48 protein-coding genes (2 of these 48 only partly in view) are annotated in these 57,671 nt (G+C 50.7%); 14 read left to right on the top strand and 34 right to left on the bottom strand.

The window, feature by feature from the left end; all coding sequences use genetic code 11:
• Positions 1-26: the 3' end of a hypothetical protein gene (locus KCG43_RS03025; protein ID WP_192017504.1), read on the top strand. Its footprint begins 118 nt before the window's first position; only the last 26 of its 144 coding nucleotides appear in the window; its start codon lies beyond the left edge, outside the window; its stop codon occupies positions 24-26.
• Positions 27-75: 49 nt separating this feature from the next.
• Here the strand turns inward: KCG43_RS03025 and KCG43_RS03020 are convergent, their stop codons facing one another.
• The 8 genes from KCG43_RS03020 to cmoM all read right to left on the bottom strand — a co-directional run bounded on the left by KCG43_RS03020 (position 76) and on the right by cmoM (position 11,568).
• The gene (locus KCG43_RS03020; protein WP_218383192.1) at positions 76-921 is read right to left on the bottom strand and encodes a PEP-CTERM sorting domain-containing protein; all 846 of its coding nucleotides are present in this window, start codon (positions 919-921) and stop codon (positions 76-78) included.
• Between the two features lie 134 nt (positions 922-1,055).
• Positions 1,056-1,427 carry a globin gene (locus KCG43_RS03015; RefSeq protein WP_218383189.1) on the bottom strand — a complete coding sequence of 124 codons (372 nt, stop codon included), beginning with the start codon at positions 1,425-1,427 and terminating at the stop codon, positions 1,056-1,058.
• Between the two features lie 251 nt (positions 1,428-1,678).
• A complete protein-coding gene (locus tag KCG43_RS03010) occupies positions 1,679-2,503 on the bottom strand; it encodes a tetratricopeptide repeat protein (RefSeq protein ID WP_218383187.1) in 825 nt (274 codons plus the stop codon).
• Positions 2,504-2,818: 315 nt separating this feature from the next.
• Positions 2,819-3,859, bottom strand: coding sequence for a hypothetical protein (locus KCG43_RS03005; RefSeq protein WP_192017507.1), 1,041 nt, complete (start codon positions 3,857-3,859; stop codon positions 2,819-2,821).
• 360 nt (positions 3,860-4,219) lie between these two features.
• Complete coding sequence (mukB, locus tag KCG43_RS03000) at positions 4,220-8,680, bottom strand: chromosome partition protein MukB (protein ID WP_218383185.1); 4,461 nt, start codon at positions 8,678-8,680, stop codon at positions 4,220-4,222.
• Positions 8,680-9,408 (bottom strand): chromosome partition protein MukE, encoded by a 729-nt coding sequence (mukE, locus tag KCG43_RS02995; RefSeq protein WP_027253292.1) that lies wholly within the window; start codon positions 9,406-9,408, stop codon positions 8,680-8,682. The genes mukB and mukE overlap by 1 nt, the downstream gene beginning before the upstream one ends.
• Positions 9,389-10,723 carry a chromosome partition protein MukF gene (mukF, locus tag KCG43_RS02990; RefSeq protein ID WP_218383178.1) on the bottom strand — a complete coding sequence of 445 codons (1,335 nt, stop codon included), beginning with the start codon at positions 10,721-10,723 and terminating at the stop codon, positions 9,389-9,391. Before mukF ends, mukE begins: the two co-directional genes overlap by 20 nt.
• Before the next feature lie 50 nt (positions 10,724-10,773).
• Positions 10,774-11,568 carry a tRNA uridine 5-oxyacetic acid(34) methyltransferase CmoM gene (gene cmoM, locus KCG43_RS02985; protein WP_192017511.1) on the bottom strand — a complete coding sequence of 265 codons (795 nt, stop codon included), beginning with the start codon at positions 11,566-11,568 and terminating at the stop codon, positions 10,774-10,776.
• Positions 11,569-11,685: 117 nt separating this feature from the next.
• Between cmoM and elyC the strand changes: the two genes are divergently transcribed.
• Both elyC and KCG43_RS02975 read left to right on the top strand, forming a co-directional pair.
• Positions 11,686-12,498 carry an envelope biogenesis factor ElyC gene (elyC, locus tag KCG43_RS02980; protein WP_192017512.1) on the top strand — a complete coding sequence of 271 codons (813 nt, stop codon included), beginning with the start codon at positions 11,686-11,688 and terminating at the stop codon, positions 12,496-12,498.
• 237 nt (positions 12,499-12,735) lie between these two features.
• Positions 12,736-14,124, top strand: coding sequence for an L-cystine transporter (locus KCG43_RS02975; protein ID WP_218383174.1), 1,389 nt, complete (start codon positions 12,736-12,738; stop codon positions 14,122-14,124).
• An 89-nt stretch (positions 14,125-14,213) separates the two neighbouring features.
• Here the strand turns inward: KCG43_RS02975 and KCG43_RS02970 are convergent, their stop codons facing one another.
• From KCG43_RS02970 to KCG43_RS02945, 6 genes are all read right to left on the bottom strand, one after another.
• Complete coding sequence (locus KCG43_RS02970) at positions 14,214-15,521, bottom strand: serine hydrolase (RefSeq protein WP_218383172.1); 1,308 nt, start codon at positions 15,519-15,521, stop codon at positions 14,214-14,216.
• 236 nt (positions 15,522-15,757) lie between these two features.
• The gene (gene kdsB / locus KCG43_RS02965; protein ID WP_218383171.1) at positions 15,758-16,504 is read right to left on the bottom strand and encodes a 3-deoxy-manno-octulosonate cytidylyltransferase; all 747 of its coding nucleotides are present in this window, start codon (positions 16,502-16,504) and stop codon (positions 15,758-15,760) included.
• Positions 16,504-16,683, bottom strand: a complete 180-nt coding sequence (locus tag KCG43_RS02960) for a Trm112 family protein (RefSeq protein ID WP_027253299.1) — start codon at positions 16,681-16,683, stop codon at positions 16,504-16,506. The genes kdsB and KCG43_RS02960 overlap by 1 nt, the downstream gene beginning before the upstream one ends.
• Complete coding sequence (gene lpxK, locus KCG43_RS02955; protein WP_218383321.1) at positions 16,664-17,677, bottom strand: tetraacyldisaccharide 4'-kinase; 1,014 nt, start codon at positions 17,675-17,677, stop codon at positions 16,664-16,666. Before lpxK ends, KCG43_RS02960 begins: the two co-directional genes overlap by 20 nt.
• Before the next feature lie 16 nt (positions 17,678-17,693).
• Positions 17,694-19,451 (bottom strand): lipid A ABC transporter ATP-binding protein/permease MsbA, encoded by a 1,758-nt coding sequence (gene msbA / locus KCG43_RS02950; RefSeq protein ID WP_218383170.1) that lies wholly within the window; start codon positions 19,449-19,451, stop codon positions 17,694-17,696.
• 143 nt (positions 19,452-19,594) lie between these two features.
• On the bottom strand, positions 19,595-21,886 hold the full coding sequence (locus KCG43_RS02945; protein WP_255557843.1) for a DNA internalization-related competence protein ComEC/Rec2: 2,292 nt from the start codon (positions 21,884-21,886) through the stop codon (positions 19,595-19,597).
• 53 nt (positions 21,887-21,939) lie between these two features.
• Here KCG43_RS02945 and KCG43_RS02940 point away from each other — a divergent pair, with 53 nt between their 5' ends.
• The gene (locus KCG43_RS02940; RefSeq protein WP_192017518.1) at positions 21,940-22,449 is read left to right on the top strand and encodes a DUF2062 domain-containing protein; all 510 of its coding nucleotides are present in this window, start codon (positions 21,940-21,942) and stop codon (positions 22,447-22,449) included.
• Positions 22,450-22,659: 210 nt separating this feature from the next.
• On the opposite strand, the gene lolE is transcribed toward KCG43_RS02940, so the two are convergent.
• From lolE to lolC, 3 genes are read right to left on the bottom strand one after another with little or no spacing between them, the layout of a single operon-like run.
• The gene (gene lolE / locus KCG43_RS02935; protein WP_218383318.1) at positions 22,660-23,904 is read right to left on the bottom strand and encodes a lipoprotein-releasing ABC transporter permease subunit LolE; all 1,245 of its coding nucleotides are present in this window, start codon (positions 23,902-23,904) and stop codon (positions 22,660-22,662) included.
• The gene (gene lolD, locus KCG43_RS02930; protein ID WP_218383169.1) at positions 23,901-24,590 is read right to left on the bottom strand and encodes a lipoprotein-releasing ABC transporter ATP-binding protein LolD; all 690 of its coding nucleotides are present in this window, start codon (positions 24,588-24,590) and stop codon (positions 23,901-23,903) included. Before lolD ends, lolE begins: the two co-directional genes overlap by 4 nt.
• The gene (lolC, locus tag KCG43_RS02925) at positions 24,583-25,788 is read right to left on the bottom strand and encodes a lipoprotein-releasing ABC transporter permease subunit LolC (protein WP_218383316.1); all 1,206 of its coding nucleotides are present in this window, start codon (positions 25,786-25,788) and stop codon (positions 24,583-24,585) included. Before lolC ends, lolD begins: the two co-directional genes overlap by 8 nt.
• Positions 25,789-25,976: 188 nt before the next feature.
• Here lolC and KCG43_RS02920 point away from each other — a divergent pair, with 188 nt between their 5' ends.
• From KCG43_RS02920 to KCG43_RS02900, 5 genes are all read left to right on the top strand, one after another.
• Positions 25,977-26,552 carry a PilZ domain-containing protein gene (locus KCG43_RS02920; RefSeq protein WP_218383168.1) on the top strand — a complete coding sequence of 192 codons (576 nt, stop codon included), beginning with the start codon at positions 25,977-25,979 and terminating at the stop codon, positions 26,550-26,552.
• A gap of 2 nt (positions 26,553-26,554) precedes the next feature.
• Complete coding sequence (gene mfd, locus KCG43_RS02915; protein WP_218383167.1) at positions 26,555-30,010, top strand: transcription-repair coupling factor; 3,456 nt, start codon at positions 26,555-26,557, stop codon at positions 30,008-30,010.
• A 28-nt stretch (positions 30,011-30,038) separates the two neighbouring features.
• Positions 30,039-30,860, top strand: coding sequence for a peptidoglycan binding protein CsiV (locus KCG43_RS02910; RefSeq protein WP_192017522.1), 822 nt, complete (start codon positions 30,039-30,041; stop codon positions 30,858-30,860).
• Positions 30,861-30,919: 59 nt separating this feature from the next.
• Positions 30,920-31,492, top strand: a complete 573-nt coding sequence (locus KCG43_RS02905; RefSeq protein ID WP_218383166.1) for a GNAT family N-acetyltransferase — start codon at positions 30,920-30,922, stop codon at positions 31,490-31,492.
• A 69-nt stretch (positions 31,493-31,561) separates the two neighbouring features.
• Positions 31,562-32,035 carry an FKBP-type peptidyl-prolyl cis-trans isomerase gene (locus KCG43_RS02900; RefSeq protein ID WP_218383164.1) on the top strand — a complete coding sequence of 158 codons (474 nt, stop codon included), beginning with the start codon at positions 31,562-31,564 and terminating at the stop codon, positions 32,033-32,035.
• Positions 32,036-32,147: 112 nt separating this feature from the next.
• On the opposite strand, the gene KCG43_RS02895 is transcribed toward KCG43_RS02900, so the two are convergent.
• The 8 genes from KCG43_RS02895 to hinT all read right to left on the bottom strand — a co-directional run bounded on the left by KCG43_RS02895 (position 32,148) and on the right by hinT (position 38,837).
• Complete coding sequence (locus KCG43_RS02895) at positions 32,148-33,437, bottom strand: NAD(P)/FAD-dependent oxidoreductase (RefSeq protein ID WP_192017525.1); 1,290 nt, start codon at positions 33,435-33,437, stop codon at positions 32,148-32,150.
• 133 nt (positions 33,438-33,570) lie between these two features.
• Entirely contained in the window at positions 33,571-34,113 is a 543-nt protein-coding gene (gene ycfP / locus KCG43_RS02890; protein ID WP_218383163.1) for an alpha/beta hydrolase YcfP, read from the bottom strand.
• Between the two features lie 102 nt (positions 34,114-34,215).
• Positions 34,216-35,070 carry a DUF6279 family lipoprotein gene (locus tag KCG43_RS02885; protein WP_218383162.1) on the bottom strand — a complete coding sequence of 285 codons (855 nt, stop codon included), beginning with the start codon at positions 35,068-35,070 and terminating at the stop codon, positions 34,216-34,218.
• A gap of 48 nt (positions 35,071-35,118) precedes the next feature.
• Positions 35,119-35,964, bottom strand: coding sequence for a phosphotransferase (locus KCG43_RS02880; protein WP_311568522.1), 846 nt, complete (start codon positions 35,962-35,964; stop codon positions 35,119-35,121).
• Complete coding sequence (gene lpoB / locus KCG43_RS02875; protein ID WP_046219739.1) at positions 35,965-36,555, bottom strand: penicillin-binding protein activator LpoB; 591 nt, start codon at positions 36,553-36,555, stop codon at positions 35,965-35,967. It abuts the gene before it with no gap.
• Positions 36,556-36,625: 70 nt separating this feature from the next.
• Positions 36,626-37,021: a YcfL family protein gene (locus tag KCG43_RS02870; protein ID WP_192017528.1), complete on the bottom strand. Its 396-nt coding sequence runs from the start codon at positions 37,019-37,021 to the stop codon at positions 36,626-36,628.
• A complete protein-coding gene (locus KCG43_RS02865; RefSeq protein WP_218383161.1) occupies positions 37,021-38,418 on the bottom strand; it encodes a COG3014 family protein in 1,398 nt (465 codons plus the stop codon). Before KCG43_RS02865 ends, KCG43_RS02870 begins: the two co-directional genes overlap by 1 nt.
• A 68-nt stretch (positions 38,419-38,486) precedes the next feature.
• Positions 38,487-38,837, bottom strand: coding sequence for a purine nucleoside phosphoramidase (hinT, locus tag KCG43_RS02860; RefSeq protein WP_192017530.1), 351 nt, complete (start codon positions 38,835-38,837; stop codon positions 38,487-38,489).
• A 360-nt stretch (positions 38,838-39,197) separates the two neighbouring features.
• Here hinT and KCG43_RS02855 point away from each other — a divergent pair, with 360 nt between their 5' ends.
• A complete protein-coding gene (locus tag KCG43_RS02855) occupies positions 39,198-41,195 on the top strand; it encodes a methyl-accepting chemotaxis protein (protein WP_225445353.1) in 1,998 nt (665 codons plus the stop codon).
• Between the two features lie 208 nt (positions 41,196-41,403).
• Positions 41,404-42,147, top strand: a complete 744-nt coding sequence (locus KCG43_RS02850; protein ID WP_218383160.1) for a class I SAM-dependent methyltransferase — start codon at positions 41,404-41,406, stop codon at positions 42,145-42,147.
• A 232-nt stretch (positions 42,148-42,379) separates the two neighbouring features.
• Here the strand turns inward: KCG43_RS02850 and KCG43_RS02845 are convergent, their stop codons facing one another.
• Positions 42,380-42,670: a YkgJ family cysteine cluster protein gene (locus KCG43_RS02845; protein WP_192017532.1), complete on the bottom strand. Its 291-nt coding sequence runs from the start codon at positions 42,668-42,670 to the stop codon at positions 42,380-42,382.
• Between the two features lie 290 nt (positions 42,671-42,960).
• Between KCG43_RS02845 and KCG43_RS02840 the strand changes: the two genes are divergently transcribed.
• Positions 42,961-43,917 carry a transposase gene (locus tag KCG43_RS02840; RefSeq protein WP_218383159.1) on the top strand — a complete coding sequence of 319 codons (957 nt, stop codon included), beginning with the start codon at positions 42,961-42,963 and terminating at the stop codon, positions 43,915-43,917.
• 299 nt (positions 43,918-44,216) lie between these two features.
• Here the strand turns inward: KCG43_RS02840 and KCG43_RS02835 are convergent, their stop codons facing one another.
• From KCG43_RS02835 to KCG43_RS02820, 4 genes are all read right to left on the bottom strand, one after another.
• On the bottom strand, positions 44,217-44,966 hold the full coding sequence (locus tag KCG43_RS02835) for an AAA family ATPase (RefSeq protein WP_218383158.1): 750 nt from the start codon (positions 44,964-44,966) through the stop codon (positions 44,217-44,219).
• A 140-nt stretch (positions 44,967-45,106) separates the two neighbouring features.
• Positions 45,107-46,393, bottom strand: a complete 1,287-nt coding sequence (locus KCG43_RS02830; RefSeq protein ID WP_255557830.1) for an FAD-binding oxidoreductase — start codon at positions 46,391-46,393, stop codon at positions 45,107-45,109.
• Positions 46,393-47,775, bottom strand: a complete 1,383-nt coding sequence (locus KCG43_RS02825; protein WP_218383157.1) for an FAD/NAD(P)-binding oxidoreductase — start codon at positions 47,773-47,775, stop codon at positions 46,393-46,395. The genes KCG43_RS02830 and KCG43_RS02825 overlap by 1 nt, the downstream gene beginning before the upstream one ends.
• Positions 47,768-48,088 (bottom strand): (2Fe-2S)-binding protein, encoded by a 321-nt coding sequence (locus tag KCG43_RS02820; protein ID WP_192015356.1) that lies wholly within the window; start codon positions 48,086-48,088, stop codon positions 47,768-47,770. Before KCG43_RS02820 ends, KCG43_RS02825 begins: the two co-directional genes overlap by 8 nt.
• Positions 48,089-48,365: 277 nt before the next feature.
• On the opposite strand from KCG43_RS02820, the gene pyrC reads away from it, so the two are divergent.
• Both pyrC and KCG43_RS02810 read left to right on the top strand, forming a co-directional pair.
• Positions 48,366-49,397: a dihydroorotase gene (pyrC, locus tag KCG43_RS02815; protein WP_192015355.1), complete on the top strand. Its 1,032-nt coding sequence runs from the start codon at positions 48,366-48,368 to the stop codon at positions 49,395-49,397.
• A gap of 139 nt (positions 49,398-49,536) precedes the next feature.
• Positions 49,537-50,772: a cation:proton antiporter gene (locus KCG43_RS02810; RefSeq protein ID WP_218383155.1), complete on the top strand. Its 1,236-nt coding sequence runs from the start codon at positions 49,537-49,539 to the stop codon at positions 50,770-50,772.
• 101 nt (positions 50,773-50,873) lie between these two features.
• On the opposite strand, the gene KCG43_RS02805 is transcribed toward KCG43_RS02810, so the two are convergent.
• The 4 genes from KCG43_RS02805 to KCG43_RS02790 form a co-directional block, all read right to left on the bottom strand.
• Entirely contained in the window at positions 50,874-53,948 is a 3,075-nt protein-coding gene (locus tag KCG43_RS02805) for an efflux RND transporter permease subunit (RefSeq protein ID WP_218383137.1), read from the bottom strand.
• Positions 53,948-55,036 carry an efflux RND transporter periplasmic adaptor subunit gene (locus tag KCG43_RS02800; protein WP_192015352.1) on the bottom strand — a complete coding sequence of 363 codons (1,089 nt, stop codon included), beginning with the start codon at positions 55,034-55,036 and terminating at the stop codon, positions 53,948-53,950. Before KCG43_RS02800 ends, KCG43_RS02805 begins: the two co-directional genes overlap by 1 nt.
• A 1-nt stretch (position 55,037) precedes the next feature.
• Positions 55,038-56,072 (bottom strand): efflux RND transporter periplasmic adaptor subunit, encoded by a 1,035-nt coding sequence (locus KCG43_RS02795; RefSeq protein WP_218383136.1) that lies wholly within the window; start codon positions 56,070-56,072, stop codon positions 55,038-55,040.
• A 188-nt stretch (positions 56,073-56,260) separates the two neighbouring features.
• Positions 56,261-57,671: the 3' portion of a fumarate hydratase gene (locus KCG43_RS02790; RefSeq protein WP_192015350.1), read on the bottom strand. The gene runs 104 nt beyond the window's last position; the window shows 1,411 of its 1,515 coding nt (coding positions 105-1,515); its start codon lies beyond the right edge, outside the window — the gene reads right to left on this strand; its stop codon occupies positions 56,261-56,263.

The raw sequence follows: 57,671 nt of genomic DNA, 5'->3' as shown, positions 1-57,671 counted from the left end.
ATTATCTGAAAGGATCAGAATCATGAAAAAAGGGAGTGAACACTCCCTTTCCGGCTTATGGTTTTATGACATCGTTCATGATTGCGTAATGCGTCGTCTGCGTTGGCTTCTTAATAGCCCTAATAAGCCAAGGCCAAGTAATGCCAAGCTACCCGGCTCTGATACGGGCGTTGGCGGATCACCACCATCCGGATCAAATGCCACCTGGTCATGTGCCCACTCTTCAAAGCCTGAATCAAACTCAGAGAAGCTGGAGTAGAGAACGAAATTGTTCTGACCGGCGGGAATATTGGCAAAGTAATTCTCATTGATTAAGAACACTAAATCCGTCGCACCGCTACCTGGGCCGTTGTTATTCTTGCTGGTATCCAAACGCACAGAGTTATCCTGAAAAGCACCATTGTCATCCCAGTCCAGACTCCAGAGCAAAGTACTATTCTGCAAGTTCGCAATATCATCCACATTCTGGCTGGCAACACTTGTTGAGAACAGCATCAGGTTAGTGAGCACGATTTCATTATTATTACCGGTTTCATTAGCATCGAGAATAAAGGCATAGAAACCATCCAGTGACTGCAATTCAGAGAAGGTGACATCACGGGTAAAATTACCCGACGGGTGCTGATCCATCATATAAGGATCAGTGGTGCTGGTATTAAAACCTTCCTGGATACCGTTTCCATCCCCATTGCTGTTCCCATTCCCGTTACCGTTTCCGCTTTCCTGAACACGAAGAAATGATCCCAGATTACCCGACCCGGCCCCGGTTTGCTGATAAACAGCCACATAGCTGTCACCTTGGTTGCCCATCGTCAATACTGCCTGATCCACACCCGGTGCCGCTAAATTGATTTCAGCAGCATTGACTGAAGTGCCAAAACAGCACAATGCCGTCAATGTTAACCCATTCAATAACTTCATGCCTTGCTCTCCAATCTACAACATGAGTAACTAGGCTATGCAAGCAGCAAGCCACCTTATAATGCTTTGTTTTTATTTACAAAAATAAGGTGAACAAAGAGAGGGTGTAAAAGAAATCGACAGCCAGCCCTTTGCTATTCAGAGGCCTTTCGCGTCATTTCAGCCGACAAGGTTAACTGCACCATAACATACCGCTTAAACACTTCACTCAGGGGCTGAGTATCCAGTGCCTGTTGCATACAGCGAAGCCATGCTGCTTTCTCGGCGCTGTTCAGGCGAACCCGCCGCTGATTGGTATTCAGGTAACGCCGACCATTCGATTTAGTGTACAGCGGCACTTCACCCCGTATCCAAGTCAGCAGAAAAGTCGCCAGCGTTTCACGAAAATCAGTGAGATCGTCCGGATACTTGGCGCGAATTACAGCCAGTTCGGGTTGCGTTTCCATACACTGACAAAATGCATCGGCCAGTTTACGAATACCCGCGTCGCCACCTGCAGCATTCAACCGGTTGTTTCCAGATGAGAAATCAAGAATGTCACCGTTTACAATATCGGATATATCACGTTCGGGAGGTATCACAACAGCGCCCATTACAAAAAACACAGCTATGTATTAATTATCGGCAAAATACTGCCAGTTGAGGTAAAAATCTGTATTCGAAATGGGACAAAAGAAAGCCTTCACAACACTGTGAAGGCTTTAATGCATAACAGGAGAAGAAATAACCGTTCAGGTGTTGTTATGCGAAATGGGTATTACAATGAAGCGCTGTAAATCGTCTGGTTTTGCTGATATAGCCTTAAGCGCTGAGTAAACTTCGCAATGCGTTGCGCTTCTGCGTCCTGCTCCAATTTATCAAGGGCGATTTCCTGCGCTCTGACAGCCTGATTAAATTGACCGCAGGCTGCATAAGCGGCAGCGAGATTGTCATAATCACCCGCATCTGCCTCTGATTTTTTGACTAACTGTTTAGCCAGCTTCAGCGCTAAGTGGCCGTCGCGTGCTTTTTCATCTGAGCAGGTTGCGTATAACCAGACCAGATTACGCTTTGAATCCAGTGAGCCGCCATTCGACGCCTGAGTAAACCAGTGAATAGCTTTACCGCAGTTCACCTCGCCTGCAGCGCCGGAAGCATAATAATTGCCCAGCTCGACCATGGCAGGGATATCACCTTCATTGGCCGCCTTGCTGTACCAGTTGATTGCCAGCTCATTATTCTGCGGCAGCAACTGGCCTTTTTTGAACAGATCGCCGATCATCGTTTTCACTTCAGGCATATCTACCGCGGCTTTTTCCAGCCAGTAAAGCCCTTTCAGTGGATCGGCCTCAATGCCGCTATTCCCTTCCAGATATGCCCGGCCCAGAAAAAGCTGCATATTCTTATCACCCGCTTCCGCTTCTAGCTCCACGTATTTAAGTGTGGATTTCAGGTGATTAGTCGGTTTTGTGGTCACAGATGCCTGAACCGGATGTATACCATACGCCATCACAGCAACACCAAATACTGAACTGAGTGCAATTTGTTTTAGTAGTGTGAGTCCATTCAACGCCGGTGAAAGCAATTTGCCACTGAAAGTCATAGTTGTTTCTCTTTGGTTCCTGTACACGCAATGGAAAGAACTTTAATGAATGGAAGGTCAAAAAACAACCAGACCTATCTGGGCAATCGCGACTAAAAACATCGACATTGTTTATAAACAGGACGGGAATCAAAGAGTTGTTCTGAACGTACTAAGATTATTTTTGCGCAAAAATGAGATATTGATCTTGTGTAAAAAGCTAAAATTACGCATTTTCAGCATTATCGACTAGATGTTCAGCAGAAATTCAAGCTTGTGGCAAAAAGAAACCGGTCGAACAAAGTCGACCGGTTGTGTTTACATCAACCCGATAACTCAGTAGATGTCATAGTTACCGTCTGCGTTATCTGTCACTTCAACATCGTAGTTGCCGTAACCGGAGAATTCGGGAATAGCATCATCGACATCACACATGATTTCGAAGTCATAGTATCCTTTCGGAATACTTGCCATACCGTAAGAATAGCCCCCGTTATCATCCTCACTTGCAGTGGTCACATAATCAGGATCACCTGAGCTTGGGCCATCGGAGTGAGATTTAAACAGATAAATCAGTTTCAGGCTGTCCTGCACGCAAGCCGAGTCCAGAATATCACCCACGACATCGATAGCATCCAGTTTATTCACCAGCCACATCCCTTTACCTGACAGCCCGTAAGCACCGTTATCCTGTATGTTAAAGGCACTATAAGGGTCAATCATCATGGAATAGGTTTGTGGGTAACCATACTTATCTTTCAGGTTAAAGCCCGCAAATTCCAGCTTACCGCCCAGATCAATTTTCTTGTAGTCACCATCATATTCCTGAACATAGGAATAAGGGCTACCGGTATTGATATCAATATCGCCATCAAGATCAACATCATAACCACCACCGTAACTACCCTGGTCGTTAATATTCAGAGTCACACTGACATAATCATCAACCGGCAGACCCACGCCTTTGAGCAGATAAGCCAAATCATTGCTCATATGCAGTAAATCAATCAGCACCATGCCTTCTGGCAGCGCATCATTGATAATTTCTGATGGTGGCACACAATCTGGATCCGACTTCAGCGCCTGTTCAATCACTTCATTGGTGTATTCAATAATATTACCGGCACTGCCTTTGATTTCCAGGCCCGTAATGGCCAGACACACTTTACGTGGACCATCATAACCGTCTCCAGGACTACCAGGGCCACCGGGATCACCAGGATCCGTACCCGGGTTTTCAGGTACTTCAATTGTGACGGGTACTTCCTGCTGTCCATCTGAATCTAATGGTGTATTCGCAGCATTATCCGCACTGTCTGAATCACTACAACCCGCCACTGCCATCATGGCGAGCATTAATAGAATTATACTTTTCATGTCATCACCCCTACGACAAAACTTATTCATTCGTTATTCACTATTCACTCAACCCGACCGCCACGCCTGAAACATGCATTGAGTGGTTAGTCAGATGGCCGACTCCAACACTAAAATTCTAGGCACTCTATCGAGCTCCAAAGCGCTATCGACTGTGACACTAACGATTGAGAAACAGGTCTTAGGAACAAGACAAAACTGACCGCATGATGATGCAAAACAGGATAAAAAGAGGCGAAGTGATCGCTCAGACAACGCTTGATACAAAAGCCCTCAAGTCAGAGGGCTGGAGAGAACAGGAAAAAGATAGGACAAAAAAACCAGCATGTTTCCACGCTGGTTTTCGTTTTTCGTCAGGTTTTAGGCCGGGTCTAACTCGAGTTGCCTGCCCGGTTCCGGCTCACCTTTCGGTTCCTGACCAAAACCACGCAAGCCCACCACATGCACGTGTTCCCGATCTTTAAAGATCTTACGCACAAGCTTGTAGGTGGTGCCCTTCTCCGGGCTGATGTTCTCTGGTGCGGCAATCAGCAGTTGCATGTCCAGACGATCACACAGCTCGAACAGGGTTGCGATAGACTTGGCATCCAGTCGCGCTGCCTCATCCAGGAACAGCAGACGACATGGAATAATATCTTTACCGCGCAGACGACGGGCTTCTTCTTCCCAGCTCTGCACAACCATCAGCAAGATAGCCTGGCCTGTACCAATAGCCTCACCGGTTGACAATGCGCCCGATTCCGCCTGCAGCCAGCCATCAGTACCACGGTTAACTTCAATGCTGAGTTCCAGATAGTTCCGGTAGTCCAGCAGTTCCTCACCCAGGGTTTGCGGCGAACGCTGACCCATATCAATATGCGGATTCAGTCGCTGGAACAACTTGGCAATGGCTTCAGAGAAAGTCAGACGATTATTGCCGAACAAATCCTGATGCTGATCCTGCTGATCAGCAAGACCCGTCAGCAGAGATTCATGGGTTTCGCGCACGTTAACATTCAGACGCACCCCCTTCACCTGACCGAAACTGATGTTCTGCAGACCCTGGTTCAGCATCTTGATGCGGTTTTGCTCGCGCATAATGGTCTTGCGGATGATATTCGCCACACTGTCTGAGCTGATAGCCAGACGCTTTTCACGTGCTGTCAGCTCTTCTGTCAGACGGGCCAGCTCAACTTCCATCTCTTCGATGGCCTCAACCGGATCGTCGGTACGGATAATATCGTGGCGGATACGCTCACGCAGATGCTGGTACACAGCAATGTAGAACAACACTTTTCGCTCCGGACGTGATACGTCTTCAGAAGCACGCAGTGCATCACGCAGCGTTTCATTATCGGCCACGGCCAGACGCAGTGCGCCCAGGGCTTTATCTGACAATGAGCGCAGTTCGTCGGCCGTCATGTAGGCCATTTCGCGGCGATGCAGACGGCGTTCAACATCACTTTCTCGAGCCAGTCGCAGCACGGCACACCAGCCCGCTTTGGTGTTCACCACCAGGGTGCGTAAGTCGATATAATCTTTTTCTACCTTGCGCAGACGCTTCACCAGATTACGCATTTCCATATCCAGTGACGTGGTGGCTTTTTCCAGCTCGCTGCGACGGTTACGGGAACTGTGCAGACGCTCATGCAACTCATCACGACGCAGGCGTGCACGTTCTTCCGCTTCTAGATCAGCGCGGACACCCAGTTCCTGCAGCTCGCGTTCAAATTCCTGTACGGTTTCCTGCTTGGCCTGGTGTGAACTTTTCAGCGACGCCAGCAACTGGTTGTACTGGTTGCTCTGAGTCTGCGCCTGTTTCAGGCTCTCACGGTGGCGGGCACGTTCGCGTTCCGCCGTTTCCAGTTTGGTTTTCAGCTGCTCGTTGAGCTCAGAGCTCTTGCTCAGCAGCTCAACCGCATCGGCATAGCCAAAGTGGTGGCGACGTTCAACCAAATCAGCCAGTGCAAAAATCTGGCTTTTCAGGGTCTGAAGGGCCTGATCCGCATCCTGATACTCAGCCTGCATGGCATCAAACCGCTCAGGATCGGTATCCAGTGCCGACACCAGACCTTCCAGCTCTTCCAGTGCTTTGCCGTGACGTTCAAGGTAATGACGTGCTTCGTCAATCTGGGAAAGCTGCTGCTCCACCTCTTCAAGGCGGGCGGCGATCGTCTCATCTTCTAACAAGGCCACGACCGGCTGCAGTTTGGATAACAGCGATAAACCTTCACGTGCAGCGGTGAGCTGGCTGCGCTGCTGCTGCTCGGTAGCTTCGGTGTCATTCAACTGACGCTGAATCTGATTACGTTTTTCACGCGCGATACGAATTGCTTCTTCCGGATCGGCATCGAAAGCGACCGCCAGATGGCTGGCGACGAAGGCATTGAAGCTCTGGTACAAACGCTGAAGTTTCTGCGCATCAAAAGATGCCTTGGCGTGATCCTCAACAATCTGATCACGCTCTTCGCGCAGAATCGCCAGACGCTGCTCGCGGGCGGCCCGGCCAAACAGTGGCACTTTCGGGAATCGGGAATAACGCAACTGCTGCTGGTTGAGCTGAACGCACACTGCGCCTTCCAGTTCGTCAACAACAAAGCTGCTGTCGTCGAACGAGTCCGCTTCGCCTTCGATGATATACAGATCGTCCGGGCAGTCATCCAGCCCGGAGAGTTTCTCGCGGACTGACTGAAGATCCTGTACCACGATGGCATGGCGTGCAGGACCGTACATGGCACTGAAATACGGCGCATCATCAATCGTGATGTCGTCATAAATCTCAGACAGTAAGGTGCCGCCCAGCACATCGGCAATCACACGCAAACGGGAATCATCGCTGCCGCCCGGCAAGGCCAGACGTTCGATTTCATGTTCTACATTTTGCTTGCGCACTGCCAGCTTGTCTCTGGCATGAATGGCGTCACGCTCAGACTCCAGCGTCTGGTGCATGGCCGTCATCACCGCCTGGCTGTCATAAAGATCCTGGCCAGATTGTTCTGCCAGTTTTTCCAGCGCATCACTGGCAGCAATCCAGGTCGGCGCTTTGCCTTCCTGCAGGCTGATGTCTTTCGCCAGTTGCTGTTCCTGGCGGCGGAGCTCACTGCGTTTTTCCACCAGATCAGACTGGTTCTGCTCCAGACTCTCTAAGGTTGCTTCGTGACGGGCCTGCTCTTCAGCCAGCGCCCGTTCGCCATCAACCTCAACGGCAAAACGCTTAGCGTAAGTATCTGCCTGTTCCTGGGCCTGACGCTGGTGACGCATGCTGCGCTCCAGATCGCGATACTGAGCACTCAGCTGTTCACTGCGCTGAGCAATCATCCGCAATTCACGGCCTGTCGCCAGTAATTCACGGGCTTTTTCACCTGCCGAGGCACGATCAACAGCACCGGCAATGGTCACCACCAGCTGCAGACCACGCTCAAATTGCTGCGCCGCGGCTGCAGACATATCCAGCTTGTGTTTGAGTGCCAGCAATGCCGTGGTTTTACTGTCTTGCTGCTGTTTCAGGCTGGACAGCCGTTCAGCAGCATTCTCCTGATCCAGCGTGTCATCTGCCGAAATCTGACGGGCCTTTTCCAGCGCCTGAACGGCTTGCTGGTACTGTAAGGCGCGGGTTTGCTGTGCATCCAATGCCTGCTGATAATCAGCCAGCTGAGATTTCAGGCTGTCGACCTCGTCTTCACTGAGCATGGCCTGTTCTTCCGCCAGTGCCAGTTGCTCAGCCGCTTCTTCGACAATCATGACCTGCTCTTCCAGACGCTCAGTCAGCTCAAGAAGATCATCACGGTAACGCTCTATTTTTTCCTGCTGGCGAACGGCCGTCTGAACCAGTTGTAAGTGATCCGATGCCGCCTGATGATCCTGCTCCAGCGCACTCTCGTTGTCTTTCAGCTCGTCGAGCTCTTGCGACATGTTGCCGAACACCTGCTGTTGATCAATCAGCGTCTGGCGTGAGCCCAGTAATTCACGACGCAGACCAAGTGTCTGTTCCAGCTTGATACGACGCTCGTTGGCATGACGCATGTAGTCGGCAGCCACATAATTGGTCGCTTCAGTGATCAGGTGTTTAAACAGATCACGATCGCTCTGGGTCACTTTGATCGCTTCGAGCGTCATGCGGTTTTCACGCAGCGCCGCTTCCATATCCTGGAAGGCTTTCTTCACGCCAGAGTTATGCGGCAACAGGTAATCACGCAGCGAGCGTGTAATAGCACTGGAAATACCGCCATACAGCGACGCTTCGATTAAACGGTAGAACTTAGACCTGTCGGTACTGTTGCGCAGCTTCTTCGGCAAAACACCGAATTCAAACATCTGCGTGTGGTAGTCCGTAACAGAAGAAAAAGTTTTAAACTGCACACCTTCGTACTGAGACACAGCGTCTTTCACTTCATTGATCTGACGCACTCGTGCCTGGTTCTCAGACAGGGTTTCCACCAGAATATCCGTTGGTTTCACCGCTGACGGTAAGCCTTGGATCAGGAAAGGTTTGATGTCGACTTTCTTGTCCCGGCCGGCAACCTGCTGCAGTTTCACCGCAAAAATAATGCGCTGGTTCTTGGAGTTGACGATATCGAGCGCAGAATAACAGGCGCCTGGCTTGAGCTTGCCGTGTAATCCCTTATCACGGGACGCATTGGAACTTCCCGCTTCTGTGGTATTACGAAAGTGCAGCAGGCTCTGATCAGGGATCAAAGACGTGATAAACGCAGCCATGGTGGTGGATTTACCCGCACCATTACCGCCGGAAAGTGTGGTGACCAGTTGGTCAATATCAAATGTCCGGGCAAAGAAGCCGTTCCAGTTAACCATGGTCAGAGATTGGTACTTACCGCGCTCCATCAGGCGTGTTCCTCTTGCTCGGTTTCTTCATCACTTGCAGTGTCGTTCGGTTGCTCTGCCTCAATCAAACTGGATTGAGTCGGCAATTGCTGATGCACTATGGCTTCGCCGTCACGGATCAGGCGAAGCTGAGCTTCCCGGATATCATCACTGTTACGCACATCTGCACCAAAGCGGAATACCGCTTCACTGATGCGGAATTTACCGCTGTCGCCCAGCATGATCACCATGCCCAGACGGCGCATACGGCGCAGGGAAGTTTTCACTTTATCGAACAGTTTTTCACGATCCAGATCAGAGCCTGACGCCCGGTTGGTCACCAGCTTCATGAGTTTCTTTTCGTCGGCCAGCGACAAAAGCTCATCAAACAGTTCCTGATTGGTAAATATCCCCTCATGGGCCAGACGTTCAGGGCTCAGGTACAGGAAGCACAGTACTTTTCCTACCAGCATATCCAGCTCAGACAGCACAGAGCGGCCAATCAGCGAGGTGGAGCGGGGACGCAGATAGAAGAAGCCTTCAGGGGCTCTGACCAGTTCAGCGTTATAGCGCTTATAAAACAGCATCAGGTCCTGCTCAAACTCCAGCAAAAAAGCATGATTATCCAAATCTTCGCTGGAAACATGGCGGCCCGAACGCAATGCATTATCCAATGCCGGGAACAAGGGGTTGGCAATGGCTTTGGCCAGATTCTCTGGCATAAATTCTTCAATATTTGTCAATGACATTGGCTTGTACCTTGGCTCCGTAGTCGTTGATCAGTTCCCAATCAGGCTGAATCGCACTGAAATCCGACTCGGAATAACCGAGCCTCACGGCCTGATCGACAATAATACGAGCTAAATCAAAATGTTGTGCATGGGAATGCTGGCTCAGATATTCCCGGATCAAGGCGCCCAGATTAATGGCGGCGCCCTGAGATTTATGAATATCCAGCATTTCAGCAATTCTTTCACTGAGCTGATCATTGACCTGGCTCAGTTCTTCAAATTCAACCGTTTCCGGCACTATGCCTGTCACTTCATCGTCACGCAGGACCAGTTCTTCATCACGCATGTCCAGCAGGCGATCAGCATCGGCGTAAGTGAGCTGCCATGGTGCGTCGAAAAACTCGGCGACCGACTGGCGCAAACGCTGGCTGAAGGCACGGTTTTTGTCCATATCAATGGCGGTACGGATAAACTTATGCACATGGCGGTCGTAGCCGATCCACAAGTCTATTGCCTGCTGACCCCAGTTAATGATCCGGTCCAGTTTTGCCTGCAGCGAGTACACCATGCCTTCGACATATTCCAGATCCAGATCCAGATCCGAGGTTGTGCTTACCGCATCCTGAATGGCAAGCAGCTGGGTTTGCAGCTGATCACCGGCTGCTTGCAGAGTATCCTGAAGCTCGCGCAGCGTACTGGAGGTTTCATTAAGCAGGCTTTCACAGTTGGTAATGGCCGCACGCCAGTCCTGATTCAGCAACTCAGCAATGTCTTCTTTCACCTGCTGCTGCTGCTCATCCATGGTGCGCTGGTTCAGATCGATACGATCGAAAATCTCGGCCACTGAATATTTCAGTACCGCATAGACGTTGATCTTCCAGTGCTGTTCATTGCCGCCTTCATGGGCAGCGACCGCTGCTTTGGTCAGCTCATCGGCCACCATAGCCAACTGAATCGACAGCTTCATCGATGAGAACTCGCGATGACGGGCGTAGTAATCGGCAATACCCAGTGCCAACGGACTGAGCCGGTAAATACTGGCACCTTCTGTCATTTCACTGGTAAAACGGGAAATCAGACGCTGGCGCACCAGTTCGTTGATTGCGTTATTGGCGCGGAAAACCAGGGTGTCTTTCGACTGGTCAAACATATCGCTCACAATCTTGAACGCATCGACCAGTTCACCTTCCCCCAGTTCCTCATCCAGACGCTCGCCGCTCAACACGGCAATCGCCAATAAAAATGCCAGTCTTTCCGTTGGCAGGTTAAGGGCGAATTCATGTTGTTTCACCCAGGTCACCAGCTCAGGAACAGTCTGGGATTGGTCACTCATCCGTTGTCCTTATTTGTTAGATTTATTACTTGCAACCGGCTTTATGTTTCTTACTGCAACGGTTTCTGAGCGTATACATGGATATACCGCCCTAAAGATAAATACGGTTCCTGACGGCAGAGACGCTGCTCCATCGCCAGTAATTGTTCAAGACTGTAGTCACCCACCCTGTCGGTACGCATGTAATCATGAAAAGTCCGTACACCGGTTTTACCCAAAATGGTAAAACCGCCTTCCGTGAGCCATGCATACACCTCTTCCGGTGTCTGTGCCGACTGGGGCTGAAGCTTGAATCGTTTGCGGTGTGGCATCCCTTGTTCTACGTGGGTTAGATTACCGCAAATAAGGTTCTTAAACAGCAAGCCATTATGGTTATAAAACATGACGGACACTATCCCGCCAGGTTTCAGCTGCTTCATCAGGTGTTCGAGTGCGGCACGCGGATCGCTCAGCCATTCCATTACCGCATGGAACAAAATCAAATCGACCGGCTCATCCAGGTATTGATCAACCTGCTGCACCGGACAATGTATGAGTCGATATTGCTCAAGCAGGCCATTTTTGGCAATTTCCACACCTGCCAGTTTCAGCATTTCTCCAGAAAGATCACATAAAGTGATGGTATGACCACGTTTCGCAATCAATTGCGATAACTGTCCCATTCCGCCGCCAGCATCCAGCACATGCAATAATGCGCCCGGCTCTGCTGATGTCGCGTCAAGGGTATGTAAAATCTGCTCCAAATCTTGCCATACGACAGTCTGACGGATCAGCCCTTTTGCTGTACCGTAGATGTTTTCTGAGAACTTTTGGGCTAAATCATCAAAATTTCGATCTCTGATCACGTCAGTTTTCGTTATGATAGTGGCCTAGTCAGATGCTTATTGTGTCACAAGCTTTAGAGTAATAAAGACTTGGAGCGCGTATTCAAGCTCAATTGCTGAAATTTCGGACGACCTGATATGTTTGAACTGAAAAAAATCTTGTCAGCTTTTTTGATGCCCCTTCCTTTGCTGCTGATCGTGGGCATCACAGGGTTGATGATACTCTGGTTTACCCGTCGCCATAAATTGGCCGGGTACATGCTGGCCGTCTCCTTATTGGGTATTTTCCTGGTTGCCTTTCAGCCTGTCTCCAGTAGCCTGCTGACCCCGTTAGAACGTCAGTATAAAGGCTATATTCCTTCCGGACAGCCGGTGGATTACATTATGGTGCTAGGTAACAGCCATGTAGTCGACAAAGATCTGCCTATCACCTCTGAGCTGTCACGCGCCTCACTGATGCGCCTTGCTGAAGCCATACGTATCCATAATCTGTCGCCCGGTTCCAAAATCATCCTGTCAGGCTATGACGGAGGCACTGAAATCAGTCAGGCCAGAATGATGGCAAAAGTGGCCATCGCATTAGGGGTGAATAAACTGGATATACTTTTGCTGGAAACCGCAAAAGATACCTGGGAAGAAGCCTTTCAGGCCGCTTCTGTGGTCGGCAAGCGCAACTTGGTTCTTGTGACTTCAGCCAGCCATATGCCGCGTGCCATCACCGAGTTCAGTCAGGCTGGCTTGAGCCCGATTCCTGCCCCGACAAATTATCTCGCCAGTGATGAAATCCACCAGCCCTGGCTGAAATACGCACCTAAAGCCCAGTATCTGGAACAAACAGAGCGATTCTGGCATGAAACGCTGGGGAAATGGTGGCAGAAATTGCGTGACATGGCCGACAGCGCCGCGCCCGTCAATGTCGTGCAGCCTGTCGCCAACAACACCGCCGCCTGAAACGCTTCAATACAACAGCCAGCTCACTGCTGGCTGTCACTGCACAATTATTCCCCTCCAATAGGTTACAGCTTAACCAATATTCCATTTGGTTTTAACATGTTCGATTTTTGAATAGTTAAAGTAATTAGGAAACATTCCTTAAACTCCGCTTAATCCCTATGATGCTGAAAACATTTTTTGACAGCTCTGCGCAACATGTTATGCAGGCTGGATACCTTATGAATAGAGAGAAGTATGTTTCTAATCGTGAACCTGGCGGTATTTGCGCTGCTGATTGCCTTTCTGGTGAAACAACAAAGCAGTGATCAAACCCTGTCCAAGCGTGTATTTACAGGTCTGGGACTGGGTGTCATTTTTGGTGCGGCTCTGCAGTTTTTTTACGGTGCCGGGCATGAAGCCATTGCAACCACGCTCAAGTATGTCGGTATTGTCGGTTCAGGCTATGTCAGCCTGTTAAAAATGATTGTGATGCCTTTGATCATGGTGTCGATTATCGCCGCTATCGTCAAAGTGAAGAATGCCGGTTCACTGGGCAAAATTTCAGGCCTGAGCATTGGTATCCTGCTGGCAACCACAGCCGTATCTGCACTGATAGGTATTCTGGTCAGCAACATGTTTGGTCTGAGCGCTGAAGGCATTGTTCAGGGCGCGCGTGAAATTGCCCGTGGTGAAGCACTGCAGACCCGTCTGGCCTCGGTAGAGACCCTGTCTCTGGCTGACATGATTATTTCTTTCTTCCCTGGTAATCCGTTTGCCGATTTGGCAGGCAGCCGTCCAACCTCAACCATTGCAGTGGTGATCTTCTCCGCGTTCATCGGTGTCGCCAGCCTGACCGTTATCCGCACTCAGCCAGAACTGGGCAAGAGCCTGGAAACCTTTGTCAATGTAGCACAGGAAGTTGTCCGCACTCTGGTGCGCATGGTGCTGGCTCTGACACCGTATGGCGTACTGGCACTGATGACCAAAGTCGTTGCCGGTTCAAACTACAGCGATATTCTGAATCTGCTCAACTTCGTGGTGGCTTCCTACATCGGCCTGGGGCTGATTCTGGTAATGCACCTGATTCTGGTAGCTGGTGTCGGTGTCAACCCGGTTCGCTTCCTGAAAAAAATCCTGCCGGTGCTGACTTTCGCCTTCACCTCACGTTCCAGCGCAGGCACCCTGCCACTGAACATTGAGACTCAGGTGAAAAAACTGGGTAACGGTGAAGCCGTTTCTAACTTCTCTGCCTCTTTCGGTGCCACCATGGGCCAGAACGGCTGTGCCGGTCTGTACCCGGCCATGCTGGCGGTGATGATTGCCCCGACCCTTGGCATTGACCCGCTGGATCCGGGCTTCATTATGACCTTGATTGCAATCGTTACTATCAGCTCATTCGGTATTGCCGGCGTGGGTGGCGGGGCAACGTTTGCCGCCATTATCGTTCTGTCTGCGCTGGATATGCCTGTGGCACTGGCTGGCCTGCTGATTTCCATTGAGCCTCTGATTGATATGGGCCGTACCGCGGTGAATGTCAGCGGTTCGATGACTGCCGGTACAGTGACATCCCGGGTATTGGGACAAGCAGACAACAGCATTTTCGACAGCGATGAAGAAATCAGTGGTGAGCGGGCCAACGCCTGATCCGCTAGCAATACGGATACACAAACAGCCCGGTCCTGACCGGGCTGTTTGCATTCAGGGTTATCACATGTTTACGTCATGCCCATTTTTCAAAACCTTTCCAGCGTTTTCATCATCTGATCAATCAGCGCGGCGCGCTTTCTGAAATCAACAAAAAAATTATTAATCAACAACACCAAGCCATCCCCTGTCTCCGGATCAACCATGACGCGAGATAGAATGCCCGGCCCACCGCCATCATGGCCCCAAAATGCCCCGTAACGGGGAGATTTGAATTGAAACCAGCCCAGCCCAAGCGTACTCCCCGTACGCGGATCATGGCGCTGAACCTGCCACATGCTATTCAGCGTTTCTCTTTTAAGCAGAGCAGGCGTCGTTTTATCCTGGGGCAAACAGGCACACATCAGGGTGACAAATGCGTTGGTGGAAGATCCTAATAACGCCGCAGCATTCAACGGTGAAAAATACTGACAATCATTAAAGGCAAAATAGGTTTTATGATCATCCGCTGTAACAGCCGTCCGGTCCAAATAGCCTCTGTCCTTCATCTGCTGGGTAAATACTGCCATGATTGGGGCTCTTGGGCTGTTTTTGGCCTCATAAGGCGTGATGATTTTTTGCTGATCCAATTCAGCCTTTTGCCAACCGATATCCTTCAAACCTAAGGGCGAAAAAATATGCTGCTGGGTATAGTCTTCAAATGAGAGGCGGCTCACCTGCTCAATCAAACAGGCTGCGACCATGGTATTCAGGCTCGAATAACCTGCAATCACCCCAATGGGGTCTGGTGTTAATTGCGAAAAATCTCCAGGCTGATAAGGATCAAACGCCAAGGCCGGATCGTGTTGGGCGCCCTGCGGCGATAAATAAGTCGTCACCCAGGTTTTCAAATCAACCGAGTCCTGCTTGCAGAAAAAATCGGCCATGCTGTCAGGTGCCGATGTCATTTTCCGGGTCGACAGCGACGAACTGTGAGTCAGCAAGTGATAAGGAGTAATCGGTGTATCCGGAAAATGCGGATTGCGCAATGTGAACCCCAGGTAGTCACTGACATCATCATGCAGCCGGACCTGATTCTGCTCCACCAGCTGCATCAGCGCTATCCAGGTCACCAGCTTAGAGACAGATCCCAGTGTCGGCCAAATACTGTCCAGCGTTGCTGGCACTCTGTTTTCCAGGTTCTGGTAGCCAAACCCTCTGCCCCACACCATCTGACCATTTTTGATCAGAACCGCGCCGATAGATGCAGCCGGTAAATCGGTTAAAGCATCATTGAACATCTCATCCAAAGCCGCCTCCGGCGTTTGGGTATCATGGAGCCACCATGCGCCTGTGGTGCCCGCCACACCAGCAATCACAGCACTTTTCAGTAGACCTCTTCGTGAAATCTTTTGCATTATCAACCAGTCATTAACAGTGAAGAAGATTCAGAGATAGGACCCACCCGGAACACACGAGCGTTCAACCAGCCCCTCTTAAGCAACTGATTTTATAACTAATTGAAAGAAAAAGTCTGCGAAAGATATCACTGATGCGACCAGAACCATTAAATGCGGGGGGAGAGGAATCAGAATGGTGAATGAAAAAAACAGCCGGCCTGGTGGCCGGCTGTTTTTATTTCGCCAGATCAATCTTACTTAATCAGCAAACGGACTTTTTCCAGATCTTCCGGGGTGTCTACTCCAGCCGGCGGCGGATCAATGGCGACATCGACGTGAATTTTTTCGCCGTGCCACAGCACGCGCAGCTGCTCAAGCGACTCAATTTTCTCAAGTGCACTGGGTTCCCAGTTGATGTAGGTATTGATGAAACCAGCCCGGTAGGCATAGATTCCGATATGACGCAGCAGGTTCTGATGGATCTCCTGCGGGCGCTTGGCAAAGTTATCGCGATCCCACGGAATGGAGGCCCGGCTGAAATACAGCGCGTAACCGTTTTTATCCATCACCACTTTGACGGCATTCGGGTTAAACACTTCATCAGCATGGTCAATTTCCACCGCCAGGGTGGCCATAGGGGCGTCACTGCGAGCCAGATTGTCCGCCACCTGACGAATGATACTTGGCGGGATCATCGGCTCATCGCCCTGAACATTCACCACTATCTCATCTGCAGCCAGCTGGTACTTTTCGACCACTTCAGCCAGGCGCTCAGTGCCGGATTCATGATCCGCGCGCGTGAGGCACACCTCGCCACCAAAGCTTGTCACAGCATCCGCGATGCGCTGATCATCCGTCGCGACAATGACCTGTCTGGCACCGGCTTTACTCGCTTGTTCGTACACCCACTGAATCATCGGTTTCCCGGCGATATCTGCCAGCGGTTTGCCGGGCAAACGGGAGGATTGATAACGGGCCGGAATAATGACAGTGAATGCCATTACATCACCTCATCGGCACTCAAAGTGCGCGCTTCCGGCTCCAGCAGAACTGGAATGCCGTCATTTATCGGATAAGCCAGACGATCAAATTTACAAATCAGTTCATTATTGTCTTTATCAAAGTGCAGTTTGCCTTTGCATACCGGACAAGCAACGATCTCAAGCAGACGGTGATCCATATTCTTCCTTCACTTCTATAATTTTGTTCAGCAATTCGATTGACTGAGGCTCTGAGAGTTTGGCATCAACAGGCAGATACCACCAATTTTGCCGGGCAAATGCCTGACACTTCACCGCATCTTTTTCAGTCATCACCAGGTGTTCGCCTTGCTCTGCCAGCGCTTCCAGTTCACTGGCCTCAAAAGCCTGATGATCCGGGAAGGGCTGGCAATGAAGCGGCGTCACGCCCAGCGCATTCAAGGTGGCAAAAAAACGTGGCGGATGACCGATTCCGGCCATGGCCACGACCTTTTGCAGGCTGTCTGGTGCACGGCGTTCACCCGTCAGTAAATTCACCAGCTCGCCTGGCTCAAGGTGCATGGCAATTTCGTTACGCCGGGCATCGCCGCCATTGCAAATCAGAAAGTCGACCTCGTTCAGTCTGTCGCAGCTCTCACGCAGCGGCCCCATAGGGATCAACTGCGCATTGCCGAAACGGCGTTTACCATCGATGACGACAATTTCAATGTCTCTGTCGAGCGCGTAGTGCTGAAGGCCGTCATCAGTGATAATGACATCGACGTCCTTTTCCAGCACTTTCACCGCTTCCGCCCTGTTTGGTGCAACCACAACAGGGGCACAGGTGCGACGGGCAATTAACACCGGCTCATCACCTGCTTCAGCCGTTGTTGTGCTCTCGCTCAGGCGCAGCGGGTAATGATCCGATTTGCCGCCATACCCCCGGGATACCACGCCCACTGTCAAACCTTGCGCCTGAAGTTGTTCCACCAGCCAGATAACGACCGGCGTTTTACCGTTTCCGCCTGCGGTAATATTGCCGACGACGACCACAGGCACGCGGGCACGGTATGCCACTTTGTTACCGGATTGGTAGCTGAGTCGGCGCCGGCGGCTAATCCAGCCAAATAGCTTGCTTAATGGCCAGAAGATAGGTGCCAGCGCCCACCCTGCCGGGTGGCGCTCGAACCAGATTTTTTCGATCAGATTTGCCATCAATGACCAGCTCTGCTTATTCGCCAAACTGGATACGGTGCAGCTGCGCATAGGCACCGTCTTTTTCCAGCAACGCGGCATGGACACCGCGTTCAATGATTTCACCTTCGTCCACCACCAGAATTTCATCGGCATTTTCAATGGTCGACAAACGGTGAGCAATCACCAGCACAGTTTTGTCTTTCTGCAACTCATCCAATGCTGCCTGAATGGCGCGCTCAGATTCTGTGTCCAGCGCCGATGTGGCTTCATCCAGTATCAGCACTGGCGCATCACGCAACAGGGCACGGGCAATGGCGATACGCTGACGCTGACCACCGGATAAACTGACCCCGTTTTCGCCGATAACCGTGTCCAGTCCCTGATCCATACCTTGGATAAAATCCATGGCGTAAGCAAGTTCAGCGGCTTTCTCTATATCTTTCCTGCTGTATTTATCATCACTGGCATAGGCGATATTGTTGGCAATGGTGTCGTTAAACAGGTGCACGTTTTGCGACACAATCGCCACCTGATCGCGCAGGTTTGCCAGTTTATAATCATGGATGTCACGCCCATCTATGCTAATCAGGCCAGAATCTATGTCATAGAAACGGGTTAGCAGATTAGCAATCGTACTTTTACCCGAGCCTGAACGGCCAACCAGAGCCAGTGTTTTACCCGCCGGTAAGTCAAAACTGACATTGCGCAGTGCGGGAGTATCTTTTGTCGGATAAGTGAAAGTGACGTCTTTAAAGGCCACATCCCCTTTCACGCGCTGCGTTTCGTAAGTACCGTGATCTTTTTCGGTTTCCAGCTCAAGGATGCCGAAAAGCGTCTGGCACGCCGCCATACCACGCTGGAACTGAGAGGTGACATTGGTCAGCGCTTTCAGTGGCCGCATCATGCCGAACATGGCACCAAAGATCAGGGCAAAAGTACCGGGAGTCAGTTCACTGCGCAGACTTTCGGTATTGGCCAGGATCAGCACAGCAACCAGCGCCATTGACGCAATAAGCTGAATAACAGGGTTGGCAATGGCCTGAGCCGACACCAGCTTCATGGTCTGCTGACGCATGCGGTTGCTGACTTGCTCGAAACGGTTTTTCTCAACCTGCTGGCCGCCATAGCTCAATACCACTTTGTGCCCTTTCAGCATCTGCTCGGCCGATGAGGTCACAGAACCCATGGTGTCCTGCATATTTTTAGAAATGAGGCGGAAACGCTTTGAGACCACACGAATACTGACAGCCACCACCGGGGCAATCACCAGCAAAATGGCAGACAGTTGCCAGCTGTTCCAGAACATCATCCCCATCAGCGCAATAATGGTCGCGCCTTCACGAACCAGGCTGACCAGCGCACCACTGGTTGCGGAGGCAACCTGCTCTGTGTCATAGGTAATTCGGGATAAGAGTGCGCCGGATGATTCTTTGTCAAAAAAACTGACCGGCATCGTCATGAAGTGGTTAAACACCTGCCGGCGCATATTCATCACAACATTGCCGGAGACCCAGGACAGACAGTAAGTGGAAACAAAGCCACTCAAGCCACGAACCAGCATCAACCCCAGAAGATAAAAAGGCATCTTGGCCAGAAAATTGGAGTCCACACTGTTCAGACCGCCAAAGCTTTCATCCATCAGAGGTTTGATCATTGATAACATCAATGCATCACTGGCTGCATTAATGATCAGCGCGATAACGGCAGCAATCAAACCCGCCTTATATAAGCTGATTGACGGCCAGAGTCGTTTGAACGTATCCCAGGTGGATTGATCGTTAGCTTGTATCATGTAAAACCGATTGTTATCTGTTAGTGGCGGTTATTCTACTCGTTAACGAGTCATGCACCAAGTAAGTTACAAGGCTCTCGTGCTTCTTAAATCCTGAAAAGCGATGCTTTTTTATCCGTTCGAGCCCAATTTGAGAGACTCAATCACGGCCTGAAAAGCGGTTGATACCAGTGTCGCTGGCTGTCTTTGCGATAGCGTGTGACCACCACTTCGCCCTGTTCAATACGCATGCTGACCTGGCCGTCTTCGGCCGTCTCCAGCCAGTGCAAACCCTGCATCAGGTAACGATGCTTTACCTGCTCAGCCGGTAAAGCCCAGGGGCTGTATTTACCAGCAGAGACTAAGGCGTATGTCGCCTGCAACGAATCTAACCAGGTCTGAGTGGATGATGAGTTACTGCCGTGATGAGGCACCAGCAATATATCCGCTTTCAGATCCGGCTCCAGCCTGGCGAGCAGCAATTCCGAAATGGCATCAATGTCACCGGTTAACAACAGCGATGTGTCCGATTCCGGGTTTAGCCACTGGTCACTCACCTGTATCACGCAGGAATGCGGATTGGCGGCTTTTGTTACCCTTTTCGGCGGCCAGAGCACCTTGAAGGTCAATCCCTGCCAGCGCCATAAACGTCCGCGTACACAAGGTGCAAAGCCCTCGCGCTTGTCACTGCTGCGCAGCCAGGCCGGATTCAGACGTGCTGTCACATCTGAAGTCCCGCCAGCATGATCGGCATCTGCATGGCTGAGAATAAGACCGTCCAGATGACGAATGCCCTGTCGTCTCAATACCGGCTCAATAACCGAGAGAGCCATGCTCCCGCCCGGCCAGCTATTTCCGGTATCGTAAAGCACAGCTCTGCCCTGTCGCTGAATCAGTATTGCCAGCCCATGTCCGACATCCAGCATATCGACCTGCCAGCTGTCAGGATCAAGCGTTTGGGACTTGCTCCAGTCACTGACTCCCCACAGCGCCAGTACCAGACTCACTTGCAGAGACAAAAAGCGTCGCCAGGGCAGAAGCCAGCACAGCACAATACCCGTCACCATGGCCAGCAGGACGATAAACAGACTTTCAGACAGTGGCCACCAGGCACCTTCCGCCAGACTTGCCAGAGCGATAACCGGATGCAGAGACCAGTCGGCTAACTGCCAGAACACACCTGAGAGACCGGGCACAGTGATAGTGACCACGGCCAGCAAGACACAAGGTACAGTCACCAGACTGACCCAGGGCACCGCGAGTAAATTAATCAGCGGCGCTGCCAGCGAGATCCCGCCAAACCAGACCCACTGCAACGGCAGCATTAACCCCAGCAGTGCCAGTTGCAGCAGCACATAAACACGGACTGTCTCGCGCCATGGCACTCGGACCTGCTCAGCCTGCTTTCGTCGCCGGATACCGCCAGTATTGGCCAGATACAAAACCAGCACAGCACCAAATGACAACCACAATCCGGCCGAGTAAGACGCCAGCGGATTGAGTATCAGACAACTGGCCAGTATCACAGACCACAATTGCAGTCCGCTCCACACTACACCGCAACGAATCATCAGCAGACACAAGACCGATGTCAGTAAAGCGCGCTGAGTGGGAATACTGAATCCGGCCAGCCAGGCATAGCCATACGCCAGCAATAATGCCAGCCAGAAGGGTAACCAGAGCCAATACCCGGACTCAGGCAAGGCACCCCGTACCCGACTTCCGATACCCCATCCAATCACCACAACCAGTCCGATATGCAGGCCGGATATCGCCATGAGGTGAGCCAGTCCGCTGTCGCGAAGTATCGACCAGTCATCCTGATCTAAACCGTCTCTCTCGCCAAAACCGAGCGCTAACAGATAGGCCCGGTAGGTGAAACCGTCTGTTTGCTGCACCGCGCGATCAAACCAGCGCTGACGCAAACTCATAGTGCCATTTTGCGACAACAAGGTACCGGCAATGACTGTCCCTGTACCATGGATACCGCTCCCCACCGCGTAACGTTCGGCATCAAATCCTGCGGCATTTGCCCGTCCGTTGGGGCGACGAACCCTGATATCCAATTGATACCGTTGCCCTTGTTTCAGATCCGTCACCGCCGGCCAGTCAAGCAATAAACGGATCGCATCTTTTCGCAGAAGATCGCGTTCCTTCACACTCTCTGCAACAAAAATGAATCGCTTATCAAGAATATTATGATTAATTAGGCTGCGAACTTCGCCAACTATGGTAATATTCCCGCGCTCATGAGGAAGGCTATTGACTGCCTTGCTATAGTCAACAGCAGTTACCCAAGCCCAGAGCCCACCTATTGCGATCGCAAGAAACAAGTTGATACGCAAACAGAAAAATATCGCTCCACCTATAATCATGGCTGTAATAAACCATTTGTAGTCTGGTAAGGATTGCCAGTAGTGAAGTGACAAAACGCCAATGGATAAACCGGCTGTCATCTGAAACATCATGACAACCTGACGCTAACAGCCATTAAAAATAACGACAGACGATGCCAAGACAACTGATAAAACGTTTCTTGCCCAGCCCAGAGATGATTAAAAACCACAAGGCTTTGAAAGTTTTTGGTACTGTGCTGCATAACCCTAACCTGTGGTGTCTGAACCGCCGGTCTGCCTCTGGTGCATTCGCGGTGGGACTGTTTATGGCATACGTCCCCTTACCCAGCCAGATGATCATGGCTGCAGGGTTAGCCATCCTGTTTGGCGTCAATCTGCCGCTCTCCATTTCTCTGGTGTGGATTACCAATCCAATCACTATGCCGGTCATGTTCTACGCGGCATACAAGCTCGGAGCATGGCTGATGAACGTGCCCTATCAGCCTTTCCATTTCGAACTGTCCTGGGCCTTCCTTGAGCAGCAGATGAGCCAGATTGGCCCGCCGTTTCTGCTGGGCTGTTTAGTCTGCGGGACGATTTGCGCATTGATTGGTTACTTCGGTATTCGTGGATTCTGGCGTTATTCTGTTGTCCGCAGCTGGAACCGCCGCCGCTTCCGGTGACAATCACTCCAGAAATAAGCACCTAAGATTAACCATAAAAAAACCTCGCCAATGCGAGGTTTTTTTATAACGTATTTTGACGGGGTGCAGAAAAACACTGTCTGTTTGGAAGCCAGGTATTATCGATTACCCACTTTGCGTCATTGGCATCAATGCTTTTTCGGCCTGATTCACAGAGCTACGCCAATATAAGCGCCAATTTACCGACATTTATTTTGCACTTAATACCTGCGCTGGCTGGAGTGCACTCGCCCTGCGAGCCGGATACCAGGTTGCCAGCAGGCTCAGCACAATGGCTGTCACCATCACGATCAGCACATCATGCCATCTCAGCTCTGTAGGCAGAAAATCCACAAAGTAAATATCCCCTGATAAAAACGGATGACCAATCAGTTTTTCCACAAAACGTGCTATCGAAGTCAGGTTCAGTGCAACCGAGGCCCCGAGAACAGCTCCAAGCAGGCTGCCAATCAGGCCAGACAGTAAGCCATGCCAGACAAAGATCATTTTAACCAGACGATCACTTGCGCCCATGGTTCGCAAAATAGCGATATCTGCCGCTCTGTCTTTCACAGCCATCATCAGTGTTGAAACAATATTAAAGCAGGCGACCCCAATCACCAGTACCATCACCAGATACATAATAGTACGCACCAGTTGGATATCACGATAAAGATAGCCATACTTCTGGGTCCAGCTTTTTAAGTAGACATACACAGGTAAGGTATATCCGACTTCTTTCACTATATTTGTGGCATCAAGCACCTTGTCCACATTGAGCGAAATACCTGAAACCCCGTCACCCATGGCAAGGTAATCCTGGGCATCTTGCAGAGGTACTAAAGCAAAGTTATGGTCAATCTGACCGCCCAGCGCCAGCACGCCGGCAACCTGCAGACGAATGCGCTTCGGGGCTTTGAGCTGATTTCCGCTATCACGGTTTGGCAACATCGCAGAGATCCAGTCACCCACCTGTATCCCGAGCAGATCCGCGACTCCCTGACCAAGAATAATGTGTTTCTGACCCGCCTGAAAATCTCGCCACGCACCGTCTTTAACATAGCCAGGCAAGGCGCTGACCCGGGTTTCCTGAACAGGATCGACCCCTCTGACTTCAACCGCTTTAAGCTGCGTGCCTTTTTCAAGCAAGGCGGTAAATTGCACATAAGGCGCCGCCGCTTTGACTCTGGGGTGCTTTTCAACGGTTTCCAGAACAGGTTGCCAATCCGTAAATGGTGGTTTCACTGCTTCCAGTTCACCGTGGGGGATCACCGCCAGTACCCGGTTTTGCAACTCACGCTCAAAGCCATTCATTGCCGACAGGCCAATCACAATAACCGCCACGCCCACTGCGATCCCGAGAATGGAGGAGATTGAGATAAAAGAAACCAGTCGGTTCCGCTGCCGGGCCCGGCTAAAGCGGCTGCCGATAAAAAGAGACAGTGGTCGCATCAGGCCACCTCTAAGGCCGCCAACCGGCCATCCTGCATATGCAGGCAACGATCAAGCTTGCCAGCCAGTTCATTATCATGCGTTACAACCAAAAAAGCGGTGCCGGATTCCTGATTCAGTTTGCGCATCAGATCGTAAATTTCCAACGCGGTTTTATGATCCAGATTCCCGGTCGGCTCATCCGCCAGTACCAGGGCCGGCTTATTCACCAGTGCCCGGGCAATGGCGACCCGCTGACGCTCGCCGCCACTGAGCTCTGATGGCCTGTGGCTATATCGGTGGCTCAAGCCCACCTGGTCCAGAATCTGTCTGGCCTGCTCTTTGGCTGCCGCGGCGGATACACCGCCAATCATTAAGGGCATAGCGACATTTTCTTCCGCTGAGAAATCAGACAGTAAATGGTGAAACTGATAGACAAAACCTATGTCCTGATTGCGAACTCTGGCCTGTTTATTGGCACTCATGCCATTGAGTTTCTGGCCTTTGAAGTACACATCACCTGCCGTCGGCGCATCCAGCGCCCCCAGCAAATGCAGCAAAGTGCTTTTGCCCGATCCCGATGATCCCACAATCGCCACCAGTTCCCCGGCTTCTATTTGCAGGCTGATATCATTCAGTACCTGGGTTTCCAATTGGGCTTCACGGTACACCTTACTCAGATGCTGGCATACCAATAACGAATCACTCATAACGCAAGGCCTCAGCAGGACGGACAGCCGCCGCCCGATAAGAAGGGAAAAGGGTCGCCAGTAAACTCAGACAAATCGCCCCGATAATCACGATGGCAACCTGAAATGGCTTCACATCGACAGGTAACGAACCGCCTAAGCTCGCCAGATCAACGCCCAGCAGCGACAAAATACCATTAATATTCAACGCCAGCAGGGTGCCAAGTATGCCACCAGCCACTGCACCTATCACACCACTGCTGGCTCCCTGCACAATAAAGGTCAGCAATACCTGCTGACTGGTCATTCCCTGTGTTTTCAAAATAGCGACTTCGGCCTGCTTTTCCATCACCACCATGATCAGGGCCGAAATGATGTTAAAAGCCGCGACGCCAACCACCAGACCCAGCATCAGCCCCATCATGTTCTTTTCCATTTTCACCGCCTGAAACAGCTCACCGCGCTGATCCCGCCAGTCCGACCAACTGAAGCCATCGGGCAGATCAGACTGAGCAAGTTCTGTGACACTAAACGGATCATCCAGAAATAAACGCCAGCCGGTGAACGCGTCGGGTTTGTAGCGTAACAGACGTCCTGCATCTGCGATGTTGGTTAACACCAGCGATTTATCGACATCAGAACCGGTGAAATAGATGCCAGACACAATAAAATTGCGCTGACTGGGAATACGCCCCAGAGGGGTATAGACGCTGACGCTGGTCACCATCAGGCGGACTTTATCCCCGACTTTGACTCCGAGTTGCTGCGCCATGCCGTTACCGAGAATGACCCGGTAACTGCCCGGTGTCAGATCAGCAACCTGCCCTTGCACCATATGCGCAGCCAGCGGTTCATAGCCTTCAGGCTCTATGCCCAGCATGGCTCCGGCCGCCAGCGCACCTGCACTTTGCAACACGGCCTCAGCACGGGTTAACGGCACCGCCCGGTTGACCTGAGGTAAGGCAGACAGCGCAGCAGGCGGCGCATCAGGCTGGGTAAAAGGGCCATCCTGAGTAATCAGTGCCTGCGGCAACACACCCAGAATGCGGTCTTTGAGCTGCTGCTCAAAACCGTTCATCACAGAAATGACAATAACCAGCGCAAGCACACCTATGGTGATACCTGCGGTAGACATTGCAGAGACAAAGCGGCTGAAACGGTCACCCGAACGGCCTTTCAGATAGCGCAGCCCAATAAAAATAGGCAATGGATGAAACATCATTCAGTCTGGAACCATCCTGTTAACAGTGGTCGAAAGCATACCTGCTGCTGGCTGTGATTACCATGCAACTTGGTCAATCTCATGCAAAAAGAGTGGCTAAAAATCAACCTGTTGAGACCTCTAACTTGCCCGTTAGCCGATGCTAAGTGATAATCGAAGAATAGTTAACAAATCACGAGTGTGACATGAATCAGGACGAGTACTTTTCAGTCCATGCAGGGCTTACCATTAATGTTGAACCTTTAGGGGAACATGCTGTGCTGCCCGATGACGCCGAATTTCTGCGGGAAATTCCCCCTCTGTTTCGTGTTGCCAGTGAATGTAGCGAACTGGAAGGCAGTGCAGAAAAAATGCTGCAGCAGGATAAAAAGACAATGAACCGGCCACTGCTGGATTATCTGGCGGCGCAGAACAATAAGATAAATCTGCTGCTCTCATTTGTGCTTTCACAGCAAGATGATCCAACCCTGCGTCATACCACGCAAACTTTCGGGGCCAGCCAGCTGACTTATCTGGCAGAGCGGCCGCTTGAGATTGGTTGCCAGGTTCGCCTTAAACTGTTTCTTGATAATCCTCCTGCAGCCGTGTATTGCTATGCCAGTGTCAGTGATTGCCAGGCCAGTGAAGATAAGTTTGACATCACACTGCAGTACACCAGACTGCAGGAAGACGACAGGGATTTACTCATTCGTGCAGCTTTGCACATCCAACAAAAACTGCTGCGTCAACGTGCGCTGCAACGAAACGAAAGTCAATCATAGTCATGACAACACACACGCTATTTTCTCTTCCATTGCCGAACAAAGCTGGCGACAAGCGCTTTGTGGGAAATGTCTCCGGTGCCGCCTTGGCGGTTGCCATTGCCGAACTGACGAAAAGCCATACAGGCCCGGTGCTGGCTGTGGTGCCGGATACGCAGACGGCATTGCGTTTACAGCCTGAAATCAGCCAGTTCTCTCAGGCCGAGGTCAATATTTTCCCCGACTGGGAAACCCTGCCTTATGACAGTTTTTCGCCGCATCAGGACATCATTTCTGATCGCCTGGCCCGTTTATATCAACTGCCGACTCAGCAGGATGGTGTGCTGCTGGTTCCTGTCAGTACCTTGTTACAGCGCCTGACACCGCGTAGCTTTATTCATCAGCACGCTCTGCTGGTCAGCAAAGGTGATCGCCTGTCGCTGGAGAAGTTACGCCTGCAGCTTGAAGCCGCCGGTTACCGCCATGTCGATCAGGTAATGGAACACGGTGAGTACGCCAGCCGCGGCTCACTACTTGATCTCTTCCCAATGGGAAACAATGAGCCCTTCCGGATTGATTTCTTTGATGACGAAGTGGATTCGATTCGTCAATTCGACCCGGAGTCGCAACTGTCGACCGGCGAGATCGACAATATTCACCTGCTGCCCGCGCACGAGTTTCCAACAGATGAAGTGGCCGTGGAAAACTTCCGCATGCGCTGGCGTGAGCAATTCGAAGCCCGCCGGGAGCCAGAGTCCATCTATCAGCAGGTCAGCAAGCGCACCTGGCCGGCAGGGATTGAATACTGGCAGCCGCTGTTTTTCGACAATACAGATACTTTGTTTGATTATCTGCCAGATAACACGCTGTTACTGACCATAGGCGATCTGGACAACGCAGCGGAACATTTTCTGCACGATGCCGAATACCGTTTTCAGGAGCGCCGTGTCGACCCGCTGCGCCCGCTTCTCGAACCTAAAGCTCTGTGGCTGACAACCGCAGAAATGTTCAGCGGATTTAAAACTCTGCCGCAAGTCAAACTGAACAAAGCCCTGGAAGAAGACAAAGCCGGCCGGTTCAACCCGGCCATTTCGCCTGTGCCGACGCTGACCATCAATCATCAGTTGAAAGAGCCCTTATCGGCACTGCGTCAGTTTCAGGAAAGCTTCACCGGAAAAATCATCTTTTCCGTTGCCAGTGAAGGCCGCCGCGAAGCCTTGCTGGACTTGCTTGCCCGGATAAAACTGCGCCCTATGGTCTGTCACAGCCTTGAAGAGGCCATGGCAGCCGCCAGTCAGTACACTCTGGTGATTGGGGCCGCAGAACAGGGTTTTATCCTCGATGAACCGGCTCTGGCTTTCATCTGTGAAAGTGATCTGCTGGGTGAGCGTGTTATTCAGCGCCGTCGCCGTGAGGACAAGCGCGCTGTCAGCTCAGATACCATTATCCGAAATCTGGCAGAGCTGAAAATTGGCCAGCCTGTGGTCCACCTTAACCATGGCATAGGCCGCTATCAGGGCTTGCAGACCCTCGAAGCCGGCGGCATTACCACTGAGTACGTCACCCTGGAATATCAGGGCGGGGCGAAACTCTATGTCCCCGTGGCATCCCTGCACCTTATCAGCCGCTATTCGGGCGGGGCAGAAGAAGCCGCCCCTATCCATAAACTGGGCAGTGAAAGCTGGCAAAAAGCCCGCAACAAAGCGGCAGAAAAAGTCCGTGATGTGGCGGCAGAGCTTCTGGATGTTTACGCCAAGCGTGAGCTGAAACCGGGTTTCAAATTTAAACTCGACCGCGAAGCCTATGCCGATTTCTGTACCGGATTCCCGTTCGAAGAAACTCACGATCAGGCTATGGCCATCAATGCCGTGCTGTCGGATATGTGCCAGGCCAAAGCCATGGATCGCCTTGTGTGTGGTGATGTCGGTTTCGGTAAAACCGAAGTCGCAATGCGTGCAGCCTTTGTGGCAGTCGATAACAGCAAGCAAGTCACAGTGCTGGTACCAACCACTTTGCTCGCACAGCAGCATTTTGAAAATTTCCGCGACCGCTTTGCCAACACCCCGGTACGTGTGGAAGTGCTGTCCCGTTTCAAAACAGCAAAAGAACAAAAAGTGATTATGGAAGATGTCGCTAAGGGAAAAATTGATATCCTGATCGGCACGCACAAGCTGCTCAACGCCGAAGTGAAGTATCAGGATCTCGGCCTGCTGATTGTCGATGAGGAGCACCGCTTCGGCGTCCGCCAGAAAGAAAAACTGAAATCGCTGCGCGCAGACGTCGACATTCTCACGCTCACCGCTACCCCGATTCCGCGTACGCTGAATATGGCAATGAGCGGCATGCGCGATCTGTCTATTATCGCGACCCCGCCTGCCCGGCGTCTGGCGATCAAAACCTTCGTTCGCGAGCGTGAAGACCTGATCATCCGTGAAGCCGTATTGCGTGAAATTATGCGCGGCGGGCAAGTGTATTTCCTGCACAACGACGTAGAAAGCATCGAAAAAACGGCGCAGGATCTGGCCGTTCTGATTCCTGAAGCGCGTATTACTACTGCCCATGGGCAGATGCGCGAACGTGAGCTGGAAAGAGTCATGAGCGACTTTTACCATCAGCGTTTTAACCTGCTGGTCTGCACGACTATCATAGAAACCGGAATTGACGTCCCGACAGCAAACACCATAGTTATCAACCGGGCTGACCATCTTGGTCTGGCCCAGTTACATCAACTGCGTGGTCGCGTTGGCCGTTCGCACCACCAGGCCTATGCGTATCTGCTGACCCCGCATCCCAAGCGTATGACCAAAGACGCCGTGAAGCGCCTGGAGGCCATCGCGTCACTGGAAGATCTGGGCGCAGGCTTTACACTGGCGACACACGATCTCGAAATACGCGGCGCCGGCGAACTGCTGGGCGATGAACAATCGGGCCAGATCCAGTCGGTTGGTTTTACGCTGTTCATGGAAATGCTGGAACAGGCAGTAGAAGCACTCAAAGCCGGCAAAGAGCCGTCGTTGGATGACCTGCTGCGCGAGCAGACTGAAGTTGAACTGCGATTACCGGCGCTGCTGCCGGAAGATTACATCCCGGATATCAATACGCGACTGTCCCTGTATAAACGTATTGCCAGTGCCGGCAATGAAGACGCCCTTGACGAGTTAAAAGTGGAGCTGATTGACCGCTTTGGCCTGTTGCCGGATGCCGCTGCGAACCTGTTAACGCTCAATAAGCTGAAGCTGAAAGCAGCAAATCTGGGACTTCGTCGCATAGAAGCCGGAGAGAAAGGCGGTTATTTCGAATTTACTGAAAATGCTGCCATTGACCCCGGTTTCCTGGTCGGTCTGTTACAATCACAGCCACAGCGATTCAGAATGGATGGTCCGACCAAGCTGAAGGTCACGGCAACACTGACGGACCGCCGTGAGCGCATCAAGTATGTTGACGGCTTCCTAACACAATTAGCTGAAAACACCCTATAATGGCTGCATACCAGTGCGGAGTATAACCTTGAAAAATCTGATTTATTTGCTGCTGCTTGCCATCAGCCTGCCAAGTTTCGCAGCACGACAATTTGACATTGAAGTCATTATCTTCAAGCGAAATATTGATCCGGGGCAAACGGCTGAATCCTGGCCGGATCAGGCAGAGCCTCTGAATTACAGTGGCACAGTGCGACTGAACAATATGGCGCAACTGGCAAACAGAGGCATTACGCCTATGCCGGCAAGCCGATTTAAGCTGAGCGAACAGTATCAGCGCCTGAAGAGTCATGCCGGTTTCGCCCCACTTGCTCACTTTGGCTGGCGGCAAGGGGATCTCAGCAAAGCACAGGCACCGACTTTTCACTTAACCGCTGGCCGGGATTTCTCAGGTCAGTTTCTGCAAGACGGCACCTCTAAAGCTGAAGCTGCGCGCCATGGCCTGAACAGCAGCGAAATGACAGCACCGCCCAGCTTTGATCTTGCTTCCGGTGAAGTCACGCAAGCAGAGCCTTCTCCGGCAGCGAGTAAGCCGCTGTATGAGCTTGAAGGGAAAATTCAGGTCTATGTGAATCACTTTCTTTTCACCAATACCCAGTTGGATTTACGTGAGCCTGGCCGCCGTGAAGTGGTTGTCGGCACCGAGCCATTAGACAGCCTGGATCCAAACCAGAGCGGCACGGTTCAGTACGGACAGCTGCAGGAAGTGAAAAAGAAAATAGAGGTTGAAGAATTCCTCAAAGCATTCCGCTTTGACCAGCAGCGTAAAATGCGAAGCGGTGAAACCCATTACCTTGATCACCCGCTGATGGGAATGGTAGTACAAATCCGCCGCCTTGATTCAGAATAACAGCTTTTGCGAGGGGCCATCCGGCCCCTTTTTCCGTTTACTGTCTGCAGGAATCACCGATGAAGCTGGACTTCATACTCACCACTCCCCGCCTTTACCTGCGACCCTACAAAATTGCGGATGTTGACGACAACCTGTCCGCAGTACTGGAATCGCAGCCGGATTTAAAGCCCTGGGTCGAATGGTGTCATGATGGCTATGACCAACAGGATGCACACGCCTGGCTGTCGGCTTCTCAGATGAACTGGAAAATCGACAATGGCTACGAACTGGCAATTTTTACCCGCCGTGACGACAAATTTTTAGGTACTGTGTGTCTGAATAATCTGTCTCAGCTGACCAATTCTGCTGAATTGGGTTACTGGATACGAAGCAGTTGCCATCGTCAGGGGTATGCGACAGAAGCGATTGTCGCTCTGGCGCGTTTTGCGTTTGATACGCTGGCACTGACCCGGCTGGAAATCGTGGTACACATCACCAATACACCCAGCCAGAAAACAGCTGAACGCACAGGCGCCCTGTTCGAATCTCTGAGCCGGAACCGGATTTACACACATGGCAAAGCTTGCGATGGCATGGTCTACTCACTGATCCCGCAGGACTTGGCACCTAAACGCAACCGGATAGGCTAAGATAGCCACATAACCTCGGGTTACTTGGCTATATTCATCAAAGACAATACAAAAAAGGTAGGAATATCAGTGTTTAAAATTATTCTCGCGATCATTATCATCGGCTTGGTGATTTTCTTCTTTCAACGCAGCCAGAACAATAAGCAGCTGGCAGTTCAAAATGCAGAAGAAGGCCAAGCCTTCCTTGAAGCCAATAAAAACCAGGATGGGGTTAAAACCACAGCCTCAGGCTTGCAATATACTGTGCTGAAATCAGGCACGGGAACGGAGCACCCCAAGGCATCGGACAAGGTGACTGTCCACTACCACGGTACCCTGATTGACGGCACTGTGTTTGATAGCTCTGTTGAGCGCGGTGAGCCGATCGCTTTCAACCTCAATCAGGTGATCAAAGGCTGGACAGAAGGACTTCAGCTGATGGTTGAAGGGGAAAAAGTACGTTTATTTATCCCGGCTGAACTGGCGTATGGTAACCGCTCTATGGGTAAAATCGGTCCCGGATCTGTGTTGATTTTCGATGTCGAATTATTAAAAATCAATTGATAGCCAAACCATCACCACCGCCCGTGACAGGTGCGGTTAGAGATAACAAAAAACCGCCGTTTCAGGCGGTTTTTTGTATGAGTGCCAGCTCCAAGTGTCTGACACAATAGTCTTAGTGTAGCTTGAGGTTGGGACGCAGCACGCGGTTAATTCGTCCAACCAGCATCATCAGGCTGGTCTTGAAGAAACCGTGCAGCGCAATATGGTGCATCCGGTACAACGAAATATACATCACGCGGGCAATACGGCCCTCAATCATCATCGACCCTTTGGTCAGGTTACCCATCAGGCTCCCGACGGTAGAAAAACGACTCAGGGAAACCAGCGAACCATGATCCACAAAGACATAAGGCTTCTGCGCACGATCTGTCAGCTTAGCGACGATATTTGAAAAGCAGCGGCTGGCCATCTGATGAGCCGACTGTGCCCGAGGCGGAACCAGAGTACCGTCCTTCTGCGTACAGGCAGCCAGATCCCCAATCACATAAATATCATCGTCACGGGTGGTCTGTAGCGTGTCTTTCACCACCAGCTGGTTAATACGGTTCGTTTCCAGTCCCGCAATGTCTTTGATAAAATCCGGGGCTTTAATACCCGCTGCCCAAACCATCAGTTTGGCCGGAATATGCTGACCGTCTTTGGTTGTCAGGCCGGTTTCATCCGCTTTAACCACCATGGTTGCCGTGTGTACTTTTACGCCCAGCTTAGTCAGCTCGGTATGCGCAGCAGCTGAAATGCGAGGCGGCAACGCAGGCAAAATACGCTCACCGGCTTCAATCAGGTTGACGTTCAGTCGGGAACTGTCCAGATCACCAAAGCCGTACAAACGCAGCTCTTTCACGGCATTATGCAGCTCCGCGGACAATTCCACTCCGGTAGCACCCGCACCGACAATAGCGATATCAACCGTTTTCTGCTCTTTGTGTGCATGCAGCTTCAGAAACTGGTTATTCATTTCAGTTCTGAATTTATGTGCCTGCGCCGGACTGTCCAGGAAAATACAATGCTCTCGCACCCCGGGTGTATTGAAGTCATTACATTTCGAGCCGATAGCCAGAACCAGAATATCGTATTCAATCTCGCGCTCGGGGATCAGCAGTTCATCGTGCTCATCGTAAAGCGGATGCAATGTGATGCTTTTGCGATCGCGGTCTATGTCTTTCAGCGCACCCAATTGGAAATCGAAATGATGATTTTTGGCATGCGCACGGTAGCTCAATGCGTCAACGCCCTCATCCAGCGAGCCGGTCGCCACTTCATGTAACAGTGGTTTCCACAGATGACTGCTGTTTTTGTCTACCAGGGTAACGTTTGCCTTTCGTTTACGGCCTAAGGTGCGCCCTAGTTTGGTGGCCAATTCCAGGCCCCCGGCACCGCCTCCAACTACGATGATTCTCGTCACAGTCTTTTTCCTCTAGTTTTTATAAATCTTGCACAAACCGGCAGGGACATTGCCCTGCCAGGTAAAAATTCTGACTGACGTAGAGTTGGGCAGAGGATCGTTTCAATCCGTCTGCGGAGGGAGAGGCATATACTCAATTGGTTGCTTTAAATTGCTTTATTGCTTGTAAGTGCTGGGAGATTTTCTTGAATTTATGCGTTTGTGTATCGTCCCAGATCACTTGGTAATATGCGTCCAATGTTCTATTTATGGATCGATTATCTAACACTTCATCATTAGTTGAAAGTATACAGAGGCACTTCCCGATATTTTTTTCTCTGAAATCAGACACGCATTTTGTTGCTATATCTTCGTACTCTTCCGGCCGGTCTATTTTCTTCTGCATATTTGTTTCAGGATGTAAATTTGGGTTAATGATTACTTGCTTGATACCACAGAGAAAGCCGATACGCTCAGCCCAGTAACCCCCCAGCCCTACGCCACATATCAACGGATGTGCATCATCGCTGGCAGCAATGAGTTTATCCACTTCTTTAAGCAAATGTTGCATATCGTGTTTGGGATGAAGTGTACTATAAGTCACTGCGCGAACATCGGGATCGATAAATTGCAGCTGAAGCACTTTTTCGTGATTGCCAGGGCTGGTGGAATCAAAACCATGCAGATAAATGATCATAGTGAAGCGACTCCTGAAAAATGTCCGTATTGAGGTTAATAACTATACGGCATTTACCATTAACCACAAATTTAAAGCGGTTAATCAGGTCATTGATAATGGTTACTGTTGGATTAATACGGCGATTTCTTTGCGCGTGTCGGTTAATTTATTCATCAGGTACTGGCGCTGAGAAGAAGACAAACTCTGATTCAGCTGCGCCATTAAGGTAAATCGGCGCTGAAGGTATTGGTCTAATTGAGACTGTACCGGCGCATAGCGAAGACCGACAACATCTCTTAATAACCTCTCGAACCTGGCATCAAATTCCGGACGGTGACGCTGTGACAATAGCGCCTGCCATTGCTGATAAAGCCCGCGACGCGCAGAAAAAAAGACCGGCTCAATATCCAACTGGTACTTTGCCAGTTCTTCAATAATGGTTTGTTGCTCTTCCGTCAGTGAACCAATCCATTCCTTGCTGAATTTCTCAAATCTGGTGGTATAGCGCTGAAGTTTCTCTTTCTGGCTTAACTTATCTCTTTTGACCCGAAGTTCATCCAGTTCCTTATTGATCTTACTGTTAATCTGATCAATCTGGATATTACTCAGGTATCGCAGCAGGTTTGCCGCCGGAGGGGTAAAAACTGAAGCACTCTGCTCTGCCAGTGCCGTAAAGCTATAGTGGTAACTTCTTATTTGCTCTGAAGTCAGCGGACGTTGCAGATCCTGCTGAAATTCAAGAATATGCTGATGCAGTTTTGGCAATTCCTGACGACGGTGCACAGCCTGAGCCTGTAACAGCTCGCTTTCAAACCGGGATGCCTGCGCCGGGGTCAGGCTGACATAATCATCCAGATACCAGGGAACCCAATAGTTCATCGTGTTATAGGCAAGGCGGGCGGCACACCCCGAGAGAAAAGCCAATACACACAACAACAGTAACGGACGATACCAACGAGCACAGGCTAGACTCACGCGTACTTCCTCCAGAAACTGTCTGACAGGTTTACCCGGCGATAGCAATCAGGCAACAGCCAATTTCGCTAACAATGCTTTTGCCTCAATACGATAGGTGTCATCCTGCCACAAATTTGCGCCAGCATAATACCAAAGCATAGCCAAGAAATCGCACCAGGGTAGCCACTGCTGCACAGCTTCTGAGACAAGCTCCGGGTCACCCCCCTGATAACGGCAGTAGTGCTGCGCAGCCGTTACAACTTCAAGCTGGTTGGCCTGAACCGTCAGCGCCAGATCCAGCATAGGGTCACCGGCCGCCGCATACTCCCAGTCAATCACGGCCAACTCTCCGCCCGGACGTTGAATGAGATTGTAAAATCCCAGATCATGATGGCAACAGGTGTCTGGAAACCCACTTTGAGGAATATGGCTGAAATAATGTGCGCATACTGATGCCAGTTCTTCCCCGTTATCCTCCGGTGAGATGGCAGCAAGATACTGTTCAGCCCGCTGACGTACGGCTAAACGCCAGCCAGGCAAAGGTAACCGGTGAATCTTGGCCTGCAAAGCCATCATCACGGCTGGCGATGGGGAATGAGTACAAACCTCTCCTGCTATCCACTCCACAAGTATACCGGCTGGCGTTTCTGCAATTGGATGCGGGGCAAACGGGCAAGGCTGAATCGCTGACAACAGCTGATATTCTTGCTGACGGTCAACGCCAAATGCCTGGCTGGCCGGGCTGACAGGACGCCAGACCGCGTGTGAATCAGAAGAGGTAGAGGAGTGCAGAACAAGCTGCCAGCATCGGTTACTGAGCCCGCCCCCCAAAGGGCGGGCATTCAGCACATCGAAACCAGCAATGCGGGAGAATGGCCATTCTTCCGGCTGAATAAACGATGAGTCAGGCACTTACCAGCCCAGCAAGCGTTTGGCTTCCTGCTTACGGATTTCAGTTTCATCCGCCCACTCAATCAAGCCGGTTTCCAGATCCATCAGGCGCATAGTCATTTTATAATACACGTCTTTATCGCTGCCTGATTGCTTCACGATACTGGCAAGGTTGCCGTACATCATATATTCCGCGCCAACCATCTTGCCAAACTGAATCGCCGTACTTTGATTAACCAGTTCATCGTTATTCTGGAAGTTCAGTTGCTTACGAACAGCTTCTACACGCGTCATATCGACAAAACGGAACTTACCTGAGTTGAGCATTCGCGTGCTGATTGAATCGGTAATAGATTCTGTATCGATGTGCTCGCTGGTTTTATTTTTGATGCTGTCCACCACTATGATAGGACGCTTACCGGCAGTAATCGCGCCCACTGAGCCCGATGCCAGCATGCTGTCTGTCATGTTTTCCGCAATCTTTTGCAGGTCTGTCGAGCCGAATTCAGAAGTCGTGGTTTCTACCCCCTGAGCATCTCCATAAGTTACCTGTTTTGCACACCCCCCCATCAGGGCAGCAATTCCCACTAAAGCTATGACGCGTTTTTTCATTTCTAACCCTTAATCGGTTTTTATCATTCTTGGAATAATGAGGTGATTACAATCAGCCCACTAAACTTGCTTACCATGTACTGGTCGCTTCACGGATATAAATACGGTAATTGGTGACATCCGCACTCTTCGCCATGGCTTTGATTGTCATTGTGTCTTTACCATGCAGTACGAACTGCCGCCATGGGCTTTCGCTACCGCTGACTTCCAAGCCTTTGGCATCGTACCAGTAAAAACGGTACTGCAGCTTAATATCAGTATCTGACTTGCTGTTTACCGGCACACCGGCCTGAAGCAAGCCATTCTGACGTGAGACAATGGCTTTTTCTATCCCAATCTGGTTGGCCAGATAAGGGTTAGCAATAACCACATACTGGTTACTGCTATCAATACTGATACCAGAGGTTGTGGTATCCGCACAGGCTGCCATCATCACAGTTAACAGTAGTACTGCAAAATATTTCATTAGTTTCCTCCTAATAACACCGACCAGCCACTCATTGACTGACCCTGTCGGGAAATCCAGACCATAGTGGTACGGCCTGATTTAACCTCAGCATCCACCGACCTGCCCTGCCATTGAATTTGATGGCTGCCGGGAGGCAAGTCTTCCTGGTACAAAGCAACCCGAGCAGGCAGAGTTTGCCAGCTTCTTGTATCCGGTTGCTCTGTTAATGTATTGAATATATTAGCCAAAACATTACCGACTTCATCACCGTTTCGCGCCGCCGACTGTCTGACCTGCTCTTTGGCAATCACTCGCAGGCTTTGGCGCAATACCCGCACTGGCAGCGTTTCGCTCAGGCTCTGTTTCGCCATTTGGTCAACATTAACCAAAGGCGGCGCAGCCAGTAACCGATTGTTAAGACTGAGTTTACCCGGCAATACTGCCGGACGCGGCGGGTAATGAGGCAATGCCAGATTGTAAAGCACACTCTGACCCTGGCTGTCATAGAGCCAAAGCGGCAAACGCCAGCCTTCGGGAGCCTGTACCACGCCCTGTTCATCTAAAATAATCAGGCGACCAGTTCCTGACTGAGGTGATTGCCAGGGGCCATACTTTTTGGCCAACAGCTGCTGATCATCTTTCATACTCAACCGCTCAGCCAGTCTTTGCACCGCCTCTGCCACATAGGGATTATCGGGAGCAACCGCTAACGCCCGTTTGAAATCGATATAGGCATCATTCAGATTACCGTCCGCTTCATACAGCATGCCTGACAAATAGAATAAATAGCCGTTCTGCACCGCTGCCAGTGTCTGCCCGGCATTCGGGTAACGCGCGAGCACTGAACCGATATTGTCTGTCAGCCCCTCTTTTTGCAGCTGATTTTCTGCCGAGGCTAACTCAGATTCACGCTGCTGTCTGGCCGCTTCCTGAACCTGATTCGCTCTGCGCATTTCAACCAGCGCGCCATTCAGGTCCCGATTATGAATGTAGTTCAGCGCAAGATATAAATGCAAAAATCCCAGTTCATAATCAGAGGCTTGGTAGCTGATCATATTGTCATTGGTGAACAATGATCCAGCCTGGTTCAACCCTTCAGACACCTGAATCCGGGCTGCATCTTGCTGCTCTTTAACCGCGTTGTCCGATTTCTGCAATGCTGCAAAGCTGGCGGTGTAATCGCCGGTCAGCAACGTCAGCCTGCCCCGCTCCATGCCGTCGAGAATCGCCCCAGCCGGCTCATCAGGCAGACTGTCTAATGCGCCCTGAATCTGGCCTTGATACAAAGCGTGTCTGCTCGATTTTGTGCTGGCGCTGTAATGGCTGAACAGGCTGTGCCCGGATAAATTGGCACAGCCCGAGAGAATAAAAGCGCAAAAAAAGACAAGAGTTTTGTGCCGGAAATGTTTTTTCATTCGATCCTGTTTGTCATCTGGCTGCCCACAAATCTCTGCGGAAAGCAGGCCATGAAGATTCGCCAGTCTTAACCAACCAGCATCGGGCCGAGCGGTCGTCCACCCAACAGGTGCATATGAATGTGGTACACTTCCTGCCCACCGTGAGGATTACAGTTCACAATCAAGCGATAACCGTCTTCCGCAATACCTTCCGCTTCTGCGAGTTTGCGGGCCACGGTAAACAAACGCCCCATCATCGCTTCATCTTCCGCTTCAACATGGTTAACCGTTGGAACCAGCTTGTTAGGAATGATCAGGATATGGCTTGGAGCTCGGGGGTTAATATCGCGAAATGCAGTGACCAGATCATCCTGATACACCACATCAGCCGGGATTTCCTTACGGATTATTTTGCTGAAGATAGTTTCTTCTGCCATGACTTTCTCCATCTTTTGATTTCTACCATTGCCGAGTATGCGTGAGTCGCGTAATCAGAGCAATATTGAACGTCGTTTTAAACCAATTTTCCTGCGATTATTTCACTGCAAAATCTTCATTTTGTTACACCTGCCAAAGTATGTGCAGAGAGTATCCGGTTATCCTCATCAAACGCCTGCCTAGCAAATTACGGTGATATTTTGATGACACGGTCACGGCTTGAGGCACACTTATTTTACGTCGTGAAGCAAACGATGTATGAGTAACAAAATAATAACACTCAAAATAAAAACCACACTGGTAAGCAAGGAAATCCTCGGGCTGTGTCCGGCCTGGGATGTTTTAGGGACGATAGTGCAATGAAAAAACAGACTTCTGTCATCCGGCGTATGTACGCAGGTTTCGCCGTGATGATCGGCCTCTTCGCAACCACCAGCACACTAACGCTGATGGAAACCAAAACTATCTATGGGCAATTAGAGTCGGTAAACACCGAATCCGTTCCGTTAGTCACCATTTCCAGTCAGGCCAACGTGGAACTACTGGTCGCCGACAAAGTGTTCAAAGATTTTCTGACCACCAATGATCAAAACCGAATGCAGCAGTATGAAAGTCAGTTTACTGAATCTTACGATCATTTCAGCCAAACGCTGACAACCCTTGTCGATACCGCGAAAGACTACCCTTCGCTGAGCAGCCAGCTGGAAGCCTTGACAGCATTAGAAGGCAGATACTTTACCCAAGCCCAGGTTGCCATGAGCAACTACCGTGATCAGTTAGCCGCCAATGAAGCTCGTCAGCAATCCATCCGCCGCTTTCAGCAGTTGCATCGCGACCTCAATGTGCGGATGAAAGATGTGATTGCCGATCGCAGCCGGGTGTCTGAGCTGATGCTGGCAAAAAGTTACTTCGACAAACTCAGCCAGACAGAAGCCATTACATCTGATGCTCTGGCATCCAGTGATGTTGAAAAAATTAATGAAGCGATAAAAAACAATAAGCGCCTGGTTAACCATCTCAGCAATTCTTACCGCACACTAACCTCGATGATCCCCGATCTCAAGCGGACTTTTGACTCGTCGATTGACCAATACAATCAGGACATAGGTCAGTCAGGTGGTGTGCTGGATGTGCATTTTAACTATATTCAGGCCCAGGAACGCCTCTATACCAGTATCAGTAATCTGGCGGCAGAAATTAACAATGCTAACTCTTTGCTTGAAAGCTTCCGCAGCCAGGCAAGAGATGACATGAATATGGCCATCGCTCAGGCAGGTGAGTCTTACCAGACGGGCGTCCGAAATACCGTTCTGCTAGGCAGTCTGGCCGCGTTTCTGGCCGTTGTTATCGGCTGGTTCCTGGCACGTAATGTCAGACAACCGCTGGCTTCCACGCTGACCACACTGGAAGCACTGACAGCAGGCGATATGACAAAGCGCATTACTGACAACAAATACGCTGAGTTCGGTCAACTGAGCCATCACATCAATACGCTGGCTGACCATCTGCAGCAATTGCTGAGCCAGTTGAGCGATGCCTCTGCCGAGCTGACTGAAGTCGCCACCCAGAACCAGACCACCACAGCTGACGCCAAAGATCGTCTGAACGAACAACGCCAGCAAACCGCGTCCGTAGCAACAGCAATGACAGAGATGGAGCATTCTGTGGCTCAGGTGACCCAAAGTGCTCAGCACACTCTCGATAAAGTGAAAAATGTCGAGTCGGCCGCGGCAACGGGCCGTGGAGTCATGGGCCGTAATATTTCCACCACCCATCAACTGTCTGAGCAATTGGATCAGTCGGTGCAAGCGGTGAACCAGCTTCAGCAAATGAGCAGTAATATCGGCAGTATCCTGGATGTGATTCGCACTATTGCCGATCAGACTAACCTGCTGGCACTGAATGCGGCTATTGAGGCCGCACGCGCCGGTGAGCAAGGGCGGGGGTTTGCGGTGGTTGCTGATGAAGTGCGCATTCTTGCTCAGCGAACTACCGCCTCAACGGGCGAGATTGAATCTATGATTCAAGAGCTGCAATCCAGCTCGAGCCAGGCTGTTCAGGTGATTGAGAGCTGCGTTAACGAAATGGAAGACAGCGTCAACCAGACGTCAGAAGCCAGCAGCGCGATGGAAGAAATTGAAGCCATCATTATTGAAATCAGCGATATGAGCAGCCAGATAGTACAAGCCACCGAAGAACAACGCAGCACCACTGCCAGTATTGCCCGTAGCCTGGAAGACATCAGCGAAATTGCCGATGCCAACCTTGCGGCGATGGAAAGCGTCACCAGTGCCAGCCTGAAATTGGATCACCAGGCCAAAGAGCAAAACGCCCTGGTTCAGCGATTTACCCTCTGATCAATACAATAACACTCAATAGGCCAGAACGAGTTTCTGGCCTTAATCATAGTGTCTGTCCCGCCAACACCCTTTTCGTCATAACCGTGTCTGTCCCGTCATAGCCAGCGACAAGCTCAGTTACTGATACTTTTATCTGCTTCGCAATTGCGGCAGATTGGTTTACTATGCGCCACCCAAAAATTTCAGCTCAGTCTACCAGGCAACTATGTCCGCCAACGCCCTTTACACAGACCTTTCAGGCTATTACGACTTAATGTGTGTCGATATCGATTACCAGGCCCAAAGCCACTGTATTCGTCGGCTCCATCAATTGTTCGGTAACAACGGAAATACCCATCTTGATCTGGCCTGCGGGACAGGGCCGCATGTTCGTCATTTCATTGATTATGGCTATCAGAGCAGCGGACTGGATATCAATCAGCCGATGCTGGATATTGCCTCCACGCGTTGCCCGGAAGCACAGTTCACTTTGCAAAACATGAGTGATTTCAACATTACGTCCCCAGTCGACTTGATCACCTGTTTCCTGTATTCCATCCATTACAGCGATGGCATTGAAAAATTGAAAGACTGTATCGCCAGCGTGCACAGTGCATTAGGCGATCAGGGGATGTTCTGCTTTAACGTGGTCGACAAAGATAAAATCAATAACGATTTATTTGTCAGGCACACTGCCCAACACGACGGCAGCCAGTTCACTTTCCACTCGGGCTGGCATTATTGTGGCGACGGCGAAAAACAGTCGTTAAAGCTCAGCATCGAAAGAAGCACGGCTGAAGAAACCCATCAATGGCATGACGAACACCCCATGGTTGCTGTCACTATCAATGAATTAAAAGACATACTGCAGCCCTACTTTGAAGTTCATGTCTTTGAGCATGACTATGAGAAAATCATCCCTTGGGATAACAGATCAGGCAATGCCCTTTTCGCTTGTGTGAAAATCTGACTCTGACGGGCATCATTCACGTTAATTGAGAGTGATGTTCATTTGATTGGCTTATCGGCGGCAGTTGCTATAAAGCTGCTCCGTTACCCCAGAGGCCAACTTTGGTGTCCAAAACCCATATTGGCCTCGCTTTAAAGGCGTCTATTTGCCTCGATCTATACTGTATCCAACTGCCGTAGGCGCTTTGGATATACAGACGCTGTGCTTCTGAACCGTGATTGATCCCCAATAATCACGCTAAATCTGCTCTTTCATCCCGACATTCGTACGAGCCCATTTCGAATTCCCGGCAAATCCAAGGCCGGTTTTCATAGATGGTACACATAAAAGTTTCCCGGTTTAGCGCCGAACACCAACCATCAGCCAGACGTAACATGGTTTCACCGCCCCATTCATCAGTGGCAATGTGTTGTTCTGGAACGCCAGTGTCAGTAATGATCATGACTTCTAAGCGGCAACAGCAAGCCTGACAAGTAGAGCAAGAAACCTCAGGGACAGCGATGTTTTTTATTGGAATGGTCATGAATGTCTTCAGCAAATACAGTGACGACATAATACGCTAATTCGCACGGGTTTACCGAAATAGATGACCAGCCAGCATTGAGGACCATCGGGGGATGTACCGGGACAGACAGGTCAACAGTCGTACAAGGACAGACATACCATGCTTGCAAGGAAGACACCTGAAGAAAAAAACAACTTCATCAATTTCATGAGATTCTGACCCAGATCCCCACTTCGTGATTTGCTCCTTTTTTCGGCCAGCACAGACGTATACTGTATATTTATCCAGTTCAATTATTGTGACTCCCAATGACGACAGCACGCAGCCAACTTATCAGTATAGAAGCTACGCCTTACTACCATTGTGTTTCCCGCTGTGTTCGCCGCTCCTTTCTTTGCGGCTACGATGAACTGACCCAGACCAGCTATGAACACCGGCGGGGATGGGTTGAGAAGCGGTTAAAACGGATTGCCAGTGTCTTTTGTGTGGATGTTTGCGCCTACGCCATTATGAGCAATCACTACCATGTCGTTCTGCATATCAACAAGGAGCAGGCCCACCGCCTCTCGAACCATGAAGTTATTGAGCGCTGGCTCACCTTACATCGCGCCCCTGTGCTGATTCAGCATTTTTTGAAGCACGAGGCTTTATCCGAGGCCGAACAGACTGCTTGCTTAACCCTCATCAAAACCTGGCGCGAGCGGCTTTGTTCCATCAGCTGGTTCATGCGCCTGCTCAATCAGTACATTGCCAGCAAAGCCAATCAGGAAGACGACTGCACTGGCCATTTTTGGGAAGGCCGCTTCAAAAGCCAGGCATTGCTGGATGACAATGCTTTAGCTGCCGCCATGGCGTACGTCGATTTAAATCCGATCCGGGCCGGTATCTCGGAGACACCGGAAACCTCCGCCTACACTTCCGTTAAAGCGCGCATTAAATCGCTTCAAAAGAACGAAGCAACGGCGCCCAATCTTTTTCCCTTCGCGGGCAATCCGCGCAGCAATATGCCAGAAGGACTGCCTTTTCACCTGTTCGATTATATTGAACTGGTTGAGTGGACCGGACGGCAAATCAGAGAAGGAAAACATCACCATATCCGCTCAACCCAGCATCCCATCCTTGAACGGCTCGGTTTTAATACAGCTTCATGGTTGAATATCTGCACCAAGATAGCAACAGGCACCCTCATTGGCACCACCTCGTCAATTCAAGCTGTTTTGCCGAAATTGAACCGGCAACGGTGTACCGGTTTACAGATCCCTTAACCCATTCACAGCAAACAGCTCCTCACCAGCGATACATTCGTATGCTACTGCTCGCCTGGAAATCATGCCAGAGGTATAAAATCTCACTTTGCATTCCAGCACGCTGTAAATCGGTACTTTTAACAGCGTTTTATAAGCAACTCACCAAATTCAGTGAAGAGCCTGATGGCTTTACATTTTGTATGACTGTCCTTGCTTGCACTTTCTTTAAGGTGTCTGTCCTTGTAATCCACATGTCTGTCCTTGCAATCCCTGTCCCCAAACACATTAACGTGACTGTCCTTATAATTGGCAATTCGTTAATCGACAAACAGCTCATCAAGCATGGGTTGGGGGTTATTCAGAAAAGCTTTCGTAATCGCGTAGTGTTCCGTCTCTTCATATTTCACCGGGTGAATGCCGGACGGGCCAATCTGATAAATCAGAGCGCCGGGGTACGCCATGATCATGGGAGAATGGGTAGCAATAATGAATTGTGATTGATCCTGAACCAGCTGATGCATTCGACTGAGCACAGAGAGTTGGCGCATAGGAGATAAAGCGGCTTCAGGCTCGTCCAGTATATATAAGCCCTTACCGCCAAACCGCTCGACCATTAATGACAGAAATGACTCGCCATGCGACAGTTGATGAAAGGAAACACCGCCGTATGAATCAATCACAGGCGGCCCGAAACCTGGTGCTTCGTCCAGTTCATCAATATGGGTCGAGACATTGTAAAAACTTTCAGCCCGGAGAAAAAAACCGTCCTTATAACGCCTGAACGACTTGTTGTAACGGATAGACTTATACAATTCAGAATGCGTACTTCGGGTCGAAAAATTGAAATTCTTCGTTCCCCCCTCTGCGTTGAACCCCATACCGACAGCAATAGCTTCCAGTAAAGTTGATTTACCGCTGCCATTTTCACCAACAAAAATAGTGACCTCCGGACTGAAGTCGATTTTATCCAGGCCTTTTACTGCCGGAATACAAAACGGATAATGGCTAAAAGAGTCAATTTTCTCTCGTTTCAGCTGAATATCTCTTAAGTATGGTAAAGGTTCCATTATCTGAATCTAATGTCGAAATAATCTGAATTTAGCCGCAGAAACTCCTAAGATTCAAGGGAAATCACCTGTTGTGATTGCATTGATTCGAAAGCGCTGTAGTTGCACAGCACCACCCTTGCTGTCCATTTCGGGAACGGTCATGAACTGGGTATCCTGTTCACAGAAGTTGAGCCCGCTGTAGCTGAATAGGCTGCACCAGCCTTTTCAACATTACCGTGCAAAAAACGCTCGTACAGAAATGGGCTGATATCCACACTGGTTGGTTCGCCACGTACCAGTTCATTCAACAACTTACCGGTAATCGCAGAGGTCAGCATACCTGTTCTGAAATGACCGCAAGCCGTCAGATAACCCTCAATACCGGGTACTGGCCCCAGAATGGGCAACTCGTCCGGGGAACCGGGACGCAATCCGGCCCAGCAGCGTTTAATATTCATGTCGCGCAACTGAGGAATCGTCTTCATCGCGCCCTGGGCCAATGATTTAAGCTGGTTCAAATCTGTGCGGGTGTCATAGCCACACTCTTCAGTGGTTGAACCAATCAGGATCTCGCCATTGTCTTTCTGCGCAATATAACAGTCACTGGTGGTAATGCAGCTATTGAGTATTTTGGGCAACCTTTCAGACACCAGCACCTGTCCTTTTACCGGGAAAACTGGCATCTGCATGCCCGTCGCCCACACGTTGATCTGCTCAGCCCATGCCCCACCTGCATTAATGACCATACCGGTGCTTAATTTACCCCGGGACGTCTGCACGCCCGTTACACGGTTACCCTGTCGCTCAATCGCTGTGATCGAGGTATTAAGGTACAAATCCACCCCGTTCTGGCGCGCGGCTTCGACATAAGCATCGTTCAGACGATAAGGGTTGATCTGGTGGTCGGTATCGAACTCCATTGCGCCAATGGCATCCGGTGCTATATTCGGCTCTTCTTCCAGTAACGTGGCTTTATCAAGCCAGCGAATGTGTTGCTGGCGATCTGGCACAGCAGCCGCAATATGTTCAGCATAAATACGATCGTATTGATCAAACAGAACGAACTTCAGCCCTGTTTTTTCAAATTTCATATCAACACCGTGTTTCTCCAGCAGCTCCTGATTTAAAGCCGGATACATAGCATTTGACATCATCGCCAGGTCAAAAAAAGGCTTAGGCATGATATGCGGCTTCATGGCTGAAGCACCCGATACGTCCGCCCCTTCCTGGAGTTGTTTTGACAGCGTCTTAAACAGAATGACCCCGCACCCCAACCCCGTTGATTCGCCCATTGCCCACAATCCGCCGGCAGAGGCGCGGGACGCATTGCCCGGTTTTTTGAAATCGACCAGCGCAATATTCAGATCCCGGTTACGGCTCAACGCGAAGGCCACCGCACTGCCGATAACTCCGCCACCGCAGATTACCACATCATAGTGCTTCATTATTCGTTCTCCATGGCAGCAAAAGGGATGGGATCTAATGGGAATCTGACTCGAAACTGGCCCTGTTCACGGTGAAAGCCTTCATTTGCTAGCCTGTCATAGCAATAATGACTACAGGTTTTCCCCTGACAGTCTCCCATGGTGACACGAGTACGCATTTTCAGGCTTATGCTATCCCGGCAGCCATTGGCAATCGCTTTGTCTATATCAGAACGCTTTACCTGCTCGCAGCGACAAATCACAGTCTCGGCGTCGGGCAGGTTCAACAGCCCTTTTTTACGCTGATTAACGCGGTCAAAAGCGCCACGAAAACGGTACAAACGCTTGAGCGTCTTCTGCAGGTCAGAGAGGCGTTCCGCTACATCGGCCACTTTGTCCGGGTACAACTCTGCCGCCAATGCCAGAGCCGCAATCTGACCTTCCACAATGGCGACATCCGCCCCGGCAAAACGGGCAGAGTCACCGGCACAAAAAATATTCGGGCGGCTACTGCGCTGATATGTATCTGTTACCGGAATCAGTCCGCTGAATTCATCCACTCTTACCTCAAGATCCATTAACTGAGCCAGCTGGGACCGGGACACAAAGCCGTAACCCACGCCCAGTAAATCGGCCTCTATCCATTGCATTTTCTGCCGATCAGCTTCCCAGTTGCTGTTATAGGGTGCTACGGCCACACGATCCAGACTGACACTGCCTTCCGCTTTCACTATCCCCCAGCCATAGTTCACCGGTACTTGATGCAACCTGAGATAAGCAAGCAGCGACAGACCTTCCAGTGCTATCTGCGGACGATTAAGCAACGCGACCACCTCCTTACTCATCTCACTGAAAGATGCGGCGTCATAAACACCTTTCACTTCGACTCCTGAGCGGAGAAGCTGACAGGCAAGCAGTACCAATAACGGGCCTGTCCCTGTGATTACCGCCTGCCGACCAGGGAGGACCAGTCCGCTCTTGAGCTGTAGCTGGATGCCACCAGCCAGCATCACACCCGGTAACTGCCAACCCGGAAAAGGAATACTCCGTTCCTGACAGCCCGTCGCCAGAAACAAATAGTCAAAATCCTGAGCAGAAAGCCTGCCATGGTGGGACAGCAGCAGTTGGCTGCCGGCTAACGGGCCAAGTACCCGCGTTTCGGTCAGAAATTCGATATTGTGCTGGTGCTCCGTCACTAGGGCCTGCTGTAACGTTATGTTCTTCTGCAGGCTTTCATCCAGATGCGGCATGGCTTGTGTTGCCCGCCAGGGTCCGCGATAGATAACACCGCCGGCTTTTGGCGACTCGTCAATGACTGTTGACCGTATACCAAATGCCGACAAAGTAGTTGCTATCGACATACCAGAAGGGCCGGCACCGACAATCACGATATTCTCAGACATGTTTGCTGTCCCCTTCGATAACCCGATTGCGACAGGTGCGGATTGTCATGTTGGGCTGGACAAGTGTCTGGCAGGCACGCTGCTTATGACGCCCATTAATTTCGACCAGGCAGCAATGGCAAACGCCCATACCGCAAAAAGCCCCTGAAGATGCGCCAAAATCGTTTTTCATCAAACGCCTGAACTCACTGGCTAATAGTGTGCTCAAGACACTTTCACCGGGTACGGCTTTCACCTCAATATCATTCACTAATACACAAAACGGGCTGTCTTTTAGCGGCGTAATATCTTGTGTTCTGGTTATAGATGCCATTTTATACTCTGTCTTTTGTAGGTAAGGTAAGAACTGCCAATGGAATGCACTTAATTTTATTGAAACCATGGGCATATATATACGCTACCACTCAGCCAGATTCTGTGATTGTTTTCGATCAATGTTTCGTGAGATCAGACGATGCATAACCGCACCACCATCACAGACAAGGCAAATGATGTAAACGATTGCGGTTTGGTCAGGTAATTAGGGAATACGGCTTTACTTAGTCACGCCATACTTTTAGAATCGGGCGAATTTTTTGGAGGGAGCTATTATGACGTCGATCACTATCACACGTCCGGACGACTGGCACGTACACTTGCGCGATGGCGATGTACTGAAGGATACGGTTCGGGACATCAGCCGTTATATGGGGCGGGCTATCATCATGCCTAACCTTGTTCCTCCCGTTACCGATACCTCTGCCGCTCTTGCTTACCGTGATCGCATTCTGGCTGCTCAGCCAAGTGAAACATTCTCTCCTTTGATGGTGCTATACCTCACCGATAACACAACACCTGACGAGATTCGCAAAGCCAAGGCCAGCGGTCATGTGTACGCGGCAAAGCTCTACCCTGCCGGAGCAACCACGAACTCTGATTCAGGCGTCACTGACATCAACAAGCTGCTGCCCACCATGGAAGCCATGCAGGAACTGGGCATGCCGCTGCTGATTCATGGCGAAGTGACTAAGCACGATGTGGATATTTTTGACCGCGAAAAAGTCTTTCTTGAAACTGTACTGGCACCTATCGTCGCTGCCATGCCAAACCTGAAAGTGGTGCTTGAACACATTACCACCAAAGATGCGGTCGACTTTGTCAACAATGCCGGGCCAAACGTGGGCGCAACGATTACCGCCCACCATTTGCTGTATAACCGTAACCATATGCTGGCAGGTGGCATCCGTCCGCACTTTTACTGCCTGCCTATTTTAAAGCGCAACACCCATCAGGAAGCACTGATTGCAGCAGCAACCAGTGGCAGCAACAAATTTTTCCTGGGCACAGATTCAGCACCGCATGCGAAAGGCCAAAAAGAAGCCGCCTGTGGCTGTGCCGGCTCTTATACAGCACATGCTGCCATTGAGCTGTACGCAGAAGTTTTCGAGCTGGCAGGCGCACTCGACAAACTGGAAGGTTTTGCCAGCCACAATGGTCCTGACTTCTACGGCCTGCCTCGCAATCACGACACTATCACCCTGACCAAACAAAGCTGGGCGGTGCCGGACACCATGGAATTCGGCGCCGATCAGGTTGTGCCTATCCGGGCCGGTGAACAAATCAGCTGGAAAGTGGCTCAGTAACCTGCTACGCCATCGAAATAAGGCTCCTGCATCGGAGCCTTATTCTCATCCAATCTGTTCTCACTTCAAACAATCCGCTTGCTTCATTCTCCAGCACGATTAAAGTATAAAAAACAATCACTTTTTTGGAGAGGTGTCTGTGACTGGTTATGAATCTATCCCTTCACTTGTCATTTTCGCCGTACTGGGCTGGGTCGCCCTGAACGCCATCTTTTTCTTTTCTCACCGCTGGCGGCTGTTTTCAGACATTACCTGGATCCTCCTGCTGGGACTGATCTACGGCGCGGTTTCCGCCATGCCAGATTCCAATTTGCCAGATCTGGTACTGGAGCCGCATGTTGTGCTGTATCTTTTCGTGCCGCTGCTGGTATTTTCATCCACCCAGTGTATTTGCCTGTTTCATTTCAGGCAGGTGCTGATTCCTGCGTCGCTGGCCGGCTCCTTAGGCATATTGATCAGCATGTTTGTGATTGCGGCCGCCATACACTGGCTGCTCGGGGTGCCCTTCATGCCTGCTTTATTGTTCGGGGTCATCATTTCCGCCACCGACCCTTTGGCCATCAGCGCCTTATTCAAAGATAACCAGAGCGTGACCGAAAACCAGAAACTGCTGATTGAAGGGGAGTCCATACTGAACGACGGTTTTGTGGTCACTGTCGCCAGTATTCTTTCGATAGTGATTTTCAGCGGTACTGAATTTGATTTGACAAGCAGCAGCCTGAGTTTAGTGTCACATGTGGCGGGGGCTTTGGCTGTCGGTGCAGTGCTCGGGCGTGGCGCTCGCTGGCTGCTGACTTTACTGCATGAGCGGCATTACACCTTAACAACCAATATCACGCTGGCATTGGCATATGGCAGTTTTGTGCTGGCAGAAGAAATGTATTTTTCCGGAATTCTGGCCGTGTTTGCCGCGGCACTGGCTTACGGTTACAAGCCTTATCAGGATGATGCCAATCATCTTGCGCATCAGGAGATCTGGGAGTATCTGGATTATGTTGCCAACGCGATGCTTTTCTTCCTGCTCGGTTCCAGCGTGTTTACCCTGCTATCTCCCGATACCCTGTCCGCCGTTATCATACTGTTATCCATAGTGCTGCTTTTTTCGGCGCGGTTTATTTCGCTTTGGCTGATGCTGCCTGTCCTGCGTATAGATTCGAAAAAACTGTCGCGGCTTGATTTCTGGTTGCTGAATTTCTCAGGTGCACGCGGTGCGGTATCCATTGCCCTGATCCTGATGCTGCCGGCAGACTTCAGCTACAAGCCTTTGTTTCTGACGATGGCAATCAGCATGATTCTGTTTTCTCTGATTGTTTATCCGGTTATTACCAAGCGTATGCTGGCACAGAGCAGCACCACCCGTGAGTCGGTGTCATAACACCCTCTTTACCACCGTCCGCCCCGCGAATGCGGAGAGGACGGCAGGTGGTGGTGTTGAAAGAATCAGCATGAAAGTACTAACCAGGCTGATTCTCTGGTTTAGCCCTCACGGCCCGGCAACGGGACGCTGTGGAATAAACGATACAGCACAGGCACCACAATCAGAGTCAGTATGGTCGCAAAGCCCAGGCCGAACATGATGGTTACTGCCATCGGCTTAAAGAACACATCCGGCAAGAGCGGAATCATACCCAAAATAGTGGTGATCGCTGCCATACAGACTGGACGAACCCGGCTGACGGCGGCATCTACCACCGCCTGGTATTTGTCTTTGCCACTGCTGATTTCGATTTCGATCTGATCCAACAGCACGATACCGTTTTTCACCAGCATGCCTGACAAGCTCAAAAAGCCCAGCAGCGCCATAAAGCCAAACGGGGTGTTCAGCAACAACAGGCCGGAAGCCACCCCAATCACCGCCAACGGCACAGTCGCCCACACAATCAGCGCTTCCTTCACCTTGTTAAACAGGAAGATAGTGATCAGGAACATCATCAGGTAGCCCATTGGCATCGAGCTGAACAACGACGCTTTCGCATCGCCGGATGACTCGTATTCCCCGCCCCACTCCAGCGCATAGCCCGGTGGCAGGTCCAGTGAATCAATCGCTGGCTGAATTCGCTTTTGCACCGTCGCGGCAGTTTCATCCCCAAGCGGATCGGGGTCAGCCATGACTGTCAGTACCCGCTTTCTGTCTTTACGCGCGATGAGCGGATCTTCCCAGCGCAGATTCACAACCGAGACCACTTGCTGCAATGGCACATAGCCCTGTACCGCCGGACTCCAGATTTTCATACCTTCAATGGTACTGATATCAACACGCTCCTGCTCCGGCAGTCGGGCAACAATCGGCATCAGGGTAGTACCCTCGCGGTAGATACCTACCGACAGGCCGGAAAACGCCATTTGCAGCAGATCATCGACATCTTTTTTGGTGATACCGTAACGGCGGGCCTGACTTTCATTGAAGACCGGCTCCAGCACTTTGGTGCGCTCTCGCCAGTCATGACGTATGTTGGCTGTGCCTGCATCAGCCCGCATGATATCAGTGACTTCTTTGGCCAGACCGCGAAGCACAGTCGGATCGGGGCCGATCAGGCGGGCTTCAATTTTGGCGCCAGAAGACGGGCCAAGCATGATTTGCTTGAGCTTGTATTCGACATTCGGGAAACCTTTGCCAATGATCTCCTGAACCTGAGACATAGCCGGCAACACATCATCAAACTGCTTCACCCGAATAATCAGCTCACCGTATGCGGCATAACTTTTTTCGGGTGAATAGGTCAGCATAAAGCGCTGCGAGCCTTTACCCGCACTGGTGCTGACATAATCAATACTGTCATCTTGCTCAATTTGCTGCTGCAGTTGTTTCAGCGCATCATTCGTCGCCCGGATATCTGTCCCTTCTGGCAACCAGATATCCACCATGAACATAGGCGACGTTGAAGCGGGGAAGAAAGATTGCTTAATCAGTGTGAAGCCGTACAGGCTCACCCCCAGCATGACCACCAGCGATATCACAGTCAGCCAGGCGCGCCGCATACAAAGCTCAAGGAACTGTCGGTACAAGACAAAAAACTTGCCTTTGTACGGGTCGTCATTTTCTTCGTCACTTTCAGCCTCTTTTTGCGATTTAAAGAACAGATCAGCGAAGAAAGGCGTAAGAGAAATCGCCGTAAACCAGCTCAGCATCAGAGAAATAAGCAGTACGGTAAACAAAGTACGGGTGTACTCACCGGTCGAATCCTGCGATAAACCGATGGGCGCAAACGCCATGACAGCAATTACGGTCGCGCCCAGGAGCGGCCACTTCGTTTGTGTGACTATGTCAGACGCCGCCTGCAGTCGGGTTCGCCCTTTCTGCAAACCAATCAGTATGCCTTCAACCACCACAATGGCATTATCAACCAGCATCCCCAGGGCAATGACCAGCGCCCCCAGTGAAATGCGCTGCAAGTCGATAGCCATCCATTTCATAAACACAAAGGTGGCAAGCACGGTTAACAGCAGAATCAGTCCGATAAGAAGACCGGATCGCAATCCCATGAAGAACAGCAGAACAACAATAACAATCACAACGGCCTGGCCCAGGCTCACCACAAAACCGCTGACCGATTTATCCACTTCTGTCGGCTGGCTGTACACCACGCCGATATCTATGCCCACCGGCTGCTGCACTTTCAGTTCAGCCAGGCGGCTCATTACACGCTTACCGCCTTCGACCACATTGATACCGGAAACAAAAGAGATCCCCAGGTTCAAGGCTTGCTTACCGTTATAGCTGACCAGGTTATCCGGGACTTCCTTGAATCCGCGTTCAATCGTGGCGACATCTCTGAGGTAAATCAGCCCCTGAGAGCCGGAATCTTTGATGATCAGATCGCCCAGCGCATCCACATTCTGGAATTCACCTGTGGTCTGAACACGGATATATTCATCCCCGACGCGAATGGCGCCGGCGCTGGTCACCAGATTCTGCTGCTGCAAGGTGCCATAAATCGTCTGCGGTGAGATACCCAGATTACTGAGCCGCTGCATGGAGATTTCGATAAATACCTGCTCCTGCTGCGTGCCCGTGACCTGTACTTTACCCACACCATCGACCAGCTCCAGCTCCCGGCGAAGGTAATCCACATAATCGTTTAACTCACGGTAGGTATAGCCCTCCCCGGTCACAGCCAGCAGAATACCGTACACATCACCAAAGTCATCCACCACTTTTGGGGTGCCGACACCGGGTGGCAGGCTGGGTTTCAGGTCATTAACCTTACGGCGCAGTTCATCCCAGATCTGCGGCAGATCGTCCGGACCATAATTATTTTTCATGGTCACTGTGATCTGAGACAGATCCCGGCTTGAAATGGAGTTCACTTCATCCACGTAAGGGAGCTGGCCGATGGCTTTCTCTATCGGATAGGTCACCTCTTCCTCAACCTGCTGTGCTGTCGCACCAGGATACGAAGTCACCACCATGGCATCTTTGATCGTGAATTCAGGGTCTTCCAGTCGGCCTAATTCCAGAAATGCCATTGTCCCGCCGATCAGAAAGATCAGGGTCAGCATCCAGCTGATGACTTTATTTTTAATAAAGTATGTAGCTATATCCTGTTTCATTATTTGGCTGCCTCCTGATCCACAACAGTCACATGCTGACCATCACGGAGGCGATTAACGCCTTCAGTCACAATCACGTCGCCTTCCTGTAATCCGGACACAATACGCACACCATCCGGGACGACTTTATCTGTCACAATCTGGCGCTTTGTCACTGTATTACCATCATTGACTATCCACACGAATTTATTGGCAGGGTTGATAGCATCGCCATCTTCATTGAACACGGCACTGAGCGGGATCACCGCTTCATCCGAGCGATAAATCTGCATTTTTTGTCCGTCCACTTTTACCTCAACCGAAGTGCCATCAAGAATGAACTGCTCTGTCGGCATAGGCATAGTGAGTGTCACCTTGAAAGAGCCCAGCTCTGGATCCGGCTCTGTCGTAAACTCTTTCAGATGCGCCGTGTATTCTGTCCCGTCATCCAGCGTGACTTTTATTCCTGGCTGCTTATGATGCACTTGTCTGGCGGTGTTTTTTGAATAAATCATGTCCGGAGCCTGGATCAGGATATCCACGTCAGTCGCGCTATGGATATTCATGACAGCCTCGCCCACCTGGACATTTTCAAACTGCTCAACAGGCACACGAGAAATCACCCCGCTGAAAGGGGCGTGTAATGTCGTAAAGGTCAGACGCAACTTGGCAAGATTGAGCTTTGCCAGCGCAATTTGCCTTTGAGCAGCCAGTTCATCGAACTGCGACTGGGCCAGATATCCCTGCTTAACCAATTTTGCCGAGCGGCGATACTGACTGTCCGCCAGACTGAATTTCGCCTGCGCATCATTGACTGTCAGCTGGTAATCAGTCGGATCAAGTTGCGCCAGCAACTGGCCTTTTTTCACAAACTCGCCTGGCTTCACGTTGACCTTGATCACTTCACCGGACAGACGGAAAGACAACACAGATTTATCTGCAGCAGCAGCGACAGCCGGGAAAGATAAAATCGGTGAACTTTGTTCCAGTCCAACCTGATGGACACTCACAGACTGTGAAGCCTTTGACTCAGACTGCAACTCCTGACCACAACCAAAGAGTAACCACGGCAATACCCAGAAAGCTGAACGTAATAAGGTTCTTTTCATCTCAGAGACCCCGCTCCTTCACCCATTCACGTACAATCTGGCCTTCTTTCAGCTCAGTCACACCAGACGCCACAATAACCACTCCGTCTTCTAATCCACTGACTACACGGGATTGTTCATCCAGCACCACTTCAACTTTGCTGACTTTGCCACCTTCTGCCACCTGCCATACATAAGTACTGCCGTTTTCCCTCACAATCGCCCGCGCTGGTAATGAACCGGCACCTGTTTGCGGTAACGCAATTTTCACTTGCGCTGCCATGCCGGGAAGCAGGTTTTGATCAACGGGTTTTTCCATGGTAAGTGTGACCTGGTAACTGGAGGTTTTAGTGTCGGCTTCGGTGTCAATTTCCTTCAGGTTAGCCAGGAACACCTGATCCGGGATGGTATCGAAGATCACCTGAGCAGAGCGATCATCGCCGGATCGCATACGGTTAAGCAGTTGCTGGGGTAACTGGAAACTGACATTAAGCAACCCTTCGCTCTGAATATGCATCATAGGCTGCTTCGCTGAGACATACTCATAATTGTTGGCCATTGAAATAGAGACAACCCCATCGTATGGCGCAATCAGGGTGGCGTATTTCAGGTTTGCTTCCTGTTTGTCCAATTCTGCTTTGGCCTGATTTCTGGCTGCCGTTGACTGGTCAAAATCCAGTTCGGACACCACATTGGTTTTCAGCAATTCTGCATTCCGTTTGTACTGAACCTGAGCAAGGTTGTAATTGGCTTTGGCCTGTTCAACCAGCAAGGTCAGCTCATCAGTTTTCAGCTTCGCCAGACGCTGGCCTTTTTTCACCTCTTCGCCATCGCGTACATCCACACTTTCCAAAACTCCCGATACCCGGAATGCCAGCACCGCTTTATCGCCGGCTTCCACCTGGGCAGGAAATGTCCGGTAACTCTGACTGTCACCGACATCAACAGTTAACAATTTAACCGGTCGGGATACAGGTTCGGGCACAGATTTTGTTTCCTCACGGCAACCGGTGAGCATGCTCACCGACAGAGCCAGGACCAGCAGAGTGAACCTCATTCAATGCCTCTCCAATTCAATAGGTCTGATTTATTCAACATTTTGTATTTAGCTACGCGTTAACATAGCAAAAAAGAACGTCATTTTATTGCTTACTTCCTTAATCAAAGGTTAAACCAGTGCAAAAAAAGGAGCCAAACGGCTCCTTTTTATTGCAAAGTATTTCAGCAGATAACACTGCAAGCGTGTTACGCATCCATTTCAGCAATTTTGACTTTCCAGATATCAGGGCCGGTCTGGTGCGCATTCACACCGTCTGAATCGACGGCGACCGTGACAGGCATATCCTGCACTTCAAATTCATAGATAGCTTCCATGCCCAGGTCTTCAAAGGCCACAACGCGCGATTTCTTGATCGCTTTCGCCACCAGGTACGCCGCGCCACCCACTGCCATTAAATACACTGCTTTATGATTTTTAATTGACTCAATAGCCACAGGACCGCGCTCTGCTTTACCTATCATGCCAATCAGGCCGGTTTCAGCCAGCATCATGTCGGTGAACTTATCCATGCGGGTGGACGTTGTCGGGCCGGCCGGTCCCACAGCTTCGTCGCCCACTGCATCCACAGGACCTACGTAATAAATGAAGCGGTTATTGAAATCCACACCATCAGGCAGGCCCTGTCCGCTGTTCAGCATTTCCTGAATACGCTTATGGGCAGCATCACGACCTGTCAGGATTTTACCGGACAACAGGACAGTTTCGCCGGACTTCCATTGTTGAATTTCCGCTTTGGTGATGTTGTCAACATTGACACGACGCACATTCTGGCCCACTTCCCAGGTCACTTCCGGCCAGTCTTCCAGTTTAGGGGGAGTCAGCTCTGCCGGACCGCTGCCGTCCAGAGTGAAGTGCACATGGCGGGTTGCCGCACAGTTCGGGATCATGCAAACCGGTTTAGAGGCCGCATGCGTTGGTGCGGTCTTGATTTTGATATCCAGCACGGTCGTCATGCCGCCAAGGCCTTGAGCACCGATACCCAGCTTGTTGACACGATCATAAATATCCAGACGCAGTTTCTCTTCCGCATTTTGCGGACCGCGTTCTATCAGCTCATGAATATCAACTGCTTCCATCAGCGACTCTTTCGCCAGTACCGCGGCTTTTTCAGCCGTGCCGCCGATACCGATTCCCAGCATACCCGGCGGACACCAGCCTGCGCCCATCAGAGGAACCGTCTTTTCAACCCACTCGGCAATATCATCCGACGGGTTGAGCATCACCATTTTGGTTTTGTTCTCTGAGCCGCCACCTTTGGCTGCCAGCTGAATTTCCACTTCGTTGCCCGGTACCATGTCAATATGAACAACCGCAGGGGCGTTATCTTTAGTGTTGATACGCGCTCCGGCAGGATCCGCGACAACCGATGCCCGCAGAGGGTTGATCGGGTTGTTATATGCCTGACGCACACCTTCATCGATCATTTCCTGAACGGTCAGATCGCTCTCCCACTGTACGTTCATACCAATTTTCACGAAACAGGTCACAATACCTGTATCCTGGCAAATCGGGCGATGGCCTTCGGCGGACATACGAGAGTTAATCAGAATCTGTGCCATGGCATCTTTCGCGGCCTGGCTCTGCTCTTTGTGGTAA

Origin of the sequence: Photobacterium sp. WH24 (assembly GCF_019204055.1) — a bacterium.
Lineage (GTDB): Bacteria > Pseudomonadota > Gammaproteobacteria > Enterobacterales > Vibrionaceae > Photobacterium > Photobacterium arenosum.
The sequence above is the reverse complement of the archived record's forward strand: the minus strand, read 5'-3'. Positions and strand labels throughout refer to the sequence as shown.

What these genes read in the sequence shown, in the direction of transcription:
- KCG43_RS02960 (WP_027253299.1), bottom strand. Translation starts at nt 16,683, where the DNA reads ATGGATCACCGTCTGCTTGAGATCGTTGCTTGTCCGGTATGCAAAGGC.
- KCG43_RS02835 (WP_218383158.1), bottom strand. Translation starts at nt 44,966, where the DNA reads ATGGAACCTTTACCATACTTAAGAGATATTCAGCTGAAACGAGAGAAA.
- mfd (WP_218383167.1), top strand. Translation starts at nt 26,555, where the DNA reads ATGACAACACACACGCTATTTTCTCTTCCATTGCCGAACAAAGCTGGC.
- lpoB (WP_046219739.1), bottom strand. Translation starts at nt 36,555, where the DNA reads ATGAAAAAACGCGTCATAGCTTTAGTGGGAATTGCTGCCCTGATGGGG.
- lolD (WP_218383169.1), bottom strand. Translation starts at nt 24,590, where the DNA reads ATGAGTGATTCGTTATTGGTATGCCAGCATCTGAGTAAGGTGTACCGT.
- elyC (WP_192017512.1), top strand. Translation starts at nt 11,686, where the DNA reads ATGTTTGAACTGAAAAAAATCTTGTCAGCTTTTTTGATGCCCCTTCCT.
- KCG43_RS02945 (WP_255557843.1), bottom strand. Translation starts at nt 21,886, where the DNA reads ATGACAGCCGGTTTATCCATTGGCGTTTTGTCACTTCACTACTGGCAA.
- msbA (WP_218383170.1), bottom strand. Translation starts at nt 19,451, where the DNA reads ATGATACAAGCTAACGATCAATCCACCTGGGATACGTTCAAACGACTC.
- KCG43_RS03005 (WP_192017507.1), bottom strand. Translation starts at nt 3,859, where the DNA reads ATGAAAAGTATAATTCTATTAATGCTCGCCATGATGGCAGTGGCGGGT.
- KCG43_RS02865 (WP_218383161.1), bottom strand. Translation starts at nt 38,418, where the DNA reads ATGAAAAAACATTTCCGGCACAAAACTCTTGTCTTTTTTTGCGCTTTT.
- mukB (WP_218383185.1), bottom strand. Translation starts at nt 8,680, where the DNA reads ATGGAGCGCGGTAAGTACCAATCTCTGACCATGGTTAACTGGAACGGC.
- KCG43_RS02840 (WP_218383159.1), top strand. Translation starts at nt 42,961, where the DNA reads ATGACGACAGCACGCAGCCAACTTATCAGTATAGAAGCTACGCCTTAC.
- KCG43_RS02825 (WP_218383157.1), bottom strand. Translation starts at nt 47,775, where the DNA reads ATGTCTGAGAATATCGTGATTGTCGGTGCCGGCCCTTCTGGTATGTCG.
- KCG43_RS02800 (WP_192015352.1), bottom strand. Translation starts at nt 55,036, where the DNA reads ATGAAAAGAACCTTATTACGTTCAGCTTTCTGGGTATTGCCGTGGTTA.
- KCG43_RS02975 (WP_218383174.1), top strand. Translation starts at nt 12,736, where the DNA reads ATGTTTCTAATCGTGAACCTGGCGGTATTTGCGCTGCTGATTGCCTTT.
- lpxK (WP_218383321.1), bottom strand. Translation starts at nt 17,677, where the DNA reads ATGGCAAATCTGATCGAAAAAATCTGGTTCGAGCGCCACCCGGCAGGG.
- kdsB (WP_218383171.1), bottom strand. Translation starts at nt 16,504, where the DNA reads ATGGCATTCACTGTCATTATTCCGGCCCGTTATCAATCCTCCCGTTTG.
- KCG43_RS02795 (WP_218383136.1), bottom strand. Translation starts at nt 56,072, where the DNA reads ATGAGGTTCACTCTGCTGGTCCTGGCTCTGTCGGTGAGCATGCTCACC.
- KCG43_RS02940 (WP_192017518.1), top strand. Translation starts at nt 21,940, where the DNA reads ATGCCAAGACAACTGATAAAACGTTTCTTGCCCAGCCCAGAGATGATT.
- KCG43_RS02905 (WP_218383166.1), top strand. Translation starts at nt 30,920, where the DNA reads ATGAAGCTGGACTTCATACTCACCACTCCCCGCCTTTACCTGCGACCC.
- KCG43_RS02870 (WP_192017528.1), bottom strand. Translation starts at nt 37,021, where the DNA reads ATGAAATATTTTGCAGTACTACTGTTAACTGTGATGATGGCAGCCTGT.
- KCG43_RS02850 (WP_218383160.1), top strand. Translation starts at nt 41,404, where the DNA reads ATGTCCGCCAACGCCCTTTACACAGACCTTTCAGGCTATTACGACTTA.
- KCG43_RS02820 (WP_192015356.1), bottom strand. Translation starts at nt 48,088, where the DNA reads ATGGCATCTATAACCAGAACACAAGATATTACGCCGCTAAAAGACAGC.
- ycfP (WP_218383163.1), bottom strand. Translation starts at nt 34,113, where the DNA reads ATGATCATTTATCTGCATGGTTTTGATTCCACCAGCCCTGGCAATCAC.
- KCG43_RS02920 (WP_218383168.1), top strand. Translation starts at nt 25,977, where the DNA reads ATGAATCAGGACGAGTACTTTTCAGTCCATGCAGGGCTTACCATTAAT.
- mukF (WP_218383178.1), bottom strand. Translation starts at nt 10,723, where the DNA reads ATGAGTGACCAATCCCAGACTGTTCCTGAGCTGGTGACCTGGGTGAAA.
- KCG43_RS02845 (WP_192017532.1), bottom strand. Translation starts at nt 42,670, where the DNA reads ATGACCATTCCAATAAAAAACATCGCTGTCCCTGAGGTTTCTTGCTCT.
- mukE (WP_027253292.1), bottom strand. Translation starts at nt 9,408, where the DNA reads ATGTCATTGACAAATATTGAAGAATTTATGCCAGAGAATCTGGCCAAA.
- KCG43_RS02970 (WP_218383172.1), bottom strand. Translation starts at nt 15,521, where the DNA reads ATGCAAAAGATTTCACGAAGAGGTCTACTGAAAAGTGCTGTGATTGCT.
- KCG43_RS02855 (WP_225445353.1), top strand. Translation starts at nt 39,198, where the DNA reads ATGAAAAAACAGACTTCTGTCATCCGGCGTATGTACGCAGGTTTCGCC.
- KCG43_RS03010 (WP_218383187.1), bottom strand. Translation starts at nt 2,503, where the DNA reads ATGACTTTCAGTGGCAAATTGCTTTCACCGGCGTTGAATGGACTCACA.
- pyrC (WP_192015355.1), top strand. Translation starts at nt 48,366, where the DNA reads ATGACGTCGATCACTATCACACGTCCGGACGACTGGCACGTACACTTG.
- hinT (WP_192017530.1), bottom strand. Translation starts at nt 38,837, where the DNA reads ATGGCAGAAGAAACTATCTTCAGCAAAATAATCCGTAAGGAAATCCCG.
- KCG43_RS02805 (WP_218383137.1), bottom strand. Translation starts at nt 53,948, where the DNA reads ATGAAACAGGATATAGCTACATACTTTATTAAAAATAAAGTCATCAGC.
- lolC (WP_218383316.1), bottom strand. Translation starts at nt 25,788, where the DNA reads ATGTTTCATCCATTGCCTATTTTTATTGGGCTGCGCTATCTGAAAGGC.
- KCG43_RS02830 (WP_255557830.1), bottom strand. Translation starts at nt 46,393, where the DNA reads ATGAAGCACTATGATGTGGTAATCTGCGGTGGCGGAGTTATCGGCAGT.
- KCG43_RS03020 (WP_218383192.1), bottom strand. Translation starts at nt 921, where the DNA reads ATGAAGTTATTGAATGGGTTAACATTGACGGCATTGTGCTGTTTTGGC.